Origin of the sequence: Nocardia pseudobrasiliensis NBRC 108224, from assembly GCF_001613105.1 — a bacterium.
Taxonomy (GTDB): Bacteria; Actinomycetota; Actinomycetes; order Mycobacteriales; family Mycobacteriaceae; genus Nocardia; species Nocardia pseudobrasiliensis.
The window spans coordinates 1-57,671 of the sequence record NZ_BDBS01000034.1; the positions used below are offsets into that span (position 1 = coordinate 1).

At 67.3% G+C, this 57,671-nt stretch carries 52 protein-coding genes and 1 pseudogene (1 of these 53 running past the window's edge); 35 read left to right on the forward strand and 18 right to left on the reverse strand.

Annotated features, from left to right (window positions below):
• Both NP4_RS25780 and NP4_RS25785 read left to right on the forward strand, forming a co-directional pair.
• On the forward strand, positions 1-406 hold a 406-nt coding region (locus NP4_RS25780), incomplete at its 5' end, for an ImmA/IrrE family metallo-endopeptidase (RefSeq protein WP_373863868.1).
• Entirely contained in the window at positions 403-1,539 is a 1,137-nt protein-coding gene (locus tag NP4_RS25785; RefSeq protein ID WP_068002933.1) for a hypothetical protein, read from the forward strand. The genes NP4_RS25780 and NP4_RS25785, both read left to right, overlap by 4 nt.
• On the opposite strand, the gene NP4_RS40210 is transcribed toward NP4_RS25785, so the two are convergent.
• Positions 1,427-1,951, reverse strand: a complete 525-nt coding sequence (locus NP4_RS40210; protein ID WP_255285550.1) for a transcriptional regulator — start codon at positions 1,949-1,951, stop codon at positions 1,427-1,429. The genes NP4_RS25785 and NP4_RS40210 overlap by 113 nt on opposite strands.
• 298 nt (positions 1,952-2,249) lie before the next feature.
• Here NP4_RS40210 and NP4_RS25790 point away from each other — a divergent pair, with 298 nt between their 5' ends.
• The 5 genes from NP4_RS25790 to NP4_RS25810 all read left to right on the forward strand — a co-directional run bounded on the left by NP4_RS25790 (position 2,250) and on the right by NP4_RS25810 (position 9,108).
• Positions 2,250-3,536, forward strand: a complete 1,287-nt coding sequence (locus NP4_RS25790) for a hydroxymethylglutaryl-CoA lyase-like TIM-barrel protein (RefSeq protein WP_068002936.1) — start codon at positions 2,250-2,252, stop codon at positions 3,534-3,536.
• Positions 3,533-4,459, forward strand: coding sequence for a ketopantoate reductase family protein (locus tag NP4_RS25795; RefSeq protein WP_245998546.1), 927 nt, complete (start codon positions 3,533-3,535; stop codon positions 4,457-4,459). Before NP4_RS25790 ends, NP4_RS25795 begins: the two co-directional genes overlap by 4 nt.
• Complete coding sequence (locus NP4_RS25800; RefSeq protein ID WP_068002939.1) at positions 4,459-5,814, forward strand: MFS transporter; 1,356 nt, start codon at positions 4,459-4,461, stop codon at positions 5,812-5,814. Before NP4_RS25795 ends, NP4_RS25800 begins: the two co-directional genes overlap by 1 nt.
• 123 nt (positions 5,815-5,937) lie before the next feature.
• Positions 5,938-6,834, forward strand: coding sequence for an alpha/beta fold hydrolase (locus tag NP4_RS25805; protein WP_211335962.1), 897 nt, complete (start codon positions 5,938-5,940; stop codon positions 6,832-6,834).
• 66 nt (positions 6,835-6,900) lie between these two features.
• A complete protein-coding gene (locus NP4_RS25810; protein WP_307597848.1) occupies positions 6,901-9,108 on the forward strand; it encodes a UvrD-helicase domain-containing protein in 2,208 nt (735 codons plus the stop codon).
• 9 nt (positions 9,109-9,117) lie between these two features.
• On the opposite strand, the gene rplL is transcribed toward NP4_RS25810, so the two are convergent.
• Positions 9,118-9,501 (reverse strand): 50S ribosomal protein L7/L12, encoded by a 384-nt coding sequence (rplL, locus tag NP4_RS25815; protein WP_068002948.1) that lies wholly within the window; start codon positions 9,499-9,501, stop codon positions 9,118-9,120.
• A gap of 166 nt (positions 9,502-9,667) precedes the next feature.
• Between rplL and NP4_RS25820 the strand changes: the two genes are divergently transcribed.
• Together NP4_RS25820 and NP4_RS25825 are read left to right on the forward strand one after the other, a co-directional pair.
• Complete coding sequence (locus NP4_RS25820) at positions 9,668-10,417, forward strand: ANTAR domain-containing protein (RefSeq protein WP_068002951.1); 750 nt, start codon at positions 9,668-9,670, stop codon at positions 10,415-10,417.
• Positions 10,418-10,466: 49 nt separating this feature from the next.
• The gene (locus NP4_RS25825) at positions 10,467-11,435 is read left to right on the forward strand and encodes an FAD-dependent oxidoreductase (protein ID WP_068003176.1); all 969 of its coding nucleotides are present in this window, start codon (positions 10,467-10,469) and stop codon (positions 11,433-11,435) included.
• On the opposite strand, the gene NP4_RS25830 is transcribed toward NP4_RS25825, so the two are convergent.
• Positions 11,394-12,902 carry a flavin-containing monooxygenase gene (locus NP4_RS25830; protein ID WP_068002954.1) on the reverse strand — a complete coding sequence of 503 codons (1,509 nt, stop codon included), beginning with the start codon at positions 12,900-12,902 and terminating at the stop codon, positions 11,394-11,396. The two genes, NP4_RS25825 and NP4_RS25830, sit on opposite strands and share 42 nt — an antisense overlap.
• A gap of 143 nt (positions 12,903-13,045) precedes the next feature.
• On the opposite strand from NP4_RS25830, the gene NP4_RS25835 reads away from it, so the two are divergent.
• From NP4_RS25835 to NP4_RS25860, 6 genes are all read left to right on the forward strand, one after another.
• On the forward strand, positions 13,046-13,360 hold the full coding sequence (locus NP4_RS25835) for a hypothetical protein (RefSeq protein WP_082876227.1): 315 nt from the start codon (positions 13,046-13,048) through the stop codon (positions 13,358-13,360).
• On the forward strand, positions 13,360-15,732 hold the full coding sequence (locus NP4_RS25840; protein ID WP_068002957.1) for a TPR repeat domain-containing protein: 2,373 nt from the start codon (positions 13,360-13,362) through the stop codon (positions 15,730-15,732). Before NP4_RS25835 ends, NP4_RS25840 begins: the two co-directional genes overlap by 1 nt.
• Before the next feature lie 41 nt (positions 15,733-15,773).
• Positions 15,774-16,268: a DUF3558 family protein gene (locus tag NP4_RS25845; RefSeq protein ID WP_245998576.1), complete on the forward strand. Its 495-nt coding sequence runs from the start codon at positions 15,774-15,776 to the stop codon at positions 16,266-16,268.
• Positions 16,269-16,400: 132 nt separating this feature from the next.
• Positions 16,401-17,654 carry a type I glutamate--ammonia ligase gene (locus NP4_RS25850; protein ID WP_245998544.1) on the forward strand — a complete coding sequence of 418 codons (1,254 nt, stop codon included), beginning with the start codon at positions 16,401-16,403 and terminating at the stop codon, positions 17,652-17,654.
• 1 nt (position 17,655) lies between these two features.
• Complete coding sequence (locus NP4_RS25855) at positions 17,656-18,756, forward strand: amidohydrolase family protein (protein WP_068002966.1); 1,101 nt, start codon at positions 17,656-17,658, stop codon at positions 18,754-18,756.
• A gap of 4 nt (positions 18,757-18,760) precedes the next feature.
• Positions 18,761-19,627, forward strand: coding sequence for an alpha/beta fold hydrolase (locus NP4_RS25860; RefSeq protein ID WP_169813808.1), 867 nt, complete (start codon positions 18,761-18,763; stop codon positions 19,625-19,627).
• Positions 19,628-19,645: 18 nt separating this feature from the next.
• Here the strand turns inward: NP4_RS25860 and NP4_RS25865 are convergent, their stop codons facing one another.
• Positions 19,646-20,005 (reverse strand): histone-like nucleoid-structuring protein Lsr2, encoded by a 360-nt coding sequence (locus tag NP4_RS25865; RefSeq protein WP_062508218.1) that lies wholly within the window; start codon positions 20,003-20,005, stop codon positions 19,646-19,648.
• A gap of 618 nt (positions 20,006-20,623) precedes the next feature.
• On the opposite strand from NP4_RS25865, the gene NP4_RS25870 reads away from it, so the two are divergent.
• The gene (locus NP4_RS25870) at positions 20,624-21,907 is read left to right on the forward strand and encodes a lipase family protein (RefSeq protein WP_245998537.1); all 1,284 of its coding nucleotides are present in this window, start codon (positions 20,624-20,626) and stop codon (positions 21,905-21,907) included.
• On the opposite strand, the gene NP4_RS25875 is transcribed toward NP4_RS25870, so the two are convergent.
• Positions 21,904-23,844: a YhgE/Pip family protein gene (locus NP4_RS25875; RefSeq protein ID WP_068002971.1), complete on the reverse strand. Its 1,941-nt coding sequence runs from the start codon at positions 23,842-23,844 to the stop codon at positions 21,904-21,906. The genes NP4_RS25870 and NP4_RS25875 overlap by 4 nt on opposite strands.
• The gene (locus tag NP4_RS25880; RefSeq protein ID WP_068002973.1) at positions 23,841-24,518 is read right to left on the reverse strand and encodes an ABC transporter ATP-binding protein; all 678 of its coding nucleotides are present in this window, start codon (positions 24,516-24,518) and stop codon (positions 23,841-23,843) included. Before NP4_RS25880 ends, NP4_RS25875 begins: the two co-directional genes overlap by 4 nt.
• Positions 24,519-24,664: 146 nt before the next feature.
• Here NP4_RS25880 and NP4_RS25885 point away from each other — a divergent pair, with 146 nt between their 5' ends.
• The 4 genes from NP4_RS25885 to NP4_RS25900 are packed head-to-tail and all read left to right on the forward strand — an operon-like array spanning position 24,665 to position 27,294.
• The gene (locus NP4_RS25885) at positions 24,665-25,150 is read left to right on the forward strand and encodes a hypothetical protein (protein WP_147288079.1); all 486 of its coding nucleotides are present in this window, start codon (positions 24,665-24,667) and stop codon (positions 25,148-25,150) included.
• A gap of 12 nt (positions 25,151-25,162) precedes the next feature.
• Positions 25,163-26,008 carry a helix-turn-helix domain-containing protein gene (locus tag NP4_RS25890; protein WP_068002979.1) on the forward strand — a complete coding sequence of 282 codons (846 nt, stop codon included), beginning with the start codon at positions 25,163-25,165 and terminating at the stop codon, positions 26,006-26,008.
• A gap of 9 nt (positions 26,009-26,017) precedes the next feature.
• Entirely contained in the window at positions 26,018-26,401 is a 384-nt protein-coding gene (locus NP4_RS25895) for a hypothetical protein (RefSeq protein WP_068002981.1), read from the forward strand.
• A gap of 41 nt (positions 26,402-26,442) precedes the next feature.
• Positions 26,443-27,294 (forward strand): hypothetical protein, encoded by an 852-nt coding sequence (locus NP4_RS25900; protein WP_068002983.1) that lies wholly within the window; start codon positions 26,443-26,445, stop codon positions 27,292-27,294.
• A gap of 5 nt (positions 27,295-27,299) precedes the next feature.
• On the opposite strand, the gene NP4_RS25905 is transcribed toward NP4_RS25900, so the two are convergent.
• Positions 27,300-28,208: a LysR family transcriptional regulator gene (locus NP4_RS25905; RefSeq protein WP_068002987.1), complete on the reverse strand. Its 909-nt coding sequence runs from the start codon at positions 28,206-28,208 to the stop codon at positions 27,300-27,302.
• 119 nt (positions 28,209-28,327) lie between these two features.
• On the opposite strand from NP4_RS25905, the gene NP4_RS25910 reads away from it, so the two are divergent.
• From NP4_RS25910 to NP4_RS42775, 14 genes are all read left to right on the forward strand, one after another.
• Positions 28,328-29,407, forward strand: a complete 1,080-nt coding sequence (locus NP4_RS25910) for a tartrate dehydrogenase (RefSeq protein ID WP_068002990.1) — start codon at positions 28,328-28,330, stop codon at positions 29,405-29,407.
• A gap of 24 nt (positions 29,408-29,431) precedes the next feature.
• The gene (locus tag NP4_RS25915; protein WP_068002993.1) at positions 29,432-30,706 is read left to right on the forward strand and encodes a 2-hydroxycarboxylate transporter family protein; all 1,275 of its coding nucleotides are present in this window, start codon (positions 29,432-29,434) and stop codon (positions 30,704-30,706) included.
• Positions 30,707-30,726: 20 nt separating this feature from the next.
• Positions 30,727-31,836 (forward strand): glycerate kinase, encoded by a 1,110-nt coding sequence (locus NP4_RS25920; protein WP_068002996.1) that lies wholly within the window; start codon positions 30,727-30,729, stop codon positions 31,834-31,836.
• 53 nt (positions 31,837-31,889) lie between these two features.
• Positions 31,890-32,894 carry a polysaccharide deacetylase family protein gene (locus tag NP4_RS25925; protein ID WP_245998536.1) on the forward strand — a complete coding sequence of 335 codons (1,005 nt, stop codon included), beginning with the start codon at positions 31,890-31,892 and terminating at the stop codon, positions 32,892-32,894.
• A 304-nt stretch (positions 32,895-33,198) separates the two neighbouring features.
• Entirely contained in the window at positions 33,199-35,565 is a 2,367-nt protein-coding gene (locus NP4_RS25930; protein WP_245998534.1) for a sensor histidine kinase, read from the forward strand.
• Positions 35,562-35,990 (forward strand): roadblock/LC7 domain-containing protein, encoded by a 429-nt coding sequence (locus NP4_RS25935; RefSeq protein WP_245998532.1) that lies wholly within the window; start codon positions 35,562-35,564, stop codon positions 35,988-35,990. Before NP4_RS25930 ends, NP4_RS25935 begins: the two co-directional genes overlap by 4 nt.
• A gap of 53 nt (positions 35,991-36,043) precedes the next feature.
• Complete coding sequence (locus NP4_RS25940; protein WP_062508578.1) at positions 36,044-36,406, forward strand: DUF742 domain-containing protein; 363 nt, start codon at positions 36,044-36,046, stop codon at positions 36,404-36,406.
• Positions 36,387-36,974, forward strand: coding sequence for a GTP-binding protein (locus NP4_RS25945; RefSeq protein ID WP_373863869.1), 588 nt, complete (start codon positions 36,387-36,389; stop codon positions 36,972-36,974). The genes NP4_RS25940 and NP4_RS25945 overlap by 20 nt, the downstream gene beginning before the upstream one ends.
• Before the next feature lie 43 nt (positions 36,975-37,017).
• The gene (locus NP4_RS25950) at positions 37,018-38,799 is read left to right on the forward strand and encodes a gamma-glutamyltransferase family protein (protein ID WP_114755862.1); all 1,782 of its coding nucleotides are present in this window, start codon (positions 37,018-37,020) and stop codon (positions 38,797-38,799) included.
• Positions 38,800-39,048: 249 nt separating this feature from the next.
• Positions 39,049-40,557, forward strand: a complete 1,509-nt coding sequence (locus tag NP4_RS25955; protein ID WP_245998525.1) for an ABC transporter substrate-binding protein — start codon at positions 39,049-39,051, stop codon at positions 40,555-40,557.
• Positions 40,558-40,562: 5 nt separating this feature from the next.
• The gene (locus tag NP4_RS25960) at positions 40,563-42,194 is read left to right on the forward strand and encodes an ABC transporter substrate-binding protein (protein WP_068003009.1); all 1,632 of its coding nucleotides are present in this window, start codon (positions 40,563-40,565) and stop codon (positions 42,192-42,194) included.
• Between the two features lie 18 nt (positions 42,195-42,212).
• The gene (locus tag NP4_RS25965) at positions 42,213-43,157 is read left to right on the forward strand and encodes an ABC transporter permease (protein ID WP_245998524.1); all 945 of its coding nucleotides are present in this window, start codon (positions 42,213-42,215) and stop codon (positions 43,155-43,157) included.
• Positions 43,154-44,050 carry an ABC transporter permease gene (locus tag NP4_RS25970; RefSeq protein WP_068003013.1) on the forward strand — a complete coding sequence of 299 codons (897 nt, stop codon included), beginning with the start codon at positions 43,154-43,156 and terminating at the stop codon, positions 44,048-44,050. Before NP4_RS25965 ends, NP4_RS25970 begins: the two co-directional genes overlap by 4 nt.
• An 11-nt stretch (positions 44,051-44,061) precedes the next feature.
• Positions 44,062-46,590, forward strand: a complete 2,529-nt coding sequence (locus NP4_RS42775) for a dipeptide ABC transporter ATP-binding protein (protein WP_245998518.1) — start codon at positions 44,062-44,064, stop codon at positions 46,588-46,590.
• A gap of 3 nt (positions 46,591-46,593) precedes the next feature.
• On the opposite strand, the pseudogene NP4_RS25985 reads toward NP4_RS42775, so the two are convergent.
• From NP4_RS25985 to NP4_RS40220, 9 genes and pseudogenes are all read right to left on the reverse strand, one after another.
• Positions 46,594-47,366, reverse strand: a pseudogene (locus NP4_RS25985) (cyclase family protein).
• Positions 47,367-47,403: 37 nt separating this feature from the next.
• Positions 47,404-47,907 carry a MaoC family dehydratase gene (locus tag NP4_RS25990; protein WP_068003016.1) on the reverse strand — a complete coding sequence of 168 codons (504 nt, stop codon included), beginning with the start codon at positions 47,905-47,907 and terminating at the stop codon, positions 47,404-47,406.
• Positions 47,904-48,857 carry an ornithine cyclodeaminase family protein gene (locus tag NP4_RS25995; protein WP_211335960.1) on the reverse strand — a complete coding sequence of 318 codons (954 nt, stop codon included), beginning with the start codon at positions 48,855-48,857 and terminating at the stop codon, positions 47,904-47,906. Before NP4_RS25995 ends, NP4_RS25990 begins: the two co-directional genes overlap by 4 nt.
• Entirely contained in the window at positions 48,854-49,870 is a 1,017-nt protein-coding gene (gene dmpG / locus NP4_RS26000) for a 4-hydroxy-2-oxovalerate aldolase (RefSeq protein ID WP_068003019.1), read from the reverse strand. The genes NP4_RS25995 and dmpG overlap by 4 nt, the downstream gene beginning before the upstream one ends.
• The gene (locus tag NP4_RS26005) at positions 49,867-50,763 is read right to left on the reverse strand and encodes an acetaldehyde dehydrogenase (acetylating) (protein ID WP_068003021.1); all 897 of its coding nucleotides are present in this window, start codon (positions 50,761-50,763) and stop codon (positions 49,867-49,869) included. Before NP4_RS26005 ends, dmpG begins: the two co-directional genes overlap by 4 nt.
• Positions 50,760-51,614 (reverse strand): HpcH/HpaI aldolase/citrate lyase family protein, encoded by an 855-nt coding sequence (locus tag NP4_RS26010; RefSeq protein ID WP_068003024.1) that lies wholly within the window; start codon positions 51,612-51,614, stop codon positions 50,760-50,762. Before NP4_RS26010 ends, NP4_RS26005 begins: the two co-directional genes overlap by 4 nt.
• Positions 51,611-52,882 carry an 8-amino-7-oxononanoate synthase family protein gene (locus NP4_RS26015; RefSeq protein ID WP_068003026.1) on the reverse strand — a complete coding sequence of 424 codons (1,272 nt, stop codon included), beginning with the start codon at positions 52,880-52,882 and terminating at the stop codon, positions 51,611-51,613. The genes NP4_RS26010 and NP4_RS26015 overlap by 4 nt, the downstream gene beginning before the upstream one ends.
• The gene (locus tag NP4_RS26020) at positions 52,879-53,748 is read right to left on the reverse strand and encodes a cupin-like domain-containing protein (RefSeq protein ID WP_211335959.1); all 870 of its coding nucleotides are present in this window, start codon (positions 53,746-53,748) and stop codon (positions 52,879-52,881) included. The genes NP4_RS26015 and NP4_RS26020 overlap by 4 nt, the downstream gene beginning before the upstream one ends.
• Positions 53,749-53,772: 24 nt before the next feature.
• Positions 53,773-54,972, reverse strand: coding sequence for an MFS transporter (locus NP4_RS40220; protein ID WP_169813809.1), 1,200 nt, complete (start codon positions 54,970-54,972; stop codon positions 53,773-53,775).
• Positions 54,973-55,219: 247 nt separating this feature from the next.
• Here NP4_RS40220 and NP4_RS26030 point away from each other — a divergent pair, with 247 nt between their 5' ends.
• Positions 55,220-56,263, forward strand: a complete 1,044-nt coding sequence (locus tag NP4_RS26030; protein ID WP_068003029.1) for a YdcF family protein — start codon at positions 55,220-55,222, stop codon at positions 56,261-56,263.
• A gap of 1 nt (position 56,264) precedes the next feature.
• On the opposite strand, the gene NP4_RS26035 is transcribed toward NP4_RS26030, so the two are convergent.
• Together NP4_RS26035 and NP4_RS26040 are read right to left on the reverse strand one after the other, a co-directional pair.
• Entirely contained in the window at positions 56,265-57,377 is a 1,113-nt protein-coding gene (locus NP4_RS26035; RefSeq protein ID WP_068003032.1) for an ABC transporter ATP-binding protein, read from the reverse strand.
• A gap of 10 nt (positions 57,378-57,387) precedes the next feature.
• Positions 57,388-57,671, reverse strand: partial view of a carbohydrate ABC transporter permease gene (locus NP4_RS26040; protein WP_068003035.1) — the 3' portion only. 541 nt of this gene lie beyond the right edge of the window; 284 of the gene's 825 nt are visible here — the last part of the coding sequence; its start codon lies off the right edge, out of view; the stop codon is at positions 57,388-57,390.

Below are 57,671 nucleotides of genomic sequence, written 5' to 3' on the forward strand. Positions count from 1 at the left end.
CGCGCCCGCGGCCGTCGGCGCGGTGGTGCGGGTGGTGGCGGAGCGGACCGGCAGGCCGATCGAGTTGCGGCCCGTATCTCTGGGCGGCACAGAGGTTTTCGGACTGTGGGTGGCGCTTGCCGAACGCGATCTGATCCTCTACGACTCCACGGCCACCGTCGCGCACCGCAATCACATCGTGCAGCACGAGCTGGGACATATCGTGCTCGGGCATCGGCCCGCCGCGCCGGACACCGGTGACGACTGGTCGAACAGCATGTGCCGCAGTGATTTCCACGATCCCATCGAGGAGCAGGCCGAACTGTTCGCGCGGCGACTCACCTGGCGGCTGGCCCGCTATTCGGCCACCGCTGCCTCCTCGGGCGTGGCCCGCCGCATCACCGACACCCTGACCGGGGGCGGATGACCGCGCTGACCTCCGACGCCGCACATCTGGCCGGATACGAGATTCCCGCGGCCCTGTTCGCATTCGGCGCGATCTGGGTGGGTGCGGTGCGGCTGCGACGCGGGGGCGACGGCGCGCAGTGGCTGCTGTTCTGGTCGCTGGTACTGGGTTTCGTGTTCTACCAGTCCGCGGCGCTGATCTTCGTTCCGGCGCTGGCCGAACCGTTCGGCATCCGGCACGCGTTCGGACTGCTGACCCAGATGGCCGGGCTGGCCTGGAACGTCTCGACGGTGCTGCTCGTGCTGAGCTGGCGCTACGGTGCGGTGCCCGGGACGCGGGCACGGCAATTGGGGGCGCTGTTCGTCGCCGGTGAGGTCATCTTCGTGGTGACCTTCGCGTGGATGTATCCGGGGCCGGAGGGCGCGAACTATATCGTCAATGTCGCGGGCCAGGCCGTCGGCACGGTCTATCTGCTGACCTATGCGGTATCGATGCTGTTCACCAAGGCCATGGTGGTCGCGATCTGCCTGCCGCAGCTGCGGCATGTGGCCGCGCGCACCACCCGGGTCGGCATCGCCGCGGTGATCGTGGGCTCGATCCTGATCGGCGGCTTCGGTCTGGCGCGGCTGCTGTCGGGTATCCAGCCGCTGATCGGCGTCGACTCCGAGCGCTGGGAGTCGGTGGCGCTGCTGCTGCACGTGCTCGGCGCGGTCGTATATGTGGCGGGCATCGTCTTCGTCGAGATCGCCTCGGGCGCGGTGCTGTTGGCGTCCGGGATGTGGTCTCTGCTGCGGCTGCGGCCGCTGTGCGCGGCGGTGGTGGAACAGTTCCCGCATCTGGGCGCGCCACCGCGGCCCGGGGCGGGGGAACTGCTGTCGGCCGAGCGGATCGGCGCGCATGTGGTGCGCCGGGTGGTCCTGCTCTCGGATGCGGCGCTGCTGCTGGGGCGTGGTCCGGGCGGCGACGACGGATCGATCGGCGCCGCAACCGATTTCGACGACGACGCGCATGCGGCCTATCGCGCGGAACTGCGCCGCATGCTCACGGCCGCGCGGGCTTATGGCCGGACGCGTCGGGGAGATTCTCGGTCCGAGGCGCTGCGTCGCTGTCTGACGCCGAATCCGCCACGGGCGGCAGCCCTTCCAGAGCCCTGATGTTGTCGATGATCTGGGCGATATGCCGCAGTGAGGTCTCGCTCAGACCCGCCGCTCGCAGCCCGAGCGCGCTGGCCCCGGCATCGCGCAGCGCCCCGGCGAGTTCGCGCCGGGCCTCGCCCGCGGCGGCACCGTCGAGGAAATAGGTCGGGGAGACCCCGAAGTAGCGGGCGAAGGCGCGCACCAGATCCAGGCGGGGTTCGGGGGCCAGGTCGTTACGCAGTTGGGACAGATAGCCCTTGCTCAGCGGGACGCCGGTGGTGCGCTCGAAGTCGCGGATGAAATGGCTCAGCGACATCGTGACGCCGCTGCGGGCCTCGTGCTCGGCGATCAGCCTGTTCAACCGGGCGGCGAACGATTCGCCCTCGGTCGGTTCGGCCGCACTGCCCGCGCTGTTCATCACTGCCCTCACTCCGGTCGTCTCGGCGGTACAAGCAAGTTTAACGTAATTCGTTCACGCGCATGAACGGCCTGGAGCAATGTCCGAATCCGAGCTTCAACAAAATCGTTCAGCTGCATGAACAGTCTCGCGGGACCGTGTTACGTACGTGTTGAGCTGGGATTTCCCGTCGAAGTCCGGAGAACTACCGATCTTGCGCAAGGTATTTTGGCGGTCTATCGTTCACGTCAGTGAACGCCATTCCGGCGTTCCAGATCCACCGCGCGGTGACAGTGCGGTCGCCGCAGGAATTCCCCTGCGAGGAGTAGTCATGCTGAGTTTTCCCACCGGACATCGGCCGCGCTACGGCGATTTCGAAATCCGTGCCGTCTCCGACGAGACCATTCGCGAGGGCTGCGAGCGCGCGCCCTTCGGCGCCGACGATCGCCAGAAGCTGCGCCTGATCGAGGCCGTCACCGCCGCCGGGGTGACCGATATCGACGTGGGCTCGGGTATCACCGAGCCGACCTTCGTGCGCTCGGTGCTCGACGACAAGTTCCTGCTCGGCCGGATCCCCGAGGCCGCCCAGTTCTCGTTCAACCTCACGCTCAAGACCTGGGAACCGCTGGTCGCCGAGCTCGAGCGGCGGATGCCCAAGGAGTACCTCGCTGAACTCTACGTCAGCGTCGGGATGATCGAAATCGACTCCGGCAACCAGCTTTTCGAGCGGGTGGTGGATCGGCTGCGCGGGCTGGGCATCACCAAGCTGCGGTCCAGTCTGCTCAACGCGTTCGGCATCACCGTCGACGAGGACAAATACGAACATCTAAACCGGCAGCTGGAGCGGTGCCGCCAGCAGGGCATCACCCTAGTGCGCATCAACGATTCGGTGGGCACGCTGGTCCCCGACTCCACCGCCGTGCTCGCGGCCAATCTGGTGCACGACAATCCGGAGTTCACCTTCTACCTGCACGGCCACAATGATCGTGGGCTGGGCACCGCCAACTCGCTGACCTCGGTATTCCACGGCTTCCAGATGATCGAGGGCGGGGTGGCGGGCACGGGCAACCGGGCGGGTCTGGCGGAGCTGGAATCCATCGCCGCCACCTTCGCCGACAACAACATCACCGTGGCGGCCGCGCCGCTGGATGTGGACAAACTCGGTGCGGCGGCGCGGCTTTCGGAGGAGGTCTTCCTCACCGCGCCCGATCCGTACCGGGCCGTGAGCGGCTTCCTGGTGCGCAACGAGAACGCGGGCATCGTCAATGTGCCCGACTACCTGGGTGTTTCGCGCGGCGTCGACTACTTCCTCAACCGGATCGGCCTGTTCCCGGCCTATATCCGCCAGATTCTGGCCGAGGGTGGGATGGATCCGCAGATCCTCGCCGACGACGCGTTCATCGAGGATGTGTACGCGCGCCTGGCGACTCATATGGACCGGCTGTTCGACCGCAAGCAGGTCGAATTCACCCGGCTGTCGGCGCAGATAAAGTCGTTCTACGACGATATCGTCCGGCTCGACGAGGTCTACACCTGTGCGCTGGAAGCCTTGCGAGAGCGCAGTATCCAGCGTGACGAGCCGGTCGTGGAACTGCTTTCGGAGGAGTTGGTCTCTTGAACATCACCGTGTTCGGCGCGGGCGGCGTCGGTCTGTACTTCGCCGCCGTGTCGGCCCGGGCCGGGCATCGGGTCACCCTGGTGGGCCGTGAGTCGACCGTGGCCGCGGCCGCGGTCGGCCCGCTCGTCCTCACCCAGGGCGGTTCCGTGGCCGAAATACCCGGCGTCACAGCCGTTTCCGAGGTTCCGGACGAACCGGCCGATCTGATCATCGTGGCCGTGAAGGCCTGGCAGGTCACCGAGGCGGCGCGGGCGCTGCGTCCGGCCGTCGGACCGTCCACGGTGATCCTGCCGTTGCAGAACGGCGTGGAGGCGGCCGGGGAACTGGTGGAGGCACTCGGGCCGCGCGGGGTGCTCGGGTGCAGTTGCGTGGTCATCGCCAAGCGCACCGCGCCCTGGGCGGTGACCTGCCTCGGCCCGGATGCCGCACTCGAAATCGGCCCGGCCACCGAGGATTTCGGCCTCCCGCTCGACGGCGTCGTATGGGCGCTGCGCGAAGCAGGGATCACGGTCACGGTGTCGCAGGACATTCAGGCGACGCTGTGGCGCAAGCTCATGCTCATCTCCTCCTACGGCGGCGTCGGGGTGCTGTCGCGGCAGCCGGTGGGGGTCACGGCCACCAATCCGCAGACCCACGAACTGGTTCGGGCCGCGATGGCGGAGGTGCTCGCCGTGGCACGGGCGCGCGGGGTACGCCTCGACGAGGGCGATGTGGACCGAATGATGAAGGTGTTCGAGGGTTTCAGCCCCGATACCACCTCCTCCATGCAGCGCGATCTACTGTCCGGGCAGCCCTCGGAGCTCGAATTCCAGAACGGGGCGGTGGTGCGGTTCGGCCGGGAGGTCGGCGTGCCGACCCCGATCCACCGGACCGTGTACGCCACCCAGCTGCCGGGGGAGCTCGCGGCGCGAAAGGATCCGTAATGACGCGAGAGCTGTTGGCCGACAAGGCCGCCGCCACGCAGACGGGGTCGATCGGCCTGGCCGAGGTCGTGGCCGTGAGTATCGGCAACTTCCTGGTCGCGTTCGACGCGACGGCGGTCTATGTGGCGCTGCCCAGCATCGCCGCCGATCTGCACGCCGGAACGGCCGCGGGACAATGGTTTCTGGACGCCTACACGATCGCTCTATCGGTGTTTCTGCTGGTGTCCGGCGCTCTGGGCGACCGGATCGGCGCGGCCCGGGTCTACCGCTGGTCGCTGTTGGCCTTCCTGCTGGCCTCGGTCGCGTGCGCGGTCGCGACCACACCCGCGGAGCTGATCACCGCGCGGGCGGTGCAGGGGGTGAGCGCGAGTTTCGCGCTGCCCATGACGCTCGCGATTCTCACCAAGGGCGTGCCCGATCCGGTGCGCCGGTCTCGGACCATCGGAGCCTGGGGTGTCGTCGGCGGGGTCGGCATCGCGTCGGCGCCGATCCTGAGCGGGCTGATCACCGGATATCTGGGCTGGCGCTGGCTGTTTCTGATCAATGTGCCGGTCTGCCTGATCGCGTTGCTGCTCATGCGGTCGTTCCGCGACCGCCCGGCGGATCGGCAGGCGCGCTTCGCATTCGGGCCGCAGGCGCTGCTGTGCGTGGTGCTGGTCGCGATCGCCTCGGTGCTGATCGAGGGGCACGAGATCGGGTACGGCGATGCGCGGATCCTGGCCTTGGCCGCCGTGGCGCTCGCGGGGCTGGTGGCGCTGGGCTGGTTGCAGGCGCGGTCGGAGCATCCGATGATTCCGCGGGTGCTGTCCGGGAATCGGTCGTTTCTGCTGATCGTGTTCGGCGGCGGGTGCTATCAGTTCGCCTCCTACGGTTCGCTGCTTGTGCTGTCGCTGTATCTGCAGCGAGTGCACGGTATGTCGGTGCAGCGGGCCGGATACGCGCTGCTGGTGTGCTGTGTCGCCTGGTTCGCGGGCAATGTGCTCGCGCTGCGGGTCACCCCGGCCAATCGGCGGGCGGTGATCATCGGCATGGCCGCGACGGGCGCGGTCGGCGCGATCGCGACGGCGGCGCTGTCGGAGACCGGAAGTCTCACCGCGACAATGATTCCCACGGCCGCGGTCGGACTCGCCGCGGGCATGCTGGCCTCGTCGCTGAGCGCGGCGACCATGCACGTGGCCCCGGCGGAGGTGTCGGGATCGGCGTCTGGACTGCTCAATACGAGCCGACAGTGCGGTATGGCGCTGGCCATCGCGGCGCTGGGCGCGATGGCGACCGGTGCGCTGTTCGCGCCGATGGTGTTGATCGGGGTGGCCTTCGCCGTGGTCTGTGCCGTCGGCATCGCCGTGCGGGCGTGACGCGATCGTGGTGAAACAGCGCCACAGTTTTTCTTCCCATTCAAATATATAGCGCAGATACCCCCTTGCCACAAGGCCCCGGTGCGGGTTCATACTCATCGCCCGGACGAAAAGGGGTCGATTGTGGCAGAGGAAATGGTGCACGGCGTCGGGCCGTCGAAGATCGATATGGCCTTCGAGCGCCTCGGCGATCCCCGACATCCGCCGGTGCTGCTGATCATGGGCGCCGGGGCGCAACTGGTCAATTGGCCGGACGGATTCTGCGCCGAACTGGTCGAGCGTGGCCTGCATCTCATTCGTTTCGACAATCGGGATGCGGGCCGCTCGACGCATTTCACCGAAACGCCGCCGCCGGATTTCACCGCGGCGATGGCCGGTGACTTCGCGACGGTGCCGTACACGCTGTCGGATATGGCCGCGGACGCGATCGGTCTGCTGGACGCGCTCGGCTACGACAGCGTGCATGTGGTTGGGGCCTCGCAGGGCGCGATGATCGCGCAGACCATGGCGATCGAGTATCCGCGGCGCGTGCTGTCGCTGACATCGATGCTGTCCACCACCGGGAATCCCGAGGTCGGACAGGCCGATCCGCGAGTATTCGGCCTGCCGGGCGCGGCGTCGGAAGATCGTGCGGACTACATCGAGTGGCGGGTCCGGCTACAGCGTGAACTCGGGTCGCCGGGTTTCGCGTTCGACGCGGAGGCGGCGGCCGCGACGGCCGGGCGGGCCTGGGATCGCGATCACGACGGCTCGGCGATGCTGCGGCAGGTGGTGGCGGTGCTGGCCTCCGGCGATCGCACGCCGCGGCTGCGGGAGCTCGAGCTTCCGACGCTGGTGATCCACGGAACCGAGGATCGGATGTTCGATGTCAGCGGCGGCCGGGCGACGGCCGCGGCCATCGAGGGCGCTCGATTGATGATATTCGAGGGTATGGGACATTCCCTGCCACGGGAACTGTGGGGAAGTATTGCCGACCACATCACCGGATTGGTTCTTTTGAGTCGCCGAAAATTCCTCTAATATTGACAGATGGTCAGATGAGGAATGCGCAAGCAATTTCTTCCACTTTTATTATCGCACAGCGAGGTGGCTTTGTCAAAATTCGACTACGAGACCGAATTGTCGGCCGAGCGTGCGCACGTCGCATTTCTGTACGGGCAATTGGACGCGGTCCGGCGGGCGTCGTCGGGTGAACTCGATCGGGCGCTGCGCGAGAACGTCGCACGGACCCAGACCGAGCGGTGGGAGCGTGAGGTGGCGGTCGGCACGCTCAACGACCGTGTGAGCCGCTACCACGCGGCCGAGAACGGGCTGTGCTTCGGCCGTCTCGACAGCGACGAGGGCACGACCTATATCGGTCGCATCGGATTGTTCGACGAGGCACGGGGGTTCGAGCCGCATCTGCTGGACTGGCGGGCACCCGCGGCGCGGCCGTTCTACACCGCCACGATCGCCTGCCCCGAGGGTGTGCGCAGGCGGCGGCATCTGCGCACCCGCGGGCGCGAGATCACCGGGTTCCACGACGATGTCCTCGATCGCGGCGCGGACGGGGCCGATCCCGATGCCGCCCTGCTGGCCGCGCTGGACGCCCCGCGCGAACAGGTCATGCGCGATATCGTCGCCACGATCCAGTCCGAACAGGACGAGATCATCCGGATGCCGCATGCCGGCGTCGTGGTGATCGAGGGCGGCCCGGGCACCGGTAAGACCGCGGTCGCGCTGCATCGGGTGGCGTATCTGCTCTACTCCCGGCGCGAACAGCTCTCGCGCCAGGGCGTGCTGGTGGTCGGGCCCAATCCGGCCTTCCTGGACTTCATCGGCAATGTGCTGCCCTCGCTCGGGGAGACCGATGTGGTGTTCGCGACGCCCGGTGAGCTCACGCCCGGGGTGCGCACCGATCGCGAGGACGCCCCGGAGATCAAGCGCGTCAAGGGTTCTCGCGTCATGATCGAGGTGCTGGCGGCGGCGGTGGCCGATCGGCAGGAGCTGCCGGACTACTCGTACCCGATCGCGCTGAGCGATGTGACGATCGAGGTGGACGACGAGGTGGTCGAGGCCGCGCGCACCCACGCGCGGGCAACGGGCCTGCCGCACAACGAGGCTCGGCCGATCTTCCGCGAACGGCTGCTCGACGGGCTCACCGAACGCGCGGTGACCGCCATCGGCGAGGGCTGGCTGACCCGGGGCGATCGCGCGCTGCGGGCCGAATTGGCCAGGGACGCAAGGTCGGAGCTGATCGAGCACGCCGAGGTGCGTGCCACGGTTGATCGGCTCTGGCCGGAATTGACCGCCGAGCGACTGCTCGGCGAGTTGTTCACCGCACCCGATCGCATGGATACCGCCGCGGCCGGACTGCCGGACGCCGAGCGTGCCCTGCTGCTGCGCGAAGATGGTGCGGCATGGACGATTTCGGATGTTCCGCTGCTCGACGAGGCCACCGAACTGCTCGGCGTCGATCGCCAGGACGAACTGGCGGCGGCCGAACGAGCCCGCCGGGCGCGTATCCGATACGCCCGCGACGTGCTCTCGGTCATCGACAATCCCGACGAGGAATACGGTGACGACGAACTGCGCGTGATCGACGCCATCGATGCCGAAACCCTGGCCGAGCGACAGGTCGAACGCGACCACCGGACGCTGGCCGAACGTGCGGCCGCCGATCGGGAATGGACCTACGGCCACGTGGTGGTCGATGAGGCCCAGGAACTCTCGGAGATGGATTGGCGGGTTCTCATGCGCCGCTGTCCGAGTAAATCCATGACCATCGTCGGCGATCGCGCCCAGCGCCGCTCCCCGGCGGGCGCCCGCACCTGGGAGCAGATGCTGGATCGGTACACCCCCAATCGCTGGAGCTATCGCACACTGTCGATCAACTACCGCACGCCGGGGGAGATCATGGCGCTCGCGGCGCGGGTGCTCGCGCATATGGATCCGACCGCGCCGCTGCCGAAATCGGTGCGGCACACCGGCGTTCATCCGACCACGGTCGAGGCGACCGCCGCCGGACTGGCCGCGGCCGTCGCCGAATGCGTCCGCGACGCCGCACCCGAGACCGGCTCGCTGGCGGTCATCGCGCCGCAGGGGCACGGCCTGGAGCTTCCGGGCGTGACCGTCCTGACCCCCGCCGAATCCAAGGGCCTGGAATTCGATGTGGTGGTCCTGGTCGAGCCCGGGGCCGTCCTCGACGGATCCGATTACGGCGCAGCCGATCTGTACGTCGCGCTGACCCGCGCGACCCAGCGGCTGCACATCGTCCACAGCGCGCCGCTGCCCGCCGCGCTGGCGGCCGAATGAATCACCGGATCACTTCAGGCCCACCCGGGCACCGGCCGCCTCGAGTTTGATCTTGGCGGTTTCGGCGGCGTCGCGGTCGATTCCCTCCAGGATGACCCGCGGCGCCGCCTCGACCACATCCTTGGCCTCCTTCAGGCCGAGGCCGGGCACGATCTCGCGAACCGCCTTGATGACCTGAATCTTCCTGTCGCCGAAGGATTCCAGGATCACGTCGAATTCGGTCTGTTCCTCCTGCGCCGCCTCGGCGGCGGTCTCGGCGGCGACCGGCATCGCCATGGGCGCGGCGGCGGTGACGCCGAACTCCTGCTCGAATGCCGTGAGGAACTCCGAAAGTTCGAGCAGCGTCATACCTTTGAAGACGTCGAGAAGTTCGGTGGTGGTCATTTTGGCCATTGGTCTATCCCTTACAGCGCTGACCAGGGGATAAGAGACATGATAGGCGCGTGCGGGGTCGATCGGCCCGCGTCTTTTCCGAATTGTTCCCCCGTCCGGGCATTAGCTCCATTCGGAACGGGCAAAGCGATGATGTGATCGTTCGATGCGGCGGAAGGCGTGGCCGATGAGGGAAATACGCCCGGATCCCCTTCAGCGACTCGGAGCGACCTCCGCCGCGGTGGCGGGCTTGCACGAGATCATCGCCGAGGAGGAGGCGCTCGGTGAGGTTCTGAAGCGGGTGGTGCGCACGGCCGCCCGCGCGTCGCCGCGGGCGGATCTGGTGAGCATATCCGTACTGGCCGAGGACATCTGGCGGACCGCGGCGCAGACCGCGGATGCCGCGGTGGCGTTGGATCGCGAACAGTACGCCGTGGACCGTGGGCCGTCGCTGGAATCGGTGCGCCTGCGCGGACCGGTGCGGTCGCGAATCGGCCGCGGGCACGAGCGCTGGCCGGAGTTCGAGGTGGCGGCCGTGCGGGCCGGGGTGCGCGCGTATCTGTCCGTGCCGCTCGTGGTCGACATCCGCGACAGCGAACAGCTGCTGGGCGCGCTCAATGTCTACAGCTACAGCGCCGACGCCTTCGATCCGTTCGACGAGGGTCTGATCGGTCTGTACGCGACCGCGGCCGGACAGGCCATCGCCAATGCCCGCCGCTGGCAGCGGGCCCGCGAATCGGTGCTGCAGCTCGAGCGCGCCCTCGAATCGCGCGCGGAGATCAATCAGGCCAAGGGCGCGCTGATGGCCATTCACGGCTGCACCGCGGAACAGGCCTTCGAACGGCTGGTGGAACAGTCCCAGCACAACAACATCAGGGTGCACACCTTGGCCAAACGACTGCTGGGTTCGCTGCGGACCGAGCCGCGTTCGGAGTAGTCCGGCGAAAGTCGCGCCGCCGCGCGCAATCCCGGGCATGCTGACAGTCATGCAAGCTGTCGATGTTGTCGTCGTCGGCGCCGGCGTGAGCGGCCTGACGACCGCCGTGATTCTGCTAGAGCGGGGCAAGCGTGTCCTGATCCGGTCCGCCACCGAGCCGACCGCGACCACCTCGATGGTCGCGGGCGCGATGGCAGGCGGTCCGGTCATGACCGAACCGCTGCGGGACGCACTGCGCTGGAACGAAATCGGCCTACGCGTCTTCGGCGAGTTGGCCGGGAGGTCGGAGTCCGGCGTACGGATGGCACAGGGCCGCTTGGTGTCCCGGCTCGCGACGGAGGAACCGTCCTGGGCCGCATCGCTGCCCGGTTACCGGCCGTGTACCGAGCAGGAGTTCGCCGGATATCCGACGGCGTTCTGGATTTCCACACCGCTGATCGATATGCCGGTGTATCTGCGGTACCTGTGGAACCGATTCGAGGCGGCCGGCGGCAAGTTGGAAGTGGCCCCGGTTTCCGATCTCGCCGAGCTCGACGCGGCCGTCGTGGTGAACTGTGCGGGCGTGGGCGCGGGCGAACTCGCCGGTGATCCGCAGGTGCATCCGGTGCGCGGGCAGCATGTGATGGTCGAGAATCCGGGCCTGACCGAATTCTTCGCCGAGGGCGGCGCGAGCACCGAGTGGACCAGCTACTTCCCGCACGCCGAACGCGTCGTGCTGGGCGGCGTCGCCGATATCGGCGACGCGAACCTCGAACCCGACCCGACGCAGACCGAACAGATCCTCGAACGCTGCATCGCCGTCGAACCCCGGCTGGCCGGGGCGCGGGTGCTCGGTGTGGAGGTCGGGCTGCGGCCGGGGCGGTCGAGTATCCGGGTCGACAGCGAACGGCGCGGCAACAAACTGGTGGTGCACAACTACGGCCACGGCAGCGTCGGCATCGCCATGTCCTGGGGCTGTGCGACCGATGCGGCCGATCTATGCGACGGCGGTCGAATCGGTGGCGGCGGCCTCGGTTAGCGCCCGGTCCCGGCGAAATTCCAGGTGCTCCTCGCCGACCCGGCCGTAGCGCAGCCGGACCGCGTCGACGTAGTAGTTGTTCAGGATCTTCCACGGCTCGCGGGTGCCCTGGCGCGGGATGACGCCCTCGGCGCGTTTGACATAGCCCGACTTCAGCGCGCTGCCGAAGGCGGATTCGCTACCCCGGTCGTCATCGGTGGCGCGGGCGACGACCTGGGTGTAACCGTGCTTGCGCATATGGGCGATCAAGCGGCAGAAGTACTCCGCGGCCAGATCGACCTTCAGCGTCCAGGACGCGTTGGTGTAGCCGAGCATGAACATCGCGTTGGGGATGCCGTCGAGCAGGACACCCTTGTAGATCACCCGGTCGTGGGTGGTCATCGGCCGTCCGTCGACCTCGAGTTCCGCGCCGCCCGCGATCTGCACGACGAGCCCGGTCGCGCTGATGACGATATCGGCCGGAATCTCCTCACCGGAGGAGAGCCGAATTCCGTTGGGGGTGAAGGTTTCGATGGTATCGGTGACCACCGACGCCTTACCCCGGCGCAGCACCCGGAACAGATCGCCGCTGGGCACCACGCACAGCCGCTCGTCCCAGGGGTTGTAGTTCGGGGAGAAGTGACGCAGCTCCACCTTCCCGCGCAGCTGGGACCGCACCACCCCGAGCAGCAGTCGTCGGGCCAGCCGCGGCTGCGAGCGCGACAGCTGGAACACCCCGCGCTGCAGGGCGATATTGCGGGCCCGGCCCAGTTTGTAGATCACCGTCTCGGGCACGCGCAGCCGCTGCAACACCACGGCCACCGGATCCTCGGCCGGAATCGGGAGGATATAGGTGGGCGAGCGCTGCAGCATGGTGACGTGTTCGGCCTTGTCGGTCATGGCGGGCACCAGGGTCACCGCCGTCGCGCCGCTGCCGATGACCACCACGCGCTTGCCCTCGTAGTCCAGGTCCTCGGGCCACTGCTGCGGATGGATGATCGGGCCGGTGAACGATTCCTCGCCCGGGAACGACGGGCGATATCCCGCGTCGTAGCTGTAGTAGCCGGTGCAGCCGACCAGGAAGCGGCTGGTGTATTCGGTTGTCGCCCCGGACTTCTCGTCGGTGGTCCGCACGGTCCACAGGCCGGTCGCGGAATCGAAGGAGGAGCGCACGACCCGTCGCCCGAAGTGGATGTGCGGGTTGACGTCGTATTCGTCGGCTGTCTCCTGCACATAGCCGCGGATGCTCGCGCCGTCGGCGAGCACCTTGGTGCCGCGCCACGGGCGGAAGTGGTAGCCGAAGGTGTTCATATCCGAATCCGAGCGGATGCCCGGGTATCGGAACAGGTCCCAGGTGCCGCCGATCTCGTCGCGGCGCTCCAGAACTGCGTAGCTGAGCTGGGGCAGCTCACGTGTCAGATGGCAGGCGACGCCGATGCCGGAGACTCCAGCGCCGATGATCAGCACGTCGAAATGGTTGTCGCTCATCTGACCGACCTTCCGCGTCGTTGCGTCCGTCCTTCAATGTTACCGCGACATCCTGTCACACACACTTTTCCCCTGACAATCCCTGGCCACATGCGTCTCCGGTACGCTCGGTGCGATTTGTCCTATTCCGAAGGAGGGGGAGTATGGCCTTGCTGAAGGCGGATGTGGATCAGTTGAACACTCTGGCCGGGACGCTGGAGGAGGTCGGCAATGCCATCGATGCCGTCGACATCCGTTCGGCCGTGGCCCGGGTTCGGGAGGCGCTCGACGGTTGCGACATCGTTGCGGTCTGTGAGCAGGCCGGTGAATTCATCGAGGGCGCGTATCTGCGGGTGGCCGAGCGGGAACGCGCGATCGGATCCAAGATTCGTACCTGCGCAAGCGATTTCGCGATGACGGACGAGAACTTCAAGAAGGCCATGGATGAATACGACTTCCACGGTTCGGGGGCGCGCTGATGCCGAATTCGAAGGGTCTCGCGACGCCGCGTGAGGTCGCGAAGTGGAATTTCCTCGCGCTCAACGATTGGGCGGCGGTGGTCCGGGCCGGTAACGGGACGTTCAAGGAGCAGATCGACAAGGCGCGCAACCATTTCGGCGAGATCGGGACGGTGTGGTCGGGGGCGGCTCACGACGCGGCCTACGAGCGCGTGGACGAGGAGTACAACCAGGCGCGCAAGGTCTTCTACGAGATCGATGACATGCCGGGGATGCTGGAAGCGGCCGGCAGTGGCCTGTCGGCGTTCCAGCAGGTGGTGATGAGCAAGATCGCCGATGCCGAGGCGCTGGGGCTGTGGGTCGACGACCTGTGGCAGATTCCGGACAACAGCGATGTCGAGCGTTCGGTCATCGATGACCACCAGGCCGCGGTCCGCAGCGCGTTCCAGTCGCTGCTGGACGAGATCGCCCGCTACAAACAGACATTGACGAGCAATTCCGAACTCGTTCGCGCGGCCGGAGATTTGTTCGGCTCCAGCATCGAGGTCGACGAGGCCGCGTCGCAGGGCGGGCGATTGGGCGGCGAGGACGGCAAGGCCATCGCCGACGCCGCACGCGATCACAACGACCGCGCCTTCGCCGACATCGTCGACAACATGCCCGCCTACGTCCTGACCGATCAGGAGCGACAGGCCCTGGCCAACGGCGAGGAAGTGTCGACCGTGCCCGCCGGGGTGCAGGACTACTACCGCGAGTTCTACAAATCGGCCGGAAAAGACGGCGTGCTGGCGCTCAACGACTATCTGGCCGCCCAGGAGAAGAACGGCAACCCCGTCGCCGCCGCGCAGCGCGACAACCTCGCCAACGGTTTGATGATGGTCAGCAATGACAAGGTCGTCAGCCGCGGTCCCGACGGAAAGGTGCTCGCGCAGGGCGGATATCAAAACCTGCCCGCGGATATCAGGGAACTGGTCTCCGGCCGCGAAGAGGAACGCATCTCCGACGACGGCCGCCCCCAACAGGTACGCGACCGCTTCATCGACCAGTCCCGCTTCGCCGACCTCCTGGGCGAGGCCAACCCCGGCTACACCCCCGGCAAGGATTTCGGCATCGAACTCGGCCGCCAGGGCGAAAGCATCACCCACTACCTCGACCAGGTCGATTCCAATATGCACGGCAGCATGCCGACCGGCTTCCAGGAGGGCGACCGCGACGCCATGGAACGCGCGGCCACGCAGTACCTGGACGCGGCGGGCCGCAACCACGATGCGAGCCATGCCCTTTTGACAGGCGAAGGGGTAACCCAGGATCCGACCGGCGGCGCACTCGGGGATCACTATTCGCCACAGAAGTACGACCCGAAGGAATTCGCCAGCACCATTTTCAATCACGAGTGGCAGGACGATGGCAAGGCCGCTGCGGGGTTGTACAGCTGGGCGGGGGATCATACGCATGATCAGGGGGCTACGGGGGAGAAGGCGCGGGAGATCGCGGAGGTTTTGCCGAAGTATTTGGCGCCTACGGATCACAATGGGACGTTGCTCGGGAGCGATGGTAAGCCGATCACCAGTGGGAAGGATGCGTCCATCTTCCAAAATTCGGCCGAATCGTTTGCCAAGAACCCTGAATTGGCGACTGGACTGTCCAAAGTTTTGGCTCCCAACCTGGACTCGTTTGCTGGTTACCATACGCAGACTGAAATCGATAACAACCAGCTCCAACTGGGGCGCGAGGACGCGCGTCGGCTGCTATTTCTGTCGTGTATGTCCGACGAGGGCACGATGTACATGGAGACTTCTCGGCAGACCTACGATGCGGCAATACTCGATCGGATCGCTCAGGGGCAAGATCCCAAGCCCTTCGACACCGCCCTGATGATGGCGAACGTCGACGCTCATGTCTCGCTGGCTGAGCGGAATGCCGCTATCTACAAGGATGCTGCGGAGGTCGATGGGCGCAACACCCACGAGCAGGAGCTCTACGACACTCGCCAGAAGGGATTCGAATTCGCTAAGAGCATCGTGTCCGGCGGCGTGGAGGAGGCGACCAATAAGGTTCCCGGCGGGGCGATAGTTCAGAGCATAGTCGGTGATCTGGCCGACAAGGGCATGGACAAGGCAATCGAAGCATGGAACCCGGAACCGACTCCGGAGAAGTTGCAGTTTCCATCGGTTGAAGCGGTCCAGAATGACGGATACGACACGTTCGAGAAGGCGCTGCTGGGCGCGACGAAAGACAATCCGCTACCTCAGGAAAAATTTGATCAGTACCGCAGGGATTACAGCGGTGCATACAACGATGTCGTACCCAACACGCTTGTAACCGATGCCAATGATCTGGAAAAGCTTGTCACCGGCGGTGTCGGGGCACCGCGCTCGAAGGAGGAGAAGTGATCGACGGGCGGCCTCGGGCGGTGGTGCTGGTCGTGACCGCGGTGATCTCATCCGTCGCTCTCACCGCTTGCGATAGCGACTCGTCTCCGTCGCCGCGGACAACCTCGGTCGCGACTCCACCTCCTGGGCCAATGCCGACATTCGATCCGTGCAAGACGGTGCCAGAGAATGTGCTCGAGGGGCACGGTCTCACTGCAACCCTGACTATCCCCAGGGGAGAGAACGAGTTGGGGATGGACCGTAACGGGTGCGTGATCGGCAAGGGGGAGGAGCCGAAACGGCTCCTGTGGGGCTTCTATGTCACCGATCGCAATGTCGAGTACCTGAAGGCAGTTTCGGCTGATCAGCCGTTCCGTGAAACAACGATCGACGGCAGACGTACCGGCGTTCTGGGGCCGAGCAAGATCGGCGAGTGCAAGGCGTTGGCGAATCTGTCAGGAGGGGGCGGGATCCTGGTTTCGGGTCAGTTCGTCGAAGATCCATGCGCGAGGGTGATCGACATGGCGAACACGCTTATCCCCTTCCTCCCCAGGTGACATCGGTATCGTTGAGGGATGTCGTCGACGCCGGAGCGGATCCCGGCCGATGGATCCGCGCCGGTTTCGGTTGATCGGGTGGGTGCTCGGCTCGTTGTGTTCTCGTTTGTGGACAATGCGGGGATTACTCGGGTGAAAACCGTTCCGATGCATCGGCTTTCGCGGGCGGCTCAGTATGGGGTCGGGGCCTCGCCTACCTTCGATGTGTTCAGTTTCGACGATGTGATGAATCCGGGGCGGTATGTGTCCGGACCGGACGGGGATTTGCGGGTGGTGCCGGATCTGGGGCGGCTGGTCGAGTTGGTGTGTCAGCCGGGGTGGGCTTGGGCGCCTGCGGACAAGTACACCCAGGAGGGTGAGCGTCATCCGGGGTGCCAGCGGCACTTCGCGGCTCGTCAGGTCGAGGCGGCGGGGCGGGCGGGGTTGCGGTTGTCGATGGCGTTCGAGACCGAATGGGCTCTGGGCGTGGATGATTCGGCATTCGTTCCGGTTGTGACCGGGCCGGGGTACGGCATCATCCGGCTCGGGCAGGTCGCCGATTACGCCTGCGATCTGGTCGATGCGCTGGAGCGGCAGGGGGTGAGCGTGGAGCAGTTCCATCCCGAATACGCGCTCGCGCAATTGGAACTGTCGGTCGCGCCGGCCGATCCGGTCGCCGCGGCCGATGACGCGGTGCTGGTGCGCCATACGATTCGCCAGGTGAGCCTGCGGCACGGGTGGCGGGCCTCGCTCGCGCCGTGCATCGATCCCGACGGCGCGGGCTCGGGGGCGCATGTGCATCTGTCGCTGCACGACGAGCGGGGTCCGCTGTTGACCGGCGGCGAGGGGCCCTACGGCCTGCGGCCGGTCGGCGAGGCCTTCCTGGCGGGTGTGCTGCGTGAGTTGCCCGCCCTGGTCGCGGTCGGCGCGGGGAATCCGGCCAGTTTCCTGCGACTGCTGCCCTCGCGCTGGGCGGGCGCGTGGCAGTGCTGGGGACGGGAGACCCGGGAGGCGGCGCTGCGGCTGATCACCGGAGTGGCGGGGACCGAGCGGTGGGCGGCCAATGCCGAGGTGAAATGCCTTGATGCGACCGGTAATCCGTATCTGGTCGTCGGCTCGGTGATCGCCGCCGGACTGGCGGGCGTCGCCGAAGAACTGCGACTGCCGCCCGAAATCCACGGTGACCCCGCCGGTTTCGACGAGGCGCGGCGCACGACGGCCGGTGTCGCGCGACTGCCCGCCACGGCGGCGGAGGCGGCCGAACGGCTGGCCGAATCGAAGGTGCTCGCCGAGGCGATGGGACCGCAGCTACACGACTCGTTGCTGACCGTGCGCCGCGCCGAGGCCGAACGCTACGGCCGCACGGGAGCGGTGGAACTGGTCGAACTGACCCGCTGGCGGTTCTGAGATGGATATCGAGCTCATCGACGCGCACTGCCACGGCATCGTGGCGGCCGATCCGGACCGATCGCAGTTCGAGGCGATGCTCGGCGAGGGACGGCGCGGCAGCTTCGGCTCGGCGCTGGGACTGGCCCTACGGCGTTGGTGCGCACCACTTCTCGACCTGCCCGCCCATGCCGAACCGGAGCGGTATCTCGCCCGCCGGGCCGAACTGGGCTGGCGGGAGGTCTCGGCGCGGCTGCTGCGCGCGGCCGGTGTGTCGCGATGGTTGGTGGACACCGGATACGGTTTCGCCCCGGCCTTCGTCGACCTGTGCGGCGGTCCGGTCGGCGAGATCGTGCGCATCGAATCCGTCGCCGAACGCGTAGTCGCCGAATACGGCCTGACCGCCACAGTTTTCGACGAGATCGAACGGGCGCTGCGCGAAAGCGCCAGGAGCGCTGTCGGTTTGAAGTCCGTCGCCGCCTACCGCTGCGGGCTCGACTTCCCGGGCCACGGCATCCCGCCGTCCACCTCCGCGCTGTCGGGCACCCGGCTGACCGATCCGCGCATGCTGAGCTGGTTGGTCGGACTGGCCGCTCGCATCTCCGCCGAGTCCGGACTGCCACTGCAATTCCACACCGGATTCGGCGACACCGACCTACGGCTGCATCGCGCGGATCCCTTGCTGCTCACCGACTTTCTACGCGCCACCGAGGATTCCGGCGCGACGGTGGTGCTGCTGCACTGCTGGCCGTACCATCGCAACGCCGCCTATCTGGCCAATGTCTTCTCCCATGTGTACCTGGACCTGGGATTGACGATTCCCCATGTCGGACAGCGTGCTTCGGCGATACTGGCCGAGGCGCTGGAGCTGGCCCCGTTCGACCGGCTGTGCTACTCGTCGGATGGCTGCGGCCTCGCGGAACTGCACTACCTGGGCGCGCGACTGTGGCGGCGCGGCCTGGGACGAGTGCTCGACGAGTGGATCGCCGACGACGCCATTACCACCGCCGATGCGGACGCGCTCATCGCCGCGGTCGCGGCGGGCAATGCCGCGCGCCTGTATCCGGCCGCGACACCCCGGCCCGGCGCTGGGCCGAATTCGCCGCCGCTGCCGCTACGCTGACCGCGTGATTTCAACCGCGCCGCAGACGATTACGCTGCCCGGGGGCCACATAGCCGGATACGCCGAATACGGCGCACGCGACGGCAGCCCGGTGCTCTACTGCCACGGCATCCCGGGCTCACGCCTGGAGGCGCTGGCGCTGGACGCGGCGGGTGCGGACGCCGGCCTGCGCATCATCGCCCCCGATCGACCCGGAATGGGCATGTCGTCGTATATCGCGCGGCCGCGGGTGGCTGATTGGGCGAATATCGTGGCGGCGCTGACCGATCGGCTCGGCCTGGAGCGATTCGCGGTCGTCGGCGTGTCGGGCGGCGGGCCGTACGCGCTGGCGTGTGCGCACGGTTTGGCGGATCGGGTGAGCGCGGTGGTTCTGGTGAGTTCGATCGGTCCGATCGACGCGGAAACCGGTGAGCCGCGGAACCTGCTGATGCTGCGGCGTTTTCCATTCCTGGCCAGGCCCGTGGCGGCGCGGCTGGCGGCGCGGGTGCGGCGGCCGGGCGGGGTGGCCGGGATGGTTGCCGAGATGCCGGCGGTGGATCGGGACAAGGTGACCGAACATCCCGAGGTGCTGATGGAACTGTCGGCCAATGTGGCCGAGGCCTTTCGGCAGGGCAGCCGCGGCGTCGCGGCGGATATGCGATTGTTGTTCGCCAGGGACTGGGGTTTCCGGCTCGCGGATATCACGAACCCGGTGCAGATTTGGCACGGCGACGGGGATCGAAACGTCCCCGTCGCCGATGCGCACCGACTTGCCGCCGAACTTCCTTGCGGCCGAGCGATTGTCGTTCCCGATGCCGGGCACCTATTGGTCGTGGAGCACGCCGAGACGATTCTGGCGGCGATGCACGCCGGTGAACCCGGTCGAGCCTGAGGCGCTCGTCCTCGGCGATCAGGAATTGGCCTCGCGGTAGGCCTCGACGAGATCCTTGGGCAGGCGGCCGCGCGCGGAAACCTTACGGCCGGTCGTCTGCGCCCATTCGCGAATCTTGTTGGATTCCGCCTTGCTCAGACCCGACGCGGAGCCGGTGCCCGCGACGGCCTTGCGACCGCGGCGACCGCCGATGCGCCGCGCGGCGGAGGTGTAGGGGTCCACCGCGGCATAGAACTTGTCGCGGTTCTTCGCGCCCAACTCGATTTCGTATTCGATACCGTCGACCGCAAAGGTGATCGTCGGGTTGGGGACGATGTCGGTGTCGATCCGCTCGCCGGTCAGGTCGTCATAGGTTTCGACAATTGTCTTCTGCGCCATTCGGCAAGACTAGCATCTCTTCGGCGTCGCTTTTCCCGGTCCGCGGTGCGCCTTTGTTCGTGTAATTTCGGGCGTTGCATGATCGGCAGGCGCCCAGGTGGGAACGGGGTAGTGCGGGATGCGCAGGTGAGAGCCGATCGAATCATCGCGCGGTTGTCCGATTCGCCACCGATCGAAATAGACCGCCCCCCGTGTACCCCCGTGCCGGACGATCCGGGATGGGTGTGGTAATGCCCCGGGATGCTCATTTTGTCGTGTCATGTGCATCGACCAGCGGCCTTTTCCGTCCTATTCCCGAGGTTGTGTGGCGGATGCGTCGACGGATCGATCACCGGTGGTGCCTGACCGCGCTCGGATGAGTATATCGCTTGTGTCGCAACGTATTCGGTGAACGAATCGGTCGGGGACCGTCCGCTGTGGCACCATGAGCGCCGAAGTGTGGCTCGATGCCCGCCGGTCAGCACGTCTTTGTGCACTTTGTCTGATACTTGCTGTATCACCTCCGTGAAACTGCAGATACCGAGATAGTTCCGATTGGTGTGATGTGGATTGCACCACAGGTAGGTGTGCCAGCTCACATGCGGCCGCCCGCCATCGCACCGGTAGAAGAGAGAGTCGATGTTTGCACGTCTCGGGCAGGCGGCCGTTGTGGCCCTGGGCGCCTGCTTGATGGTCGCCGCGGCGACGACCGTTCGAGCGGATCCGGATCCCCGGCCGCCGTTGGCGATTCCCAGTGAGCAACAGATCTATCCCGCGGTGGTGCCGTTGACACCACCGGAACACGACCCCTGGTACGACGATCCCGTCGATCTGGCCGAGTTGAACAACGGCGATATCGTGCGCACTCGCGAGGTGCAGTCCTATGTGCTCGGTATCCCGATTCCGGTGACCACCAAGCAGATTCTGTATCGCAGCACCGATGCCCACGATCAGCCCATCGTGACAGCGACCACGGTGCTGGTGCCGGGTATCCCGTGGACCGGTAGCCCGCGACCGCTGGTTTCCTATGAGGAGGCCATCGACAGCACCGCGCAGATCTGCAATCCCTCCTACACGCTGCGCGCGGGATTGTTCAAGGAGATCGCGCTGACCCAGTACTTCCTGGAACAGGGCATGGCCGTGGCCATTCCGGACTTCAACGGTAAGCGCAATGCCTGGCTCAGTTCGTCGGAGGGCCGCATGGTGCTCGACGGTATTCGCGCGGCGCAGCGCGAACCCTCGCTGGGACTGCGAGATTCGGGAGTCGGACTCTACGGTTACTCCGGCGGCGGCAATGCCGCGGCATCGGCGGCCGAACTCCATGCCTCCTATGCCCCCGAACTCCGCATTCTCGGATCGGCGCAGGGTGGCGTACTCGGCGACAAGGGCGCCGAAGTTGCCGGATTACTGGGCCCGACAACCATTTACAACGTGGCCGCCCAGTGGGCGCTGTGGGCCATCGTCGGCGGATTGGCCAAGGACTATCCGGATATCCTGAAGCCGGAGGAGTTGCTCACCCCCGAGGGTTTGGCGCATCTGAAGAACATCAGCGGTCGCTGCGTCTACACCGAGGTCGTCACGGGCCTGCTGAGTCCGCCGTTCACCGAATATCTGACCGACCGCAATGCCATGGCGCGTCCGGAGATTCAGCGGTTGCTGCGCGACATCAGCTTCGGCAGTCCCGAACGCCGCCCGGATATTCCCATCCTCATGTGGCATTCGACCACCGACCAGCTCATCCCCCCGAATGCCATCCTCCCGGTGGAACAGGCCTACTGCCGCTCGGGGGTCAACCTGCGCTGGTTCACCGTACCCGCGAGCGAACACCTCTCCGCCGATGTCGAGGTGTGGCCCGCGGCCTCGGCCTGGCTGAGTTGGGTGCTGCGCGGCGGCGATCCGGGGCCGGTGCTCTGCCAGTCCTAGGTCTCGATCTGCGGATGTAGCCGCGCCACGGTCCAGACGCGTTGCCTGCGCACGACGAGGGCCGTGGCGCCGAGGAAGGCCGCCAGGAATCCGGCCAGTACCAACACATCTCGGACGAGGTTGGCGGTGAGGCCGCCGGAGATTCCGACGCGCAGGGCATCGACCAGATAGGTCATCGGGAGCAGTGGATGGACCGCGCGGAACGGAGCCGGGGTGGTCTCGACGGGATACAGGCCACCGCAGGCGGTGAGCTGCACGATGAGCAGTACCAGTGACAGTCCCTCGCCGATGGCCCCGAGCGCGACGCGCAGAAAGTGGTCGATGGCCACGAACGCCCCGGCCGCCAGGATCAGCACCGCCGCGACCGAGATCGGATGCACCGCGTCCAGGTGTAGTCCGAAATGTACTGCGGCGTAGAGGATTACGCCGCCTACCGCGGCGATCGCGGCCACCGGCAGCCATCCCGCCGCGGCCACGGTCAGCGAGCCGACCCGCCCGGCAAGCGCGCGCGGATTGAGCGGCCGGATGAACAGATAGGCCAGCAGACCCACCACCCACAGCGCGATGGAGAAGAAGAACGGGGCCAGGCCCCTGCCGTACACCCCGGCCGGATGCAGATTGTCCATGTTGATGCCGACGGGTGAGCCGAGTACGTCGGCGGCCTTCGCCGTCTGCTCGGCGCTGGTGTCCGGGATCTTGTCCACCGCGCCGTCCACCACCCCGGCCAACTTCGTCGCACCGCCGTTCAGTTGATCGGCCGCGGTTCGCAATGTGTGCGAACCGGATTCGAGTGCGGTCAGGCCCGCGGTGATCTGCGTTGCGCCCGAACCGATTTGGCGGGTGCTCGACGAGATCGCCCGCAGCGGGCTGTCGGCGCCGGTGAGCGCGCTCTGCACGGGGCCGAAATCGGTCTGCACCTGTCCGGCCGCGGTGGCGGCCTGATCGGCGGCCGCCCTGGCGTGTTCGGCCGAGGCGGCCGCACCGCCCGCCGCGTCGGTGAGGGTCTGAGCGCGCTGCAGCGCGGTGGCGAGCAGTGGATCCAGGGCGAGTTCGGGGTGGGCGACGGCCAATTGCCGCAGCGCCGCGGTGGCATCGTCGGCGCTCTGGCGGACCAGGGTGGTGCCGTCCTGGACCACGCCCATGGTCTGGGCGGCCGCGGCCGCGGCATTCGCGGCCGCGCCGACCGCGGCGGGCAGCGCGGTCGATCCGGATCCGGCCAGACTGTCGAGCGCCTGGTCGGCCCGGGTTCCGGCATCGGCCAGGCGTTGCAGGCCGTCGGTGATCCCGGCCGCGCCCGCCCGCGCCGCGGTCACGCCGTCGGTGAGCGAGACGCCGGTCTGCTGGGCGAGCACGGTGCCGTCGACCAGTGCGTGCGCACCGGTCGACGCGATCCGCAACTGCTGTTTCACCTGGGACAGCTCACCGTAGATGGCGCGCGCGTACGCGGCGTGGGCGGCGCTGTTCACCTGATCCTGTAGTTCCGATTTCGCGGCCTTGGCGATGATGCCGACGACGAAGTTGTTGGCGTCGTCGAGGGTGATGTCCAGGCTCGCCCGTTCCGGCGTCGGCTGCTGGGCGCTGACGAGTTTCGCGCTGAAATCGGACGGGACGGTCACGGTGAAGTAGTAGCGGCCGTGGGTGAGTCCGTCGCGGGCCCGGCGGGCGTCGACGAAATGCCATTGGAACGCCCCGGAGGCGCGCAGCTGATCGGTGAATTGCTTTCCGGCGTCGACCATCTGGCCGTTCGCCTCGGCCGCGTGATCCTGATTCACCACGGCGACGGGAATCTTGTCGGTGCGCCCGTAGGGATCCCAGTTCGACCACAGATACAGCGATCCGTACAGCAGCGGGATCAGCGCGAGCGCGATCGGCACCAACCGTCGCAACGGCCCGCGAAAGCGGCGGAACTCCAACAGCGCCAAGCGTAGGGCGGTCATTCGGCTACTCCTGTGGGCAGCTGGTCACGGTCGGCCGGGTGGGCGAGTTCGATCACCACGGTGGTTTCCGGGTCGAGATCATCGGGGAGCTCGTCGGTGGCGGCCAGTACGGTCAGACCCCACTCGGTCAAGGTGCGCAGAGCCGACCAGACCGGTCCGGTGGTCACATCGTCGAGGACGAGCGCGCCCGGCCGCTCGGCCGCGGTCAGGGCCACGGCGAGCAGGGTCTGTTGGTCGGGTCGCAGCTCTCCGAGCGGAATATCCTGGGGTGGTTGAAATTCCAACAATTCGAAGACGGCTTCGATTGCGGTGCGGTCGATCTCACGCCCACCGATGAGCAGGCGTTCTCGGATCAGTTCGCGCACCGGCAGTTCGGGATCGAGCGATACCGCGGGTTCGGCGCGCGCGATCGCTACGAGTTCGCGGACCCGACGGCCCTGCTCGGGGACGCGATGACCGCCGACGGCCAGTACGCCCGCGACCAGTCGCATGCGCCCGGCCAGGGCGAGCAGCAGGGAGGTTCGGCCCGAACCGCTCGGTCCGGTCACCACGCCCAGTTGCCCGGCCGCGATCGCCGCCGAAACCCCGTCGAACGCGCAACCGCGCGGACCACGTGCGCTGATACCGCGTGCCACCACTTCGACGCCGGCGAAGCCGGGAGATAACTGAGCCACGCCCGAGCGAGTAACCAGCAAATCGGAGGCGAAACAGTGACGTGCCGGACAGCGCCGTTCCGGCGCACCCGCCTGACCTGCGAGGTTGTCAGCCCCCGCCAACGTCTGGAGGATCGGAAGTGCCCGTCACCGGAAAGGTCGAAGCCATGCCAGATACCCTCGGTGCCCAAGGCACCCACCCGCGACTACCCGCCGTGCGCCCGGACCGCGACGCGCGGAATCAGTGGGCCAGTGCCAAAACAGTCCTGGTCACCCGGGTCGCGGGGCCCGGGAAGTTGATCTCCGCGGCTCGCCTCGTGGTGCCGCTGGGCGATCGGCAGCTCGCCTTTCGGATCTCGTCCTATTCGCCCGAGGCGGGTCAGCTCGCGGCCGACGGGCGCGTGCTGGTCCAGCCCGGTGACTGGCACGGCAGTCCGGCGGTCGGGTCGCATCAGCGGCAGGGCTGGGCGCAGTTGGTCACCGCGGGCAGTCTGCTCGATCATGTGCATCTGGCCATGACGACGAAATACGGTTGGCGACTGCGGGTCGCGCGGATGGGGCATCATATGGCGCGCGGTGCGGCACGCTACGGCGATGTGGTGGTGCTGGTGAATGTGCATGAGCCCAGCCCGATTCCCTTGCCCCCGGCCTGACGGAGCCGGTGCGTGATCGAGCGGCGGCTGCTGGAACTGCGTGGGGTGCTGCAGGTTTCGCCGGGCGCGGTGGTGAGCTGCCCGCCGAGGATCGTGGGAGCGCCGGATGTGGTGCGATGCTTCGGATTCGATGTGCTGGAGCCGGAACCGGTACGGCGGCGCAAGATTCCGGGCGGGACCGTGAAGATCGTCTTCGGTTGGGACGGGGTGTTCGGCGGGCGGCGGGTCGAACCCGGTGCGCTGGTGGTCGGCATGCACGATCGGGGTTCGGTGGCGACCCATTCGGGCCGGATGTGCAGTGTGCAGGTGCAATTGGAGCCGATGGCCGCCCGGCGGCTGCTCGGGACGCCGCTGCACGAACTGCGCAATGCCGCGGTGCCGCTGGACGAGTTGTTCGGGATGTCCACACGCGGTCTGGTCGAGCGACTGGCGGAGACGCCGCGCTGGGAGCGACGCTTCGAACTGGTCGGACAGTTCCTGCGCGATCGTCCCCGCGCGGCTCGCGACGACGGGGTGACCGCCGCGGTGCATCGACTGCGCGTCGCGCGCGGCGATCTGACCGTCAGCGAGCTGGCCGCCGAGTCGGGCTGGAGCCGAAGGCATTTCAGTAGACGCTTCGCCGACCAGATGGGGTTGTCGCCGCGTGCGTACGCCTCGCTGCTGCGGTTCTCCGCCGCCCTGCGCGGCCTGGCCGGACCGCTGTCGGCGGATCTGGGCCGCATGGCCCATGAACTCGGCTATTACGACCAGTCGCATCTGATCCGGGACTTCCGGCGCTTCACGGGCCTGTCGCCGAACGCGCTACTGCGCGAGGTGATGTCCCATTCATCCAATACCGCGGGTGCGCCGGCCTCCTAGCGTGAGCCCATGTCCAGATCACCGTTGCCGGTGCGGATCGCCGCCCTCGGCGTCGGCATCCACGCCATCGATCACATCCTCGTCATCCTGATTCCGCCCCTCGGGGTGAATCCGGGAACCTTCTACCACCTGATCAGCGCGCCGATCTACGCGGCGCTGATCGCGCCGCTGCTGCGCGGGCGCGCGTGGTCGCGCATCCTCATCACCTTCCTGCTGGCCTGCCAGTTCCTCGGCCGATTCGTCGTCTGGATCCTGTTCCCGCAGACCGGCGCCCACCTCGCGCTCATCGTCGGTTGGGCGATCTCGATCGTCGTCCTCGTGCTGCTGTGGGCGCCGCGAGCGTCGCGCGCGCACTTCCGTGCCGTGGGGAGCGCGAAAACCGCTAGTGCGTAGGGGTATTGGATCATCGGCGCGCCGTGCTTTCATGCGAAAGTATGTATCGCATACCGAGAAGGGCGGCGCGACTCGCCTCCGCCCTGGTAATCGCCCTGGCCGCAATCGCTTTCGCCGACACACCCGGATCCCTCGCACAGGATCCCGTCGCCGTGCCGCAACCCGACGCGACCATCGCGCCGGGTGAGGTCCGGGATCCGGATCAGCAGTCGCGGATCTACTTCAAGATCCCGGTCGCCAACGAGATGGTCCGGCTGCAAACGCATTTCACCGTGCCGCCGAAGCCGCCGCGGGTCGGGACGATGTTCCTGTGGCCCGGACTGGAACCGCGGCCCGGCGGGCGCAACTACGACCCGATCGGCCTCGGCGTACTCCAGCCGGTGCTGACCTGGGGGCAGAGCTGCGCGCCGCCCTCGCAGCCACCCGCCTATTCGACGTGGTGGATCGCCGCGATGTATGTCAATGTCGGCAACGATCCGAACTACTCGGGCTGCCGATCGGGTCGGGCGATGTCGGTCAAGGTGGGCGAGACCCTCGATATCGATATGGTCCTGAACCGGACCACGGGCGTGTGGAAGCAGACCGTGACCGGGAAGTCGGGCTCGGTGGACTTCTCGATCAATATGCGCAACCAGGCGCAAAACATGGCGCTGTTCGCCATCGAACCGTGGAACAATGCCCGTATCCCGGGCCCGCTCGACTTCTCCGACACCACGATCACCTTCCGTGATCGGGCCGACGACAGCTGCCTGCGTCCCGAACTGACCTATCAGGGTCCGGGTGGTCGCATCTCCACCCCGACCGTCGACGGCACCCGCTGCCATATCGACAGCATCAGCGTCACCAGCCCGACCCAGCGGGTGGAACCGCTCGCGGAGGCGGGTGCCCACTGATCGGATCAGAACATGTCCAGGCGGTGTGGCAGCGCGGATTTCACCGCGTCGAGCACCGCCAGTACGCGCTGTGGCGGGCGCGGCGTCGCGGCATAGGCCGCGTAGATATCGGCACTCGGCGTGGGGATATCGGGCAGTACGCGCACCAGCGCGCCGGTGCGCAGCAGCGGGCCCACCTGCCACAGCGAGCGCATGATGATGCCGTGCCCGTCCAGGCACCAGCGCGTGATGACATCGCCGTCATTGCTGATCAGGCCGCCGGTCACGCGCTGGGCGAAGGTGTCCTCGTCGGTGCCGAAACGCCAGAGGGCGTAATCGTTCTCGTTCTCGCGCAGGATCAGGCAGCGATGCTCGGCGAGCTCGGCGACCTCGCGCGGCGCGCCGTGGGCGGCCAGATAATCCGGTGCGGCGCACGGCACTCGGCGATTGCGGCACAGTCGGGTGGCCACCAGGCGTGAGTCGCGCAGCGCGCCCACATGGATGTCGATATCGAACCGGGTCCCGGCGATATTGAGCGCCAGCGCCGACAGTTCCACATCGATCTGCAGGTCCCGATGCCGCGCGGCGAATTCCGCGAGCAGCGGGGCGATATGGGCCCTGCCCAGCCCGATCGTCGAGCGTACGTGTACGCGTCCGCGCAGATCGTCGCGCTGGTGTCCGAGCGAGGTCTCCAGCTCCTCGAGCTCCGTCACCACCCGCGCCAAGCCCTCGGCATAGCGCTGCCCCTCGGGAGTGAGGGTGAGCCGCCGGGTGCTGCGCTGCATCAGCGACACCCCGAGCCGCGCCTCGATCCGGCCGAGCCGCTTGCTGACCGAGGACACCGAAACCCCCAGCTCGCGGGCGGCCTCGGTCAGACTGGGCGATCGGGCCACGACGGAGAACAGCACCACATCGTCGAGCGAACCGCCGATCACCAGATCCTCCGAATGTTTTCCGTGCCGGAAAGAGTCTCTTTCCCGTTCGAATCTTTATCCCCGGAACCCACGGGCATACGCTCGGTTCTCCGGTGGGGTAACGATATCGGAGGTTCGGTGTGGGTGAAACATTCAGGATTGCGGTAATTCCCGGCGACGGGATCGGCACGGAGGTCGTTCCGGCCGGAATCGATGTACTCGAGTCGGCGGCGTCGGCATTCGGATTCGGGTTCGAATTCGAGTATTTCGACTTCGCGAGCGCGGATTACTATGTGCGCCACGGTGTCATGCTGCCCGAGGACTGGTTCGATCGGCTGCGGCGCTTCGACGCGATCTTCTTCGGCGCGGTCGGCTGGCCGGAGATCGTGCCCGATCACATCTCGCTGTGGGGGAGCCTGCTGCAGTTTCGGCGGCGCTTCGACCAGTACGTCAGCCTGCGTCCGGTGAAACTGCTGCGCGGGGTGGCCGCCCCGCTGGCGGGTCGCGCGCCCGGTGAGGTGGATTTCTGCGTGGTGCGCGAGAATACCGAGGGCGAGTATTCCAGTATCGGCGGCAAGATATTCGAGGGGACCGAGCGGGAGACCGTCCTGCAGGAAACCGTGATGACCCGGGTGGGCGTCGACCGAATTCTGCGCTACGCCTTCGCACTTGCCGCTCGCCGTCGCGGACATCTCACCTCGGCCACCAAGAGCAATGGCATTTCGATCTCCATGCCCTATTGGGACGAACGCGTCGCCGCGGTGGCAGCCGAACATCCGGACATCGAAGTGGACAAGTATCACATCGATATTCTCGCGGCCAATTTCGTATTGCATCCGGACCGGTTCGACGTCGTGGTGGCCAGCAATCTGTTCGGTGACATCCTGTCGGATCTGGGACCGGCCTGCACCGGCACCATCGGCATCGCCCCGAGCGCGAACATCAACCCGGAGCGGCGTTTTCCCAGCCTGTTCGAGCCGGTGCACGGCTCCGCGCCCGATATCGCCGGGCGCGGGATCGCCAATCCGGTCGGACAGATCTGGGCGGGCGCGATGATGCTCGACCACCTCGGCCGCGCCGACGCCGCGGCCGCCGTACTGGCGGCGATCGAAATCGTGCTCGCGCGCGGCGATCTACTCACCCCCGACATGGGCGGCACCGCCACGACCGCGGCACTCGGACAGGCCGTTCGCGATCAGTTGAGCCTGTCGATCCACTGAACCATCCCCTCGATCGGATCCGCCATGTGCATCAAAACCCTCCCCACCGTCGACGGCGTCCCGCTGCTCATCCCGTTCTCCCTCGCCGCGATCACCATGGCGGCCGCCAGCTTCGGCGCGCTGCCGAAGGACATGCTCGGCGGGCTGGCGGTAATCGTCGGATTGGGAATGCTGTTGGGGCCCTTGGGTAATCGGCTGCCACTGATCTCGCGGATCGGCGGCGGGGCACTGACCTGCCTGATGATCCCGTCGCTGCTGGTCTATCTCGGCGCGTTCAACGACGAAACCCTCGCGGCGGTCACGCTGTTGATGAAGCAGGCCAACTTCCTCTACCTCGTGATCGCCGTGCTGGTGGTGGGCAGCATTCTGGGGATGCACCGGGCGACGATGGTCAGCGCGCTGGTGCGCATCTTCCCGCCGCTCGTGATCGGTACGGCCGCGGCGATCGTGGCGGGCCTCGCGGTGGCGATGGCCTTCGGTTACGAGGCGCAGCGGGCGTTCTTCTACATCGTGGTGCCCATAATCGGCGGCGGGGTCGGGGAGGGCGTCATCCCGCTGTCGGCGGCCTATGCCTCGGCCACCGGCGGCGTGGCGGGAGACTATGTGGCACAACTCATGCCCGCCGCGATCATCGGCAATATCGTCGCCATCGCCTCCGCGGGTGTGTTGCGGCGGCTCGGCGAGCGCAGGCCCGAACTCGACGGCGGTGGGGCGCTGGTGAAATCCGGAGCGCGGCCGGCCGTCGCGAGCGCGCCGCCCGAGGATTCGGACGCACCGGCGAGTATCGCTCTGGGCGTGCTCACCGTCTGCGGCGCTTTCGTCTTCGCCACGCTGCTCGAACATCTCGTGCACCTGCCCGCGCCGGTACTGCTGATCGTCACCGCGGTGGTGGTCAAACTCGTCGGTGTCGTACCGGTCGCGGTGGAACGCGCTGTGCGCGCGGTGTATTCGGTGATAGCGCGGCATTTCATCCAACCGACCATGGTGGGGCTGGGGCTGGTGTATCTGCCGATGTCGAGTGTGGTGGGCGTGCTCTCGCCCGGATATGTCGCGGCGTGCGCCGCGGTGGTGCTGGCGATGGTGTCGGCGGGATTGCTTGTCGGACGGCTCATTCGGATGTATCCGATCGATGCCGCACTGGTGACGGTGTGTCACAGCGGGCTCGGCGGGACCGGCGACGTGGCCATCCTGTCCGCATCCGATCGAATGAATCTCATGCCCTTCGCGCAGATCTCGACCCGGATCGGCGGGGTCTGCACCGTCGTCTCCGCGGCCGCGCTCATTCGGGTGTGGCAGTGAATCGGGCTGGGAGACAACCGATGCGGGTACTTGTCGCGCCGGACAAGTTCAAGGGCAGCCTGTCGGCCGCCGAGGTCGCCGACTGCCTGTGCGCCGGGCTGACCCGGGCGGGTGCGGTCGCGGTCGCCCTGCCGCTGGCCGACGGCGGCGATGGCAGCGTCGAGGCGGCGCTGCGCGCCGGATTCCGGGCCCACGCGGTGACGGTCGCGGGGGCCACCGGCCTGCCGCGCCGGACGCGGATCGCGATCGGAGCCGATACCGCCATGGTCGAACTCGCCCGGACCTGCGGGATGAGCACCCTGCCGGGCGGGCGGCTCGCGCCACTGGACAGTTCGAGTCTGGGTCTGGGCCAAGGGCTTCGGCAGGCGCTGCGGCACCGTCCGCGCCGCATTCTGCTCCCGCTGGGCGGCAGTGCGAGCACCGACGGCGGTATGGGCCTGCTGACCGCGCTGGGGCTGCGCTTCCTGGATCGGAGGGGACACCTGCTCGCGCCGAGCGGGCGGGCGTTGTCGCGCATCGCCGCGGTGGACGGTTCCGGGGTGGTCGATCTCGGCGGCGTCGATCTGGTGGCGGTCTGCGATGTGACCAATCCGCTGCTCGGTCCCGAGGGCTCGGCCGCGGCCTACAGCCCGCAGAAGGGCGCGAGCCCCGCGGACATCGCCCGGCTCGAGGCGGGCCTGGCCGGTCTGGTGGCGGTGCTGCGGCGCGACGGATATCCGAATGCCCCGGCGCTGGCCGATTTCGCGGGTGCGGGCAGTGCGGGCGGGGTCGGATTCGCGGCGCTGCTGCTCGGCGCCCGCCCGGTCGGTGGGGCCGCCTACTTCCTCGGCCTACTCGATTTCCCCCGGCACGCGGCGGGCTGCGATCTGATCGTCACCGCGGAGGGCCGTCTCGACGGCCAGTCGGCGCACGGGAAGTTGCCCGCCGCGATCGCCGCGCGGGCGGGTCGAATCCCGGTCGTCGCGGTCGCCGGACGAAACGAGCTGTCGCGCGGGCAGTTCGAAACGATGGGATTCATCGAGGTCCATGCCCTGGCCGACCGCACCGCCGCCGATACCGCCGCGGACCCGGAGCTGACCCGGCGGCTGCTGATGGAGATCGGCGAATCGATCGCCCGGAGCCGCATATAGTTGCTGCCGTGTTGCTAAGCCTGGAATGTCCGGGTGCGCCGTACCGTTGGCGCGTGGCGACGAACAGAGGTTTCGGCGTGCTGGCGGTGCTGTCGACCGTACTGGTCGCGGCGGTGGCGGGATGTGTCGCGGATACGGCGTCGTCCGGACCGTCGCCGGTGGCGAAGGGGCGGCCCGCGCCGTCGGCGTCGATCGCGCCCGCGGCCGTCGGGGCGAATGAACTGGGCGTCGTCCCGATCCTGATGTATCACCAGCTGAGCGCCGATCCGGCCGGTGAATACGACCAGACCCCGGCCAAATTCCGGGCCGAACTCGATCGACTGTATCGCGAGGGCTATCGCCCGGTGACGGTAGCGGACTACGTGGCGGGCACGATCGACGTCCCGGCCGGAATGCATCCGGTCGTGCTCACCTTCGACGATTCGACCAACAGCCAACTCGCGTTCACCCCCGAGGGCGGTCTGGTCCCCGACACCGCCGTCGCGATCCTCCAGGAATTCGCGACCGCGCACCCGGACTTCCGCCCGCGCGCCACCTTCTACGTCAACAACGAATCCTTCGGCAACGCCCCGGGCGCGCTGAAATGGCTCGTCGACCACGGCTACGAGGTCGGCTCGCATACCGCGACCCATCCGAATCTCGCCCAGCTCGACAATGCCGGAGTGCAGCGCGAATTCGCCGACAACGTGCGCGCGATCGAGACGGCCACCACCAGCAAGGTGCACACCATGGCCCTGCCGCTGGGCATCTATCCGGCCGAGCGCGCCCTGGCCGTCGAGGGGGCCGCCGACGGCGCGGCCTACCGATTCGACGCGGTGTTGCTGGTCGGCGCGGAACCCGCGCCCTCGCCCTACGGCGCCCTCGATCGCATGGGCATCCCGCGTATCCGGTCCGGCCAGACCGATGTCGCCTTCGCGTCGACCTATTGGCTCGATCGGCTCGCGGCCGATCCCGCGGAGCGCTACACCTCCGACGGCGATCCCAACAAGATCTCGTTTCCGTCCGGTCGCGCAACCGAATTGGCACCGGCGTGGGCCGGTCGCGCGAACCCGTACTGAGACGCGTTCGCGCCCGTCGACGTCGGATTTCCGCGAATGTGGGTCATACACAATTGAAACGGGTTCATCCGCCCCCTGGCTGGCGGTAGCTCGTCGCTATTGAACAGCGAATCCAAAGATTCTGGAAAACCCTTGGCGGGGAGGGCTTCCCGAGTTGACGCGGGAGGGGGCATATGGGATTTTGCTCACTAACTTCCGTGTGCTCGTAGTGAGTCGTCGAGCCGACACGGACCCCGGCTCGAGGAGTGGCAAGTAAGTGCGTCTACGTCTACGGCAGGAAAAGCCTGGAGACAGACCGGATTCGATGCCCGCGCCGTCGGGTGGCGAGCAGCGTGTGCTCGGCACGGCGATGGCGGGAATTCTGCGACCGCGCACAATCGGCGGTCAGTTGTCGCGCATCCTCGCCTTCGCTTTGATCTTGGTTTTCGCATTGCTTGCCGTCTCGGCCTACGGGGCGTACTCGGAATACCGCGAGGCCGACGGCACTCGGCGCGCGGTCTCACTCGCGCTGCGGGTGCAGGATCTGACCGACCAACTGCAGCGCGAGCTCGGACTGAGCAACGGTCTGCTCGGTGGTGACAACCGGCTGCAGCAGCCGATGCTGGAGCAGCGCAAGAGCGTCGACTCGACGCTGGAGTCGGTCAAGAGCGCGACCAATACCAACGCGCCCGGCGCCGACGAGGTGCGCGCGGCGCTCGGTCAGCTGAATCTGCTGTCCAATACCCGCACCCAGATCGACACCCGTCGCATCAGCCGCCCGGTCGTGATGCAGTTCTACAGCGACGCCGTCGGCGCGCTGAACCATCTGACTCTGGGTCTGGATCGCGCGAACGATCCGCAGATCCGCCGCGGCCTGCAGGCGTTCTACGCCCTGGGCGCGGCCAAGGAGCAGTTCGACCGCGAGCGCGGCTTCCTCAACGGCGTATTCGTCGTCGGGCGCTTCTCCGGCGGCGAATACGGCCAGTTCATGGAGATTCGCGCCACCAAACAGGTTGCGCTGCAGACCTTCTCGCGTTTCGCCACACGCAGCCAGCAGGCCGATCTGGACGAGGCGATGCTCGGCGACAACTCCGCCGAGGCCGATCAGGACGAGAGCGTGGCGCTGGCCTCCGGTGACGGTCCGCTGGCCCGCCCGGTGGATCCGATGTCGTGGTGGAACCGGATGACCGGCGTCATCGACGCGCAGCGCGCCGTGCAGAAGTCGGTCGGTAACGACGTGCAGGCCCGCGCCGACGATCTGCGCGGCGTGGCCACCACCAAGTTGATCATCTTCCTCGTCGGTGCGGCGATCGCCGTCATCGCGATGATCGCGCTGGTGCTCGCCTCGGTGCGCGCGCTGGTGCGGCCGCTGGCCGAATTGGCAGGCGAGGCCGACGATGTGGCCTCGCGGCGACTGCCCCAGGTCATCGAGGCGTGGGAGAATTCGGAGGACGGCCGCCCGGACGCGCCCGCGCCGGTGCGGATGCCGCCGGGGTCGAGCACCGAGATCGCGGCCGTGGCCGGTGCCCTCGACCGCGTGCAGGCCACCGCCTTCGAACTCGCCTCGCAGCAGGCGCTGGTGCGTCGTAACACCACCGAGTCGATGGCCAACCTGGCCCGCCGCAATCAGAACCTGGTGCGCCGCCAGCTCTCGCTGATCAGCGAGTTCGAGCGCAAGGAACTCGATCCGCAGGGTCTGGCCAACCTGTTCGAACTCGACCACCTCGCCACCCGCATGCGCCGCAACGCCGAAAGCCTGCTGGTGCTGGTGGGGGAGAACAGCCCCCGCCGACTGGCCCGGCCGATCGCGCTGACCAGTGTCATTCGCGCGGGTATGTCCGAGGTCGACGACTACCGCCGCGTGGTGCTGCGCCGGGTCGACGATGTGCTCATCGTCGGCGGCGTGGCCAGCGAGTTGTCGCATATGCTGGCCGAACTCATCGAGAACGGGCTGGCGTTCTCGCCGCCGGACCTCGAGGTCGAGATCTACGGCCGCCGCGCCGCGCACGGCTATCTGCTCGCCGTGGTCGACCACGGCGTCGGCATGCCCCCGGAGCAGCTCGCCCAGTCCAATGCCAAACTGCGCGGTGAACTGGACTTCATCGTCTCGCCCAGTCGCTACCTCGGCCACTACGTGGTCGGTCGCCTGGCCAAGCGCCTGGGCATCCAGGTCGAGCTGAACACCTCCCCGGTCAGCGGCATCGTCGCGCGTATGACGCTGCCCGCGGAAATGCTTGCCGCGGAACAGGACCCCCTGCCCCCGACCATCGAGGCGAAGGCCCCGCGCACCGTGATCGAACCCGCCTGGGGCGCGGATTCGGTGACCCACACCCTGGCCCAGCAACAACCGGTGACCGAGCGGATGCCCGTACCCGAACCTTTGATGCCCGCACCCAAGGCCGAACCGCTGCCGCCCGCGGCCCGCGCTCCCGAACTGCCCGCGCCCACCTCGGACCCGGGCGCGCAGACCACTCGCAACGGCCTGGTGCGGCGCAACAAGCGCGCCCGCGCCGAGACCGCGCCGAGCTCGCCGCAGCAGGCCGAACGTCCCGCGGCCCCGCGCCGGGAGCGCGGGCCCGCGCCGCAACGCTCCCCGGAGGAGACCGCCAGCATGCTGGCATCGTTCCGGGCGGGCCACGAGCGCGGCACAACGACCAACCCGACCGTGCTGACCGCAGAGGAGAATTGGTGACCACCCACGTGCCGAGCGCTGACCCGCAGACCTTCAACTGGATGCTGGGCAACTTCGTCCGGAATACCGCCGGCGTGCGCGACACCGTGGCCGTCTCCTCCGACGGACTGCTCATCGCGATGTCGGACGGTCTGGAACGCGCCGCCGCGGATCGGCTGGCCGCCATGGTGTCCGGGCTGTCCAGTCTCGCCCGCAGCGCCTCGCGCAGCTATTCCTTCGACGGACTCAAATTGATCATGATCGAGATGAAGCGGGGTTTCCTGATCGTCTCGGCCATGGGAGACGGCAGCTGCCTCGGTGTCATCGCCGATTCGAGCTGCGATGTCGGCCTGCTCGGCTATGAAATGTCGGTGCTGGCCGAACGCGCCGGATCGCTCCTTGATCCGGCGTTGATTACGGAACTGCGAGAGACTTTGCGTAGATGAGAGATAGTGATCGCCCGTGGTTGCCGGACCAGGGGGCGAGCCCGACCCAAGATATGTTCGGCTGGTTCGGCAACCGGCCCGGGCAGCAGGAAGAACACGATGATTTCGTGCGTCCCTTCGTCGTCACCGGGGGCCGCACCACACCGGTGATCGATGGCCTGCGCATCGAAACCATGGTGCAGGCGCCGCCTTCGGCGCTGCCGGCGCCGCTGCAACTCGAGCAACGAGCCGTGGTGCAGCTGTGCCAGCAGCCGCATTCCATCGCCGAAATCGGCGCGGCACTGCGTGTTCCGGTCGGCGTGGCCAAGGTGATCGTCAGCGATCTGGCCGCCGCCGGCTATGTCAACGTGCGTGAGGCGCCCGAGCTGTCCATCGCCGCGATCGAGAGGATCCGTGATCTTGTCCGAGCGCTCTGACCGGTCCTTCGGCCCGAGCACGCCCTCCTCGGTGAAGATCGTGATCAGCGGTGGATTCGGGGTCGGCAAAACAACTTTCATCGGCGCGATCTCCGAGATCGAACCGCTCGCCACCGAGGCCGCGATGACGGAGGTCTCGATGGATGTGGACGATCCGGGGCGACGCGAGGACAAGACGCAGACCACGGTCGCGCTCGACTTCGGCCGCATCACGCTGGACCAATCGCTGATCCTCTACCTGTTCGGCACGCCCGGCCAGGATCGGTTCGTCTTCCTGTGGGACGACCTGGTCGACGGCGCGCTGGGTGCGGTGATCGTGGTGGACACCAGCCGGATCGACGACTGCTACCCGGTGCTGGACTATTTCGAGAAGAAGAACACGCCGTTCGTGGTGGTGGTCAACCGCTTCGAGAACGAGCGTCGCTTCGCGCTGGCCGAGGTCCGCGAGGCGCTCGAACTCGAGGATTGGATCCCGCTCGTGGAATGCGATGCGCGCAGCCGGGAATCGGTGCGCGATGTGCTGGTGGCGCTGCTGGAACAGGTGCTGTTCCATCGGGTCGCGGTGTGAAGTAGTTCTGGACGAAACAACTACGAGAGGCAATACTCACCCGGTGTTCACCACGCGTCCGACCCTGCAGGGCACCTTCGGGATGGTGTCGTCGACCCATTGGCTCGCCTCGTCCACCGCGATGGCGGTGCTCGAGAACGACGGCAATGCCTTCGACGCCGCCGTCGCCGCGGCCTTCGTGCTGCATGTCGCGGAACCGCATCTCAACGGTCCCGCCGGTGAGGTGCCGATGATCCTCGCGCCCGCGGGCGGTGCTCCGCGCGTGCTGTGCGGTCAGGGTCCGGCCCCGGCCGGGGCGACGATCGAGCATTACCGCGGGCTCGGACTGGATCTGGTGCCGGGGACCGGGCCGCTGGCCGCCGCGGTACCCGGCGCCTTCGACGCGTGGCTGGTGCTGCTGCGCGATCACGGTACGAAATCGCTGGCCGAGGTGCTGTCCTACGCGATCGGCTACGCCGAGCGCGGAATTCCGGCGGTCGAACGGATCGGGCAGACGATCGCCGAGGTCGCCGAGCTGTTCGACACCGAGTGGCGCAGTTCCGCGGCGGTCTATCTGACCGACGGCCGCCCACCGGCTCCCGGTGCGCTGCTGCGCAATCCGGCGCTGGCCGCGACCTGGCAGCGGGTGCTGGCCGAGGCCGAGGCCGCGGGCGCCGATCGCGACAAGCAGATCGACGCGGCGCGGCGGGTCTGGCGGGAGGGTTTCATCGCCGAGGCCCTGGTCGCCGCCGCGGCGCGGCCCACGATGGATACCTCCGGCGAGCGCCACACCGGCACGCTCACCGGCGAGGACATCGCGAATTACGCTGCGACATACGAGGATCCGGCGACCTACACCTGGAACGGATGGACCGTCGCCAAGCCCGGACTGTGGAGTCAGGGCCCGGCGCTGCTGCAACAGTTGGCGCTGCTGAGCGAACCGCTGGACTACGCGACGCCGGAGTACTACCACCGGCTCATCGAGGGTTCCAAGCTCGCCATGGCCGATCGCGAGGCGTGGTACGGCGACAGCACCTCGGTCTCGCTCGCGACGCTGCTGTCTCCGGAATACAACGCGGCGCGCCGGGAGCTGATCGGATCGCGGGCCTCGGAGGAACTGCGACCGGGCAGCCCGGACGGGGCCGAACCTCGCCTCAGCGAGTATGTCCGCACGAGTTCGGCCGCGGGCGTGGCGGTTCCGATCGGCGCGGGCGAGCCGACGGTCAAATCCAACGGGGCCACCCGGGGCGATACCTGCCATCTCGACGTGGTGGACCGCTGGGGCAATATGATCGCCGCGACGCCGAGTGGCGGCTGGCTGCAATCGAATCCGGTGGTACCGGAACTCGGTTTCCCGCTGGGCACCCGGTTGCAGATGTCGTGGCTGGATTCGGATCTGCCGAATTCCCTTGTCCCGGGACGTCGTCCGCGTACCACCCTGAGTCCGTCGCTGGCGCTGCGCGGTGATACGCCGGTCATGGCATTCGGCACCCCGGGCGGGGATCAACAAGATCAATGGAATCTGCATTTCTTCCTGGCTGTCGCACTGCGCGAGCCGGTGCGCGGTGGATTGGATCTGCAGGGCGCGATCGACGCGCCGAACTGGCATCAGGAGAGTTTCCCGGGGTCGTTCTATCCGCGGGTGATGAATCCCGGTGCGGTGGTGGTGGAATCGCGGATCGGTTCCGATGTGATCGGCGAACTCGAGCGCAGGGGTCATCGCGTCACGGTGGGTGGACCGTGGTCCGAGGGACGTTTGTGCGCGGTGGCTCGTGATGCGGAAACCGGTGTGCTGTCGGCCGGTGCGAACCCTCGCGGAATGCAGGGGTACGCCACCGGGCGATAACCGTAGAGAGGGCTCGATACAGCGGTCCGCACGGCGCGGATCGCTATGAGTGGCACCCTTTTTCGGCAATTGAAGACGAATCATATTTCCAGCGAGAAAAAATCGAGTTCGTGAAGTAGGTTGTTGCCCATGCTCGTACGCCTGTCCAGGCTGGCGGGGCTCGGCGTGCTCGCCGTGGCGCTCGCTTCCTGTGCGCCGTTGCAATATCCGGATCGGAACGCAACGCACACGGATGATTTCGGTACCCCGGTGGGTACGCAATCGGTGCGCGAGGGCGGTGATCTTGTTATGGGCTTGTCGAACGAACCCGACAAGCTCGATCCGACCACCTCGAGTTCCCTGTATACCCGCTACGTCATGAGCTCGATGTGCGAGAAGCTCTACGACAACGACGCGGCGGGAAAGTTGGTGCCGCAGTTGGCAACCGATTTGCCTACCGTCTCGTCGGACGGATTGACGGTCACCATTCCGGTTCGTACCGGGATCAAATTCGCCGACGGTACCGCGTTCGACGCCGCCGCGGTGCAGAAGAGTCTGCAGCGGCATCTGACGATGAAGACCTCGCAGCGAACCAGCGAGATGGGCCCCATCGCCTCGATCGAGGCCGAGGGCTCCGCGGCGGTGGTGATCAAATACAAGAAGCCGTTCGCGCCGATCACCGCGGCACTGGCGGACCGGGCCGGAATGATCATGTCGCCCACCGAAATCGAGAAGTCGGGTGATCATTTCAGTGATCATCCGGTGTGCGTGGGCCCGTTCAAATTCGTGAAGCGGGTGCCGCAGACCTCGATCGTGGTGGAGCGCGATCCGCTGTACTACGACGCGCGCAAGGTGCACCTGGACACCATCACCTATCGGATCATGGCCGATGCCAACATTCGTGCATCGAATCTGCGTTCCGGCGATATTCAGGTCGCCGACACCATCTCGCCGCAGGATGTCGATGCGCTGGAGAAGGATTCGGGACTGCACCTGCTGCAGTCGCGGGCGCTCGGTTTCCGGGGTATCTATCTGAATATCGGCAATGTGGACGGTGTGGGTAAGCCCGCCAAGCCGATCGACACCCCGCTGGCGAAGGATCCGCGTGTCCGCGAGGCCCTGTCGCTGAGCATCGACCGAGCGTCGCTGGTCGACACCGTGTTCAACAATTGGTACGAGCCGACCTGCTCGCCGGTGGTGCCGCAGAGCACCTATGCCACGCCCGCGGCAACCGATTGTCCCGCTTACGATCCGCATCGTTCGAAGCAATTGCTGGCGGAGGCGGGCGTGCAGCTGCCGTATCACGTGAAGCTACAGGTGCAGAACAGTCCGGATCAGCTCCGTTACGCGCAGGCTCTGCAGGCCAGCATCGCCGAGGGCGGATTCGCCCTGGATGTGCAGCCCACCGAATACGCCACGATGCTGGATGTGCAGAAGCGCGGTACCTATGAGGCGCTGCTGCTGGGCTGGTCGGGCCGGATCGACCCGGACGCCAACATCACGCGGTTCATGGTGACCGGATCCAGCGGCAACTACAGCGGTTACAGTTCGCCCGCGCTCGACGATCTGCTCGGCCGGGCCGGTCGCATCACCGACACCGAGCAGCGCGCGAAGCTGTACGAGCAAGCGGTACAGGCGATTCAGAAGGACAATCCGTACATCTACACCTATCGTGAGCGCCTGCTGACGGTGCATTCGACGCGGGTGACCGGCGTCGAGATGTATCCGGACGGTGTCGTACGTCTCGGCTACGCCGCGTTCCGGGTAGACAAGGGCTGACAACGATGCGTATTCGCTTGCTCCGCGCGATCGCGTTCGGCATGGTCGCCCTCGCCCTCGGCTCCTGTTCCCAATCGCAGCCGCCGGTCCCGGTCGTCACGCATATGGACGACTACGGCACGCCGATCGGTAACCAGCAGGTGCGCCAGGGCGGTGATCTGGTGATGGGCCTGTCCAACGATCCGGACCGGCTCGATCCGACCACCTCCAGCTCGCTGTACATGCGCTATGTGATGAGCACGGTCTGCGAGAAGCTCTACGACAACGACTCCTCCGGAAATCTGGTGCCGCAGTTGGCATCCGGGCTGCCGCAGCTGTCCGACGACGGTCTGAGCGTCACCATCCCGATCCGCTCGGGCATCAAATTCGCCGACGGCACCCCGTTCAACGCGGCCGCCGTGCAGACCAGTCTCGAGCGGCATCTGCGCTTGGAGGGTTCGCAACGCACCGGTGAGATGGGCCCGATCACCGATATCGACACCGACGGTTCGAGCCAGGTGACCATCCACTACAGCACGCCCTTCGCGCCGATCACCGCCGCGCTCGCCGACCGGGCCGGGATGATCATGTCGCCGACGGCGCTGAAGGAGGAGGGCAAGGATTTCGGCGATCATCCGGTGTGTGTGGGGCCGTTCAAATTCGTCAAGCGCGTACCGGGCGTATCGATCGCGGTGGAGCGCGATCCCGAGTACTACGACGCGCAGAACGTGCACTTCGACACGATCACCTACCGCATCATGCTCGATGCCAAGACCCGGGCCGCGGCGCTGCGCAGCGGTGAGATCCAGGTCGCGGATACGATGTCGCCGACCGATGTCGACGAGCTCAATGCGGATCCGCGGCTGCACCTGCTGGTTTCGGGTTCGTTCGGCTTCCAGGGCTTCTATCTCAATATCGGCAATGTCGACGGGGCCGGGAAGCCGATCAAGCCGATCGACACCCCGCTCGCGCGCGATCCCCGTGTCCGGCTGGCACTTTCGCTGACCATCGATCGACAGGCCCTGGTGAACAAGGTCTTCAAGGGCTGGTATGAACCCGCCTGCACGCCGATCGCGCCGCGCACCTCCTATGCGACACAGGTCGGGACGGCCTGTCCGCTGTTCGATCCGGAGCGCTCCAAACAGCTGCTCACCGAGGCGGGCGTGCAAATTCCGTATCCGATCACCATGCAGGTCATGAATGTCTCGGATCAGAAGGAATACGCCCAGGCGCTACAGGCCGAGGTCGCCAAGGGCGGTTTCGATCTGCGGCTGGTGCCCACCGAATACCCGGATATGCTCACCGCTCAGAAGAAGGGCTCCTACGAGGCGCTGCTGCTGGGCTGGTCGGGCCGGCTCGATCCGGACGGCAACATCTCCCGATTCCTCACCACCGGTTCCAGCGGCAACTACAGCGGATACAGCTCGCCCGCGATGGACGAGGTGCTCGGCTGGGCCGCGCACAGCACCAGCGCGCAGCGGCGCGGGGCGCTGTACGAGCAGGCGGTCCGGTTCCTCCAGCGGGAGAACCCCTATATCTACACCTACCGGCTGCGCAATCTGACCGTGCACTCGACCTCGGTGACGGGGATCGAGGTGTACGCCGACGGCGCGGTCCGGGTCGGCAAGGCCGCGTTCGTCACGGATCGGAATAGCTGAATACCCATGCTGCAGTATGTGTTCCATCGCTTGTGGCAGTCCGCTGTCACCTTCGTTCTCGTCTCGCTGGTCGTCTTCGTCGGAGTCCGGGCGCTACCCGGTGATCCCGCCACCACGATGGCCGGCGAGCAGGCCGATCCCGCCGCCATCGCCGCGATGCGCGCCCAGCTGGGGTTGGACAAGTCGCTACCGGTGCAGTACCTCGAATTCGTCAAGCACGCGGTCACCGGCGATTTCGGCCGTTCCATCCGCACCGGCACCCCCGTGCGGGACATGATCGGCACGACGCTGCCGGTGACGCTGCAGCTGGCGCTGTACGCCATGCTGGTCGCGGTGCTGGTCGGCGTGATCGGCGGTGTGGCCGCGGCGGTGTATCGCGGGCGCTGGCCGGAATGGCTGGCCAATGGTTTCTCGCTGGTCGGATTGTCGGTGCCGACGTTCTGGCTGGGCATTCTGGCGGTGCTGTATCTCTCGGTGGGACTGGGGCTGTTCCCGGCCTCGGGGTATGTGTCCCCGTTCCAGGATCCGGTGCGCGGCATCTACTTCCTGACCCTGCCCGCGGTGATCCTCGGCGTGACCCACGCGGCGGTGGTGCAGCGGCAGACCCGCTCGTCGATGGTGGAGACGCTGACCGCCGACTTCGTGCGCACGGCACGGGCCAAGGGGCTCGGGCAGCGCGCGGTGATCCTGCGCTACGGGCTGCGCAACAGCCTGATTGTGGTCACCACGGTCATCGGCCTGCAGCTCGGACTGCTCATCGCGGGCGCGGTGGTGACCGAGCGCATCTTCAGCCTGCCGGGTATCGGGAAGCTGACGCTGGATTCGGTGTTCACCCGCGACTATCCGGTGATCCAGGCCGTCGTGCTCGTGATCACCGCCTCGTACATCCTGATCAACCTGCTCGTCGACGTGCTGTACACGGTCATCGACCCGCGGGTGCGAGTGTCCGGGAGGGCGCAATGACCGTCACCGATACGACCGTCACGGTCACCGAGGCCGTCACCACCCCGCCGCCCGCGCAGGCCCGCGGCCGGATTCTGCGACATCTGCGGCGTAATCCGCTGGGGCTGCTGGGGGCGGTGCTGCTGGCGATCGTGATCCTCGTCGGGGTGTTCGCGCCGCTGCTGGCGCCCTACGCGCCCGCCGAGGTGCATTTCGCGACGCCGTTCCAGAAGCCTGGTACGACCGGATTCCTTTTGGGCACCGATGATTTGGGTCGCGACATTCTGTCCCGGGTGCTCTACGGCACGCGCGCCTCGCTCGAGGTGGGTGTGCTGGCGGTGCTGTGCGCGGTGGTCGTCGGCGTACCTTTGGGGCTGCTGGCCGGATACTGGCGGTGGCTGGACGCACTGGTATCGCGGGTGGCCGATGTGCTGCTGGCGTTTCCGTTCGTGATCCTCGCGGTCGGACTGGTCGCGATCTACGGCGCGGGTCTCGGCGAGGCCGCGATCGCGCTGGGCATCGCGCAGATTCCGGTGATGATGCGGGTGGTGCGCGCGGAGACGTTGCGGCTCAAGGAAACCGACTTCGTCCTGGCGGCGAGGACGATGAATGTGCCGTCGTGGCGGATCCTCGCCGGGCACATCCTGCCCAACGCGCTGGCGCCGATCATCGTGCAGGCCACCGTGATCATGCCGACGGCCGTGCTCGGTGAGGCGATCCTGTCGTTCCTCGGACTCGGTATCAAACCGCCCGCGCCGAGTCTCGGCATCATGCTCTCCGATGCGCAGCAGTATTTGTTGCGGACGGCGTGGCCGGGCATCTTCCCCGGCTTGGCGTTGCTGCTGATCTGCTTGGGATTCAACCTCTTCGGCGATGCGCTGCGTGATGCGCTCGACCCGAAGACGAGCCGGTGAAGGAGCTGGCAATGACCGAACCACTCGTGGCGATCAGCGATCTGCGGATCTCCTACGGCGCGGCGACGGCGGTCCACGGCGTGGACCTGGTCATCGCGCCGGGCGAGCGGGTCGCGGTGGTGGGCGCCTCCGGATCCGGTAAATCGACACTGGCCCATGCCATTATCGGTCTGCTGCCCGGCGCGGGCCGGGTGACCGGCGGCAGTATCCGCTGGCGCGGTGAGGACATCACCCACGCCGCGGAGAAGCGGCTGCGGCGGCTGCGCGGCAAGGAAATCGGCCTGGTTCCGCAGGATCCGATGTCCAACCTCAATCCCGTCTCGCGAATCGGCCGCCAGGTCTCGGAAACCCTGCTGGCACACGGTATTTGCACGCGAGGCGAGGCCCGGAACCGAGCGATCGAACTCCTGGGCGAGGCAGGCCTGCCCGACCCCGCCCGCCGCGCCCGCCAGTACCCCCACGAATTCTCCGGCGGCATGCGCCAGCGCGCCCTGATCGCCATCGGCCTGGCCTGCCGACCCGACCTCCTGATCGCCGACGAGCCCACCTCGGCCCTGGACGTAACCGTCCAACGCCAAATCCTCGACCACCTCGACAAACTCACCCGAGACCTCGGCACGGCCCTGCTCCTGGTAACCCACGACCTCGGCCTCGCCGCCGAACGCGCCGACCGCGTAATCGTGATGTCCGAGGGCCGAATAGTCGAAACCGGCCCCGCCCGAGACGTCCTGACCAACCCCCAACACGACTACACCAAGCGCCTGGTCGCCGCCGCCCCCGCCCGAGTCGTCCCCCTGATCGCGGAAGCGATCCTCGACGAGCAGACCCCCGAAGCCGCCGCCATCGAAACCAACGGCGCTGCGAAAACGTCCGCAACCAATGGTGCGCCAAAGTCGGCCGCAGCCGAAACCAACGGCGCGGCAAAGGCTTCGAAGACCGCAAAGCCCACTCCGACGGAGATTTCCGCCCAGCCGGAAGAGACCGCCCCGGCCGAGGCTTCCGCCCGGGCCGACGGTACTCAGGCCGAAGCGGCTGCCACGGTTGAAAAGTCCGCTCCGGCGGAGAAGTCCACTCGAGCTGATGGTTCCGCCTCGGCCGAAGAGTCCGCTCCGGTGGAGAAGTCCGCTCACGCCGATGGTTCCGCCACGGCTGAGGAATCTGCCTCGACCGACAGTTCCGTCAAGGCGGAGGAGGCTGCCTCAACCGAAAAGTCCGCTGCGGTGGAGGATTCCGCTCAGGTCGAGAGGGCTCCCGCGGTCGGAGGGGCTACGTCGGATGACGGCTCTGCTGCTGTGGCGGAGGCCGTTTCGGGTGAAGAGGGCGCTCGAGCTGAGGGTTCCGCTTCAGACGAGAGGTCTCCCTCCACCGAAGGTTCTGCCCAAGCGGAAGAGGCTGCAGCGGCTGAAGGCTCTGTCTCGGACGAGGGCGCTTCCGCCGCTGATGGTTCGGGTCAGGTCGAGGAGGTTGTCTCGGCCGGAGAGTCCGCTCCGGTGGAGAAGTCTGCCCAGGCCGATGGGTCCGCCACAGCCGAAGGGTCTACGTCGGCTGATGGCTCTGTTCCGGCAGGGGAGGTCGCCTCAGCTGAAGAAGGTGCTCGCGCCGCGAGTTCTGCCCCCGCCGAGAAGTCTTCCTCGACCGACGGGCCTACCCCGGACGAGGGGACCGCTTCGGTGGGATCCATCAAGGCTGAGGGAGTTGCCTTGGGTGATGGTTCTGCGCAGCTCGAGGGTGTGGCGGTGCTGGAGGTTGCGCATCTGTGTAAGGAGTACAAGATTCGGGGGCGGGGTGGGGTTTTGCGGGCGGTGGATGATGTGTCGTTCACTATTGGGCGGGGGCGGACTACGGCGATTGTGGGGGAGTCGGGGTCGGGGAAGACGACTACGGCTCGGATGATTTTGGGGCTGGTGGCCGCTACCTCCGGGACGATTCGGTTGGATGGGCAGGAGGCTGTCGGGTTGCGGGGAGCGCGGTTGCGGGCGGCTCGGTTGGCCATGCAGCCGGTTTTCCAGGATCCGTATTCGTCGTTGGATCCGATGTGGACCGTGGAGCGGTTGATCGCGGAGCCCTTGCGGGCCTTCGGCATCGGTGATCGGGAGACGCGGCGGGCTCGGGTGGCCGAACTGCTCGAGCGGGTGGCGCTCCCGGCCTCGGTGACCCATCGCTATCCCAACGAGCTGTCCGGCGGTCAGCGTCAGCGCGTGGCCATTGCCCGGGCGTTGGCCATCGAACCCCGGCTGGTCGTCTGCGACGAGGCCGTCTCGGCGCTCGACGTCCTGGTTCAGAAGCAGATCCTGACCCTGCTGTCCGATCTGCAGACCCGCCTGGGCGTCAGCTACCTGTTCATCTCCCACGACCTGGCCGTCGTCCAGGCCCTGGCCCACGACGTGGTGGTCATGCGTGAGGGCAAGGTTGTGGAACAGGGCCCGGTGGACAAGGTTCTGAAGTCCCCGAGCGATCCGTACACCCGACGTCTCCTGGACGCGATTCCGGGCGCGGGAGTCTTCGGGGCGGAGGAGATTCGGGAAACGGTGAACGCCTAGCCGCTACTCGTCGAAGATCGCCACCGCCCGGGTCCAGCCCGCGGAGGCGGCGTGGATTTTGACCGGGAAGCAGGCTATTTGGAAGCCGGTCGCGGGGAGGGACTCCAGGTTGTGGAGTTTCTCCAGGTGGCAGTAGCCGATGTCGCGACCGGCTCGGTGACCCTCCCAGATGATCGAGGGGTCGTGGTCGCGGGCGTAGCGGGCGGCGGTGTGGACGAAGGGGCGTCCCAGCTCCAGGCGTCGGTGCCGGTGAGGCGGATGCCCTGTTCCAGGAGGTGCAGGGTGGCCGCGCGGCCCATGCCGCAGCCGGAGGAGACGTAATCGGCTGTGCCGTAGCGGGTTCCGGCGGCGGTGTTGACGACGACGATCTCGAGTGGGCTTAGCCGGTGGCCGATGCGATCCAGTTCGGCGGCGACATCCTCGGCGGTGACCACATAGCCGTCGTCGAAGTGGCGGAAATCCAGCTTCACCGCGGGCTGTAGGCACCATTCCAGCGGCACCTCATCGATGGTGATGGCCCGCGCACCGCCATCCATGGTGGCCGAATAGTGGTAGGGCGCATCGAGATGTGTGCCGTTGTGCGTGGAGATCCGCACGCGCTCGACGGCCCAGCCCTCGCCGTCGGGCAGATCCGATGCGGTGGCCCCGGGAAAGAATCCGAGCACATCCTGGACGGTATCGGCGTGGCCGTAATAGTCGATCTCGGGTAGCAGCCCGGGCGGATCCGAGGCGATGCCCGCCTGTAGCGGTACGGAGATGTCCACCAGCCTGCGCACGATCGCTCCCTTCCTCGGCGAACCCCCCGATTCGAATCTAACCGGAATCGGTTGCGCTGGTACGGCACCGCACCAGGAACGATCGTTCGAAGGTGATGACCGTTTCGCCCGAGGATTTCGCGCCGGTGGTCTCGACCGTCACGATGCCCTGGGTCGGTCGCGACCGCGAGCGGCGTTTGGTGAGGATGCGGGAGGTGGCGTAGAGGGTGTCGCCGACGAAGACCGGTTCGGCGAGCCGGACCCGGTCCCAGCCGAGATTGGCCACGGCGCGGGCGGACAGGGCCTGCACGGTCATACCGCCGATGAGCGCCAGGGTGATGGAGCTGTTGACCAGCACGCGGCCGTATTCGGAAGCGGCGCCGTAGGTTTCGTCGAAATGCAGGGGATGCTGATTCATCAGCAGCAGGGTCAGCCAGGTGTTGTCGGTTTCGGAGACGGTGCGTCCGGGCCAGTGCTTGATGACCATGCCGGGTTCGAAGTCCTCGTAATCGCCACCGTGCTCCTCGACGTATTCGTTGTCGCCGACGCGTCGCAGGGTCATCGCCGAAACTCCTCGTAGATGGCCGCCGCGGCGGCGGTGTCCTCGATGGCCGCGCCGACGCCGCGAAAGACCGTGGTGCGGCCGTCGGGGCGGGCGGGCAGCGCGCCCAGTTCGTGCAGATCGTCGAGCGTGAGGAAACCCTGGGCGAGCGCTGCTCGGATCTCACCCGCCTCTTCCCTTGCCGCGGAACGGGTTTCGACCGCGACGAAGGCGGATTTCAGTAATCCGGGATCGAATTCGAGCGCATCCTCGTGAATGCCGCCGATCGCATTGAGATGCGCACCGGGCGCGACCCAATCGGCCTCGACCAGCGGCGTGCGATCACCGGTCGCGGTGGTCGTGCAGATCACCTCGGCATCGTGCACGGCATCGAAGACGCTGTCGCACACGATGATCCGACCGGGCGCGCCGGGCTCCTGCCGGACGCGCCGCGCGAAGACCTCTGCCCGCTCTCGCGTCCGAGACCAGATGCGCACCGAATGTACCGGCCGCACAACCGATATCGCCCGCAATAGCGCACCCGCCTGCACCCCCGCGCCGACCAGTGCGAGATCACCCGCGTCCGGCCGCGCGCACATCCGCGTGGCCAGAGCCGCCACCGCACCCGTCCGCACCGCCGTCAACTCGGCGCCGTCGAGCAGCGCGAGGATGCGCCCGGACTCCAGTTCGGTCAGGACCACGACGCCGTGAATGAGCGGCAGCCCCCGCCCCGCATTTGCGGGGGTGAGCGTGGTGACCTTCACCGCGGCGAGTTTGCGCGCACTCCACGCGGCCGGACTGACCAGCAGCTCGGACATGGTCGAATCATGCTGTACCAGAGTGCGTTCCGGGGATACTGCCCGCCCGGCGGACAGGTCGGCGAAGGCGTCGCCGAGCGTATCGATGACCGCCCGCAGCACCTCCGCACCGCCCATCCGCGCGGCGTCGATCATCGGCGCCACGCCGCTCACACCCGCACCTCCCCGCGCGCGCTCAACTCCGCGACCACATCGACGATGAGATCCTCCTGCCCCGCGATCGCCTGCCGCCGGCCGAGTTCGAAGAACACATCGCGCGGATCCACCCCGGCCCGCCCCGCCAGATCCAGCACCGGATTCTTGAAACCCGAGAACACCCCGGCCAATCCGCTCACGATGCTCAGCGAATTGGTGATCGGCGGCGCGGGCATGAGCGTCCGCTCGGCGAGGTCGGCGGCGTCGAGCAGGCCGTACAGATCGATCCCGGTATCGAACCCCATCCGCTCCAGCACCGGCACCAGCACCTCGAGCTGAGTATTGCCCGCACCCGCGCCGAATCCGCGCGCGCAGCCGTCGATGATGCCCGCCCCGGCCTGCGCGGCCGCCAGCGAATTCGCCACGGCCATACCGAGATTGTTGTGCCCGTGGAAGATCACCGGCACCTCGACCGCCGCGGCGATCGCCGCAATGCGCGCGGTGACGTCCGGGGGCAGGAAATGCCCCGCGGAGTCCAGGATGCCGACCGCCCGCGCCCCGTACTCGACCAGCCGCGCACACTGCTCGGCCAGCTCCTGCGGGGTGGCCATATGGCTCATCAGCAGCACCCCGTGCGCCTCGGCGCCCGCCTCGCGCAGGAAGCCCAGATGCCGTTCGGCCAGCGTCACCTCGGTGCAGTGCGTACCGATCCGCACCACATCGGCCCCGTGCGACAGGGCGCGACGCAGATCGGCGGTGGTGCCCCAGCCGGGCAGCATGAATACGCCCATTCGACTGTGCGACAACGCCTCCCGCACCGTCGACAGCATGACGTCGTCGGTGAGGGCGGCCCGCCCGACCTGCAGCGAGGAGGCGCCGAGGCCGTTGCCGTGCCCGACCTCCACGACCGGGATGCCCGCTCGATCGCAGGCGGCCGCGTATGCGCGCAACTGTTCGACGCCGAGCTGATGGCGTACGGCGTGATGGCCGTCGCGCAGCGTGGGATCGTGGATGAGTACCTTCGTCGTCATTGCCCCACCCTGGTCATGGCGGCCGAATCCCGGCTGGCCGCATACTGTTCGGCGACCAGAACGGCCGCGGCGTTGATGATGTCCAGATTCCCCGCGTGCCGGGGCATCACCGCGCTGGTGGCGATCACCTCGGCCGAGATCGACACTCGCGTATCGGCGACCGTGCACGCGGTGATCGCGTAACCGGGCGCGAAGGCCCGCACCTCCTCGGCGGCCCGGGTGACGACGGCGTACACGCTCTCGGTGGTCGCGCCCTCGACCTCCGCGGAGATCGCCACCCGGAAGGTCGCGGGCGGTACCGCCGGGCTGATGTTGATGATCGCCTTGGTGTCGCGCACCCCGCTGAAGACGCTGAGCGCCTGCTGGGTGGTCTGGACGAATTCGTCCAGATTCAGCCGGGTCGCGCGCCCGGCGATAGTGCTGGCGACGGTCGTGACGACCTCGATGTAACGGGTCGGAAAGGCCCGCGCGAGCGCGTGCACGAGGGGCACCGACGCCTGACCGCCGCAGCTGATCAGGCTGATATCGCGCTGTTCCGGCACCCGGGTGCCGGTGACCGTCGGCACCACCATGTGCCCGATCTTGCTGGGCGTCAGATCGATCAGCAGCGTGTCCAGCGGTTCCAGGCGACGCCAGTGTTCGAGATGGGAGTGCGCGTTGGTGGCGTCGAAGACGACGTCGAACGGGCGGGGCGCCGCCAGGATCGCGTCGATGCCGTCGGAGCTGACCGGATAGCCGAGCTCGCTGGCGTGGCGCACCCCCGCCGACAGCGGATTACGCCCGGCCACCAATTCGCAGTGCAGCAGCGCCGATCGGTGAATCTTGTCGACCAGATCCATCCCGATCATGCCGGTGCCGATGACGGCGACCCGCAGGGGTTCGGTGATGATCATTCCCGGCCTCCGAATCGTGCGGTCCAGGCGTCCGCGAGCGCGACCGCAGCGCGGGCCTTGCGGGCGAACGGCGGGCCGACCATATTGCCGTCGAGTACCGCGACGCCGCCCACGGGCACGGCCTCGGTGACCCGCCGGGCGAACCGCAGTTCATCCGGATCCGGGCGATAGGCCCGATTGATCGCGGCGAGCTGTTCGGGATGGATGGCCACCTTGCCGTGGAAGCCCAGCGCTCGGGTCCCGTCGATCTCCTCCTGGAGCGAGGCGGGCTCCTCGAGGTGGAAGTTGCTCGTATCGATGCAGGCGATGCCGTAGCGGGCGCAGGCCATGGCCATCGCGTGCCGGGCGCCGAGCATGCCCGCCCAGGTGATCTCGATGCCGAGCGTGGCCGCGAAATCGGCGGAGCCGAAGACCAATCCGTCGCTGACCGCGGCGACGGCGTCCATGGCGGCGATCGCCTCGACGGTTTCGACGGTCACATAGATCTCCGGATGCCGCCCCGCGGCGGCGAAGGCGTTGCGCACGAGCGTGATCTCCGCGGGCGCGCAGACCATCGTCATGACGATGAATCCCGGTGCGGCCGAACTCTCGGCGAGCATGATCAGATCCCGCATCGCCTCGATCGAGCCGAGTTCGTTGATCCGGACCGCGATATTCGCCGGATTGGGGGCCTTCTCCAGCGCCTCGCGGCAGATGATGCGCGCCTGCGATTTCGCCTGCGCCGGAACGGAATCCTCGAGATCGATCAGATGGACGTCGGCATCGTAGGACCACGCCTTGACGACGCGATCCAGCGACAGGGCCGGGGTGTAGAAGATGCTGCGGGGGATGGCCCGCGCCCCGGCGGTCACCGGACCGGCTCCGGCTCGACCGCGCCCGCGGGCGCACCCACGCCGGTGAGCACCGCGCACAGGTCGCGGATCTGTTCCTCGGTGTGCCCGGCGCGCAACATGACCCGCAGTCCCGCGGTGCCGCGCGGCACGATGGGGAAGAACACCGGGGAGACGTAGAACCCGGCCTCGAAGACCGTGCGGCCCGCCTCGATCACGGTCGCGTCGCTCATCGGCACCAGCCGGATCGGATAGGTGCTGCCCGCCTGATCGGTGCCGACCAGCGAATCGAACAGCGCGATATTGCGATACAGCCGATCCTGCAGTTCGGTGAGTTCGCCGGTCCGATGGATCTCCGCGGAGGCCAGACCCGCGCCGCACGCGGCGGTATTCAGCAGTTGCGAATAGTTCAGCGCCCCACCGAAACGCTCGATGACGCGCAGCGTCTGCTTGGAATAGCCGTCCAGGACGATGGCCGCGCCGCTGGTGCCGAACGCCTTGTTGAGCGTCATCACGACAATGGTGCGCTCATCCAGTACGGGGCTGTGCGAGCGGACGTAGCCGATGCCGCGCTCACCGTAGGCCGACATGGAATGCGAATCGTCGTAGTAGACCAGCAGACCGTATTTGTCCTGCAGCGCGGCCAGTTCGCGGACCGGGGCGTAGCCGCCCAGGCTGTCGCTGCCGTCGCAGACGTAGGCCACCCGGGCGTATTTCTTGCACGCGTCCTCGATGAAATCCAGATCGTGATGGGGTGAGGTGACGACCTCGGTCTCATCGGCGCAGACCGGTTTGACGTTGGCCATCGAGATGTGCGCGTAGCGATCGAAGATCATCAGCGGGCGCGTGCCGTTGCCGAGGTGTCCGGAGGCGATCAGCGGCAGCAGGCCGAAGGTCGCGGTGCTGGCGGAGATGGCGCAGACCACGGTGGCCCCGAGCAATTCGCTCAGTGAATCCTCGAGTTCCAGCATCGCGGGGATCTGCACGCGGCTGCGCGCGATGCAGTGGTCCAAGACGCCGTAGCGGCGCAGCGCCTCCACCCCGCCCTCGATCACCTTCGGATGGGTGTCCAGATCCAGATACGAGCAGCAGCTGAAATTGACGAATTCGTGTCCGGCGGCGGCGTATTCGAGCCCCGGCCGGGTGCGCAGTACGCCGTCGTCGAGATCGGCGACGATTCCGGCCAGCCCGTTGCGTTCGGACATGTCCCAGAAGGTATTGCCGATACCGACCAACTTGTCGTTATTGCGATAGGCGTGGGTCGGGGTGATCTGCTTGCGGTCGGTCATCGGGTGCTCCCGGCCGTTTCGGGCTGATAGTTGTAGACGCCCTTGAGTTTTCGGAAGGCGGCGGTGTAGAGGGCACTGCCCAGGACGTAGGGGCGGCGCAGGATCTTCGGATCCCACATCCAGAAGTTCATATTGATATTGAGTTCGTCCACCGATTCGGCCTGATGCCACCAGCCCAGCGGCAGATACAGCATCTGACCGGGTTCCAGCAGGATGTCGCGGCGCTGCGGCAGGCGCGCGTCGAGTCGCGGAAAGCGGCGTGGGTCGACATCGGTGAAGTCGAACGCCTGTGACTTGTCGCCGAAACCCTGCAGCAGCGAGCGCGGATAATAGTCGCGGAATCCCGGCGGCATGAGGATGAACCGCTTGCGGCCCTCGAGTTGGATATTGAAGTTCTCCAGCTCGTCGAAATGGCTCTGGGTGAATACGCTGCGGTGGCTGATCCACAGATTCGCGGCATTGCGCAAACCGCGCGGCCCGAACAGCACCTCGGGATCGAATCCGATGATCGCGCGGACCGCCTCGGGCATGTTCATGATATTGGCGACTATGCGATGCCAGGACTGCCCGTCCGTGCCGTCGGCATAGCGTGCGAAGAACTCTCGCAGCTGGATTCGCGAGGTCTCCCAGCGCTCGGTGTTCTCCCGGTTGCTCGGCTCGGAGAACAGCGTCACCGGCGCGTCGCCGAGCCGTTCGAGCACCAGGTCGCGGTCGAAGGCGCGCTGCTGCGGCAGGCGATCGATCACGACGGGTACGTCCGCCCGGATGATCGCGTCCCGGCCCAGCGCCCGGAAATCGTCGAATGCTATGCGTGCCACCGGCAGTGGCCCGGCCTCGGTTGCGGCCCCGATACGGTCGTGGGTCACGGCGTCCTCCCTGTGTACTACATTTCACGCCTGTTGGCTGAGCTCGGATTCCTTTGTGGAAGTGAGGATTTCGGATCCGGCGACGGTGGCGCAGCAGGCGAAGGCGCCGCCGCCGACGGCCAGCCAGCCCGCCGCCTGGAAGCCGTCGCGGTCGGCGAGTTGGCCGCCGATCGCGATGCCGAGGGCGGACCCGAGTGCGGCGACACTGGACAGCCACGCGAACCCCTCCGACAGCGATCCCGCCGGAACCAGCGCCTGGACCAGCGCGCTGCCCGAAATCCAGGTCGGCGAGACGACCAGGCCGGAAACGAATGCGCTGACGGCCATCACGACGGTCGGACCGCCGAGGGCCAGCGGCACCGCGCCCAAGCCCAGCAGCGCGATCGCCGCCAGGAACAGCCGATCCTTGCGAACACGCCAGTCCACCGCGCCGAACCACAGGCCGGACAGCAGACTGCTGAACGCGGTCAGGGCCATCAGCAGGCCGGTGAGTTCGGTGATCCGATGTTCGCGGGCGTAGGCGATGATCGTCATATCGACCGCGCCGAGGAACAGGCCCATACCCACATAGGCCGCGATCAGGACCCGCATGCCGGGTATGCCGATCGCCCCGCCTCCGCGCGTGGCTTCGGTTGTGCCGGAGGCGGGTTCGGAGCGGCGATGCGCCGCGAGCAGTAGTGAGCCGACGGTGGTCAGCACGACGCAGGCGATCAGTCCGGCGGAGGCGTGCACGCCGGTCACCAGCGCGACCACCAGCAGCGGCCCGGTGACGAAGACGACCTCGTCGAGGATCGACTCGACGGCGTAGGCGGTGCGCAATCGGCCGGGTTCGGCCAGACTCGCCCAGCGGGCGCGCACGAACGAGCCGAGCGGGACCACCGTGACGCCCGCGCACAGGGCCGCGGCGAGCAGAATCCACGGCGGCGCGGCGAGGGCGATCGTGGCGGCCAGCAGGGCGGTGGCCAGCAGATTCAGCGCGCCGCCGGTGACTATCACGCGGCGCTGGCCGAAGCGATCGGCCAGACGGCCGATGTACGGCCAGGCAACGCCCTGGGCGACTACCAGTGTGCCCGCGACGATTCCGGCGGTGCGCAGGGCGCCGTCCATCGCGACGACGAACAGCACACAGCTGACCGATCGCATCGATGCGGGAAACCGGCCGATCAGTCCCGACAGGGAAAGGGTCGCCGCGCCCGGTGTTTTCAGCAAACCGATATAAGACACTGAATAACCCCCCCGACGAATTGAGAGTCGGCTTTCGCCCGCTACGATGCGCAAGCGTACAACATAAAGAAGGACCTTTTCTCGAAATACATTCGGAATCCAGGCAAAAAACATGATCGGAACATTTGAAAAATTCGACCGGTCGAAACGCGGGGTCGGGTGGATTGTCCGTTGTTTGGTTGCGGCACAACGGGGAATCGCCGCTGCGTCGGCTACCACGATGCGGTGGAAGAGGGAGGCGAGGACGATGGGATCGGCGGCGCTGTTGATCATCGGCACGGCCCTGGCGATCATCGGGGCGATACGCACGGCGTACGAACCACGCCGACTATCCACGGGATTCGTTCTGCTGGCGGCCCTTTCGGCGCTGCTGCTCGGCTGGGGCGGACCGATCGCGGAGCTGTCGCCGATCACGGTGTCGCGTCTCGGCGTTGGCATTCTGGTGGCCCTCGTGCCGCTGGGCGCGGGCATTGCGCTGATCGCCAACGGCGTGCTGGTGATGCGGCGGGAGGGGCCCGCGCCGATCACCTGTACTCCCATCGTGGTCGGCGGTGGCCTGCTGATGCTGGTGGCGGCGACCGTGGCGGTGGGCGCGGATCCGCGTGTCCCGCCCTGGGTTACGGGGCTGGTGGTCACGATGGGCACCCTCTCGCTGTATCTGCTCGCCCATCTGATCGCGTTCGGCGGCTACGCCCTGCTCTACAGCAATCTGCCGGACGAACCGGAGACCGATGCGGTCCTGGTACTCGGCTGCGGTCTGAATCTGGTCCGGGTCACGCCGCTGCTGAAGGCGCGACTCGAGCGTGGGATCCGGGCCTACCACGCGGCGGTGGCCGCGGGGGCCGGTCCGCTGGTCGTGGTGTGCGGCGGTCGCGGACCGGATGAGGCCATCTCCGAGGCGGACGCCATGGGCCGCTACCTCGCCGCGCACGGCATACCGCGCGGGGTCGTGGTCCGCGAGCGGCGCTCGCGCAATACCGAGGAGAATCTGCGCAATGGACTGCGCGAACTCGAGGCCCGCGGCCTGCCCGCGGACCGAATCCGGATCACGGTGGTCACCAGCAACTTTCACGTGCTGCGCACGGCCGCGCTGACCCGGCGCATGGGCATCGACGCCCAGGTGCTCGGCGCTCGGACCGCGGGTTACTACTTACCCGCGGCCTTCCTGCGCGAATTCGTCGCGGTGCTCACCACCCACTACCGGCGCACCCATGTCGCGGTGGCCGCCGCGGCGGCCGTCGCGCTGATCTCCGTCGCGGCCGATGCCGCCTTCACGATGACGGGTTCGTGAATCAGTCGCCGACCCGTTCGCCCGTGCCCGGGTGGAACAGGTGAATCGCGGACGGGTCGTCGATCAGCAGGGTGACCGACTCGCCGCGGCGGGCCGGGGCGCGCTGTGGCGAGCGGGCGACGAAGGTGACCTCCTCGCCGTCGAGTCCGGCCACGGGCGTGCCGGGCAGCCGGGCGTAGACGAAGGATTCGCTGCCGAGATCCTCGACCAGTTCGACGGTCACGGTGAAACCCGCAGCGCCCTGCCGCAATCGGAGATGTTCGGGACGGATGCCGATGGTTACCCGCTCCAGATCGGCCGCGGCGAGTGCGGACATGCGCTCGCGGGGCAGCGCGATGATGGCGCCCGCGAGATCGATGCCCTCGGCGACCAGCGGCACGGTGCACAGGGTCATCGACGGTGAGCCGATGAATCCGGCGACGAAGGCGTTGGCGGGGCGGTCGTAGAGTTCGCCCGGGGTGCTGAACTGCTGTAGGCGGCCGTCGCGCAGCACCGCGACCCGGTCGCCCATGGTCATGGCCTCCACCTGATCGTGGGTGACGTAGACGGTGGTGGCGCCGAGTCGCCGCTGCAGCGCGGCGATCTGCGTGCGGGTCTGCACGCGCAGCTTCGCGTCCAGATTGCTCAGCGGCTCGTCCATACAGAACACTCGCGGTTCGCGCACGATGGCCCGGCCCATCGCGACCCGCTGGCGCTGTCCACCGGACAGTTTCGCGGGTTTGCGGTCCAGATACGGGGTCAGCCCGAGCAGTTCGGCCGCCTCGGCCACCCGGCGCTTGCGTTCGGCCAGCGGAACTTTCATCATCTTCAGCGCGAAACCCATATTCTCGCCGACGGTTTTGCTCGGATACAGCGCGTAGTTCTGGAACACCATGGCGATATCGCGGTCCTTCGACGGCACCCCGACCATATCGCGGCCGTCGATGCGGATCGAGCCGCTGTCGATGTCCTCCAGCCCGGCCAGCATGCGCAGCGCGGTGGACTTACCCGAGCCGGAGGGCCCGACCAGGACGATGAACTCGCCGTCGGCGATGTCGAGGTCGAGCGAGTCGACCGCGAGGGTATCGGCGCCGGAGTAGGTACAGGAGGCGTTCTCGTAACGAACTGTGGCCATTGCTACTTCCTTATTTGATCGCACCGAAGGACAGGCCGCGCACCAGCTTGTTCTGCGCCAGCCATCCGGCCAGCACCACGGGCAGGGCGGTCAGGACCGCCGCGGCCGACAGCCGCGCCCAGTACAGGCCCTCGCCGGTGATGAAGCCGACCAGATAGACCGGAATCGTCTGTGCCTGCACCGCGGTCAGATTCACCGCGAAGAAGAATTCGTTCCACGAGAAGATGACGCAGATCAGCGCGGTGGCGGCGATTCCGGGGGAGACCAGGGGCGCGATCACCTCGCGCACGGCGG

Excerpts from the sequence above, each read along its gene's own strand:
- NP4_RS25900 (WP_068002983.1), top strand. The coding sequence starts at position 26,443 with ATGTATCGCATACCGAGAAGGGCGGCGCGACTCGCCTCCGCCCTGGTA.
- NP4_RS26005 (WP_068003021.1), bottom strand. The coding sequence starts at position 50,763 with ATGATCATCACCGAACCCCTGCGGGTCGCCGTCATCGGCACCGGCATG.
- NP4_RS25920 (WP_068002996.1), top strand. The coding sequence starts at position 30,727 with ATGCGGGTACTTGTCGCGCCGGACAAGTTCAAGGGCAGCCTGTCGGCC.
- NP4_RS26030 (WP_068003029.1), top strand. The coding sequence starts at position 55,220 with ATGGGATCGGCGGCGCTGTTGATCATCGGCACGGCCCTGGCGATCATC.
- NP4_RS25790 (WP_068002936.1), top strand. The coding sequence starts at position 2,250 with ATGCTGAGTTTTCCCACCGGACATCGGCCGCGCTACGGCGATTTCGAA.
- NP4_RS25930 (WP_245998534.1), top strand. The coding sequence starts at position 33,199 with ATGCCCGCGCCGTCGGGTGGCGAGCAGCGTGTGCTCGGCACGGCGATG.
- NP4_RS25830 (WP_068002954.1), bottom strand. The coding sequence starts at position 12,902 with ATGAGCGACAACCATTTCGACGTGCTGATCATCGGCGCTGGAGTCTCC.
- NP4_RS25895 (WP_068002981.1), top strand. The coding sequence starts at position 26,018 with ATGTCCAGATCACCGTTGCCGGTGCGGATCGCCGCCCTCGGCGTCGGC.
- NP4_RS25785 (WP_068002933.1), top strand. The coding sequence starts at position 403 with ATGACCGCGCTGACCTCCGACGCCGCACATCTGGCCGGATACGAGATT.
- NP4_RS25915 (WP_068002993.1), top strand. The coding sequence starts at position 29,432 with ATGTGCATCAAAACCCTCCCCACCGTCGACGGCGTCCCGCTGCTCATC.
- NP4_RS25820 (WP_068002951.1), top strand. The coding sequence starts at position 9,668 with ATGAGGGAAATACGCCCGGATCCCCTTCAGCGACTCGGAGCGACCTCC.
- NP4_RS25990 (WP_068003016.1), bottom strand. The coding sequence starts at position 47,907 with ATGACCCTGCGACGCGTCGGCGACAACGAATACGTCGAGGAGCACGGT.
- NP4_RS25840 (WP_068002957.1), top strand. The coding sequence starts at position 13,360 with ATGCCGAATTCGAAGGGTCTCGCGACGCCGCGTGAGGTCGCGAAGTGG.
- NP4_RS42775 (WP_245998518.1), top strand. The coding sequence starts at position 44,062 with ATGACCGAACCACTCGTGGCGATCAGCGATCTGCGGATCTCCTACGGC.
- NP4_RS26015 (WP_068003026.1), bottom strand. The coding sequence starts at position 52,882 with ATGACCGACCGCAAGCAGATCACCCCGACCCACGCCTATCGCAATAAC.
- NP4_RS25960 (WP_068003009.1), top strand. The coding sequence starts at position 40,563 with ATGCGTATTCGCTTGCTCCGCGCGATCGCGTTCGGCATGGTCGCCCTC.
- NP4_RS25835 (WP_082876227.1), top strand. The coding sequence starts at position 13,046 with ATGGCCTTGCTGAAGGCGGATGTGGATCAGTTGAACACTCTGGCCGGG.
- NP4_RS25870 (WP_245998537.1), top strand. The coding sequence starts at position 20,624 with ATGTTTGCACGTCTCGGGCAGGCGGCCGTTGTGGCCCTGGGCGCCTGC.
- NP4_RS25875 (WP_068002971.1), bottom strand. The coding sequence starts at position 23,844 with ATGACCGCCCTACGCTTGGCGCTGTTGGAGTTCCGCCGCTTTCGCGGG.
- NP4_RS26035 (WP_068003032.1), bottom strand. The coding sequence starts at position 57,377 with ATGGCCACAGTTCGTTACGAGAACGCCTCCTGTACCTACTCCGGCGCC.
- NP4_RS25970 (WP_068003013.1), top strand. The coding sequence starts at position 43,154 with ATGACCGTCACCGATACGACCGTCACGGTCACCGAGGCCGTCACCACC.
- rplL (WP_068002948.1), bottom strand. The coding sequence starts at position 9,501 with ATGGCCAAAATGACCACCACCGAACTTCTCGACGTCTTCAAAGGTATG.
- NP4_RS25940 (WP_062508578.1), top strand. The coding sequence starts at position 36,044 with ATGTTCGGCTGGTTCGGCAACCGGCCCGGGCAGCAGGAAGAACACGAT.
- NP4_RS25865 (WP_062508218.1), bottom strand. The coding sequence starts at position 20,005 with ATGGCGCAGAAGACAATTGTCGAAACCTATGACGACCTGACCGGCGAG.
- NP4_RS25855 (WP_068002966.1), top strand. The coding sequence starts at position 17,656 with ATGGATATCGAGCTCATCGACGCGCACTGCCACGGCATCGTGGCGGCC.
- NP4_RS25800 (WP_068002939.1), top strand. The coding sequence starts at position 4,459 with ATGACGCGAGAGCTGTTGGCCGACAAGGCCGCCGCCACGCAGACGGGG.
- NP4_RS25825 (WP_068003176.1), top strand. The coding sequence starts at position 10,467 with ATGCAAGCTGTCGATGTTGTCGTCGTCGGCGCCGGCGTGAGCGGCCTG.
- dmpG (WP_068003019.1), bottom strand. The coding sequence starts at position 49,870 with ATGACGACGAAGGTACTCATCCACGATCCCACGCTGCGCGACGGCCAT.
- NP4_RS25885 (WP_147288079.1), top strand. The coding sequence starts at position 24,665 with ATGCCAGATACCCTCGGTGCCCAAGGCACCCACCCGCGACTACCCGCC.